The sequence below is a fragment of the Halomonas sp. TP35 genome (assembly GCF_052375975.1).
Lineage (GTDB): Bacteria > Pseudomonadota > Gammaproteobacteria > Pseudomonadales > Halomonadaceae > Vreelandella > Vreelandella citrativorans.
Genome location: NZ_JBQSUZ010000016.1, coordinates 1 through 57671 on the forward strand (window position 1 = coordinate 1; position 57671 = coordinate 57671).

General features: G+C 53.6%; 46 protein-coding genes, 1 tRNA gene and 1 pseudogene (1 of these 48 running past the window's edge). 23 read left to right on the forward strand and 25 right to left on the reverse strand.

The features are described from left to right. Nucleotides 1-324: 324 nt before the first annotated feature. The 8 genes from ACT3RU_RS15045 to ACT3RU_RS15080 form a co-directional block, all read right to left on the reverse strand. A complete protein-coding gene (locus tag ACT3RU_RS15045) occupies nucleotides 325-1932 on the reverse strand; it encodes a gamma-glutamyltransferase family protein (RefSeq protein WP_483392837.1) in 1608 nt (535 codons plus the stop codon). Nucleotides 1933-2074: 142 nt separating this feature from the next. Next, a complete protein-coding gene (gene rfaH, locus ACT3RU_RS15050; protein WP_483392838.1) occupies nucleotides 2075-2620 on the reverse strand; it encodes a transcription/translation regulatory transformer protein RfaH in 546 nt (181 codons plus the stop codon). A gap of 4 nt (nucleotides 2621-2624) precedes the next feature. Next, nucleotides 2625-3962: an aminotransferase class I/II-fold pyridoxal phosphate-dependent enzyme gene (locus tag ACT3RU_RS15055; protein WP_483392839.1), complete on the reverse strand. Its 1338-nt coding sequence runs from the start codon at nucleotides 3960-3962 to the stop codon at nucleotides 2625-2627. Then, complete coding sequence (locus ACT3RU_RS15060) at nucleotides 3959-11317, reverse strand: type I polyketide synthase (protein WP_483392840.1); 7359 nt, start codon at nucleotides 11315-11317, stop codon at nucleotides 3959-3961. Before ACT3RU_RS15060 ends, ACT3RU_RS15055 begins: the two co-directional genes overlap by 4 nt. Then, entirely contained in the window at nucleotides 11314-12945 is a 1632-nt protein-coding gene (locus ACT3RU_RS15065) for an LTA synthase family protein (RefSeq protein WP_483392841.1), read from the reverse strand. Before ACT3RU_RS15065 ends, ACT3RU_RS15060 begins: the two co-directional genes overlap by 4 nt. A gap of 1 nt (nucleotide 12946) precedes the next feature. Continuing rightward, a complete protein-coding gene (locus ACT3RU_RS15070) occupies nucleotides 12947-13756 on the reverse strand; it encodes an SDR family NAD(P)-dependent oxidoreductase (RefSeq protein WP_444665581.1) in 810 nt (269 codons plus the stop codon). Continuing rightward, the gene (locus ACT3RU_RS15075; RefSeq protein WP_444665580.1) at nucleotides 13753-14988 is read right to left on the reverse strand and encodes a capsule polysaccharide biogenesis protein; all 1236 of its coding nucleotides are present in this window, start codon (nucleotides 14986-14988) and stop codon (nucleotides 13753-13755) included. Before ACT3RU_RS15075 ends, ACT3RU_RS15070 begins: the two co-directional genes overlap by 4 nt. 1 nt (nucleotide 14989) lies before the next feature. After that, on the reverse strand, nucleotides 14990-16993 hold the full coding sequence (locus ACT3RU_RS15080; protein ID WP_483392842.1) for a capsule polysaccharide biogenesis protein: 2004 nt from the start codon (nucleotides 16991-16993) through the stop codon (nucleotides 14990-14992). Between the two features lie 278 nt (nucleotides 16994-17271). Here ACT3RU_RS15080 and ACT3RU_RS15085 point away from each other — a divergent pair. The 3 genes and pseudogenes from ACT3RU_RS15085 to ACT3RU_RS15095 all read left to right on the forward strand — a co-directional run. Then, nucleotides 17272-17497: pseudogene (locus tag ACT3RU_RS15085) on the forward strand (GGDEF domain-containing protein); the annotation flags it as partial. Nucleotides 17498-17611: 114 nt separating this feature from the next. Beyond that, entirely contained in the window at nucleotides 17612-18559 is a 948-nt protein-coding gene (locus tag ACT3RU_RS15090) for an AEC family transporter (protein ID WP_087109657.1), read from the forward strand. A 67-nt stretch (nucleotides 18560-18626) separates the two neighbouring features. Next, nucleotides 18627-18703 (forward strand) — tRNA-Arg (locus tag ACT3RU_RS15095). 4 nt (nucleotides 18704-18707) lie between these two features. On the opposite strand, the gene ACT3RU_RS15100 is transcribed toward ACT3RU_RS15095, so the two are convergent. Continuing rightward, nucleotides 18708-20072: an aminotransferase-like domain-containing protein gene (locus ACT3RU_RS15100; protein WP_483392843.1), complete on the reverse strand. Its 1365-nt coding sequence runs from the start codon at nucleotides 20070-20072 to the stop codon at nucleotides 18708-18710. Nucleotides 20073-20250: 178 nt separating this feature from the next. Between ACT3RU_RS15100 and ACT3RU_RS15105 the strand changes: the two genes are divergently transcribed. From ACT3RU_RS15105 to hmpA, 7 genes are all read left to right on the forward strand, one after another. Next, entirely contained in the window at nucleotides 20251-20484 is a 234-nt protein-coding gene (locus tag ACT3RU_RS15105) for a hypothetical protein (protein ID WP_444621981.1), read from the forward strand. Nucleotides 20485-20486: 2 nt separating this feature from the next. Continuing rightward, nucleotides 20487-21839 (forward strand): tripartite tricarboxylate transporter permease, encoded by a 1353-nt coding sequence (locus tag ACT3RU_RS15110; protein WP_444621982.1) that lies wholly within the window; start codon nucleotides 20487-20489, stop codon nucleotides 21837-21839. Between the two features lie 99 nt (nucleotides 21840-21938). Then, nucleotides 21939-23198, forward strand: coding sequence for a hydroxymethylglutaryl-CoA reductase, degradative (locus tag ACT3RU_RS15115; RefSeq protein WP_483392844.1), 1260 nt, complete (start codon nucleotides 21939-21941; stop codon nucleotides 23196-23198). 9 nt (nucleotides 23199-23207) lie between these two features. Then, nucleotides 23208-24113 (forward strand): hydroxymethylglutaryl-CoA lyase, encoded by a 906-nt coding sequence (locus ACT3RU_RS15120; protein WP_444621984.1) that lies wholly within the window; start codon nucleotides 23208-23210, stop codon nucleotides 24111-24113. Nucleotides 24114-24239: 126 nt separating this feature from the next. Next, the gene (locus ACT3RU_RS15125; protein WP_444621985.1) at nucleotides 24240-24479 is read left to right on the forward strand and encodes a DUF333 domain-containing protein; all 240 of its coding nucleotides are present in this window, start codon (nucleotides 24240-24242) and stop codon (nucleotides 24477-24479) included. A 129-nt stretch (nucleotides 24480-24608) separates the two neighbouring features. Continuing rightward, nucleotides 24609-25100: a CreA family protein gene (locus tag ACT3RU_RS15130; RefSeq protein ID WP_444621986.1), complete on the forward strand. Its 492-nt coding sequence runs from the start codon at nucleotides 24609-24611 to the stop codon at nucleotides 25098-25100. 295 nt (nucleotides 25101-25395) lie between these two features. After that, the gene (gene hmpA / locus ACT3RU_RS15135; protein WP_087109640.1) at nucleotides 25396-26565 is read left to right on the forward strand and encodes an NO-inducible flavohemoprotein; all 1170 of its coding nucleotides are present in this window, start codon (nucleotides 25396-25398) and stop codon (nucleotides 26563-26565) included. 135 nt (nucleotides 26566-26700) lie between these two features. On the opposite strand, the gene ACT3RU_RS15140 is transcribed toward hmpA, so the two are convergent. The 4 genes from ACT3RU_RS15140 to ACT3RU_RS15155 form a co-directional block, all read right to left on the reverse strand. Continuing rightward, nucleotides 26701-27678 (reverse strand): cation diffusion facilitator family transporter, encoded by a 978-nt coding sequence (locus ACT3RU_RS15140; RefSeq protein WP_483392845.1) that lies wholly within the window; start codon nucleotides 27676-27678, stop codon nucleotides 26701-26703. Continuing rightward, entirely contained in the window at nucleotides 27675-28355 is a 681-nt protein-coding gene (locus ACT3RU_RS15145; protein WP_483392846.1) for a transporter substrate-binding domain-containing protein, read from the reverse strand. Before ACT3RU_RS15145 ends, ACT3RU_RS15140 begins: the two co-directional genes overlap by 4 nt. A 202-nt stretch (nucleotides 28356-28557) precedes the next feature. After that, a complete protein-coding gene (locus tag ACT3RU_RS15150; protein ID WP_353744593.1) occupies nucleotides 28558-28782 on the reverse strand; it encodes a four-helix bundle copper-binding protein in 225 nt (74 codons plus the stop codon). 491 nt (nucleotides 28783-29273) lie between these two features. After that, nucleotides 29274-30449, reverse strand: coding sequence for an alpha-hydroxy acid oxidase (locus ACT3RU_RS15155; protein ID WP_483392847.1), 1176 nt, complete (start codon nucleotides 30447-30449; stop codon nucleotides 29274-29276). A gap of 115 nt (nucleotides 30450-30564) precedes the next feature. On the opposite strand from ACT3RU_RS15155, the gene ACT3RU_RS15160 reads away from it, so the two are divergent. From ACT3RU_RS15160 to ACT3RU_RS15205, 10 genes are all read left to right on the forward strand, one after another. Further along, entirely contained in the window at nucleotides 30565-31311 is a 747-nt protein-coding gene (locus tag ACT3RU_RS15160) for a GntR family transcriptional regulator (RefSeq protein WP_483392848.1), read from the forward strand. Beyond that, nucleotides 31308-32519 (forward strand): D-mannonate dehydratase ManD, encoded by a 1212-nt coding sequence (gene manD / locus ACT3RU_RS15165; protein WP_192526269.1) that lies wholly within the window; start codon nucleotides 31308-31310, stop codon nucleotides 32517-32519. Before ACT3RU_RS15160 ends, manD begins: the two co-directional genes overlap by 4 nt. 30 nt (nucleotides 32520-32549) lie before the next feature. Next, nucleotides 32550-33572 (forward strand): Zn-dependent oxidoreductase, encoded by a 1023-nt coding sequence (locus tag ACT3RU_RS15170; RefSeq protein ID WP_483392849.1) that lies wholly within the window; start codon nucleotides 32550-32552, stop codon nucleotides 33570-33572. 81 nt (nucleotides 33573-33653) lie between these two features. Continuing rightward, on the forward strand, nucleotides 33654-34622 hold the full coding sequence (locus ACT3RU_RS15175) for a TRAP transporter substrate-binding protein (protein ID WP_483392850.1): 969 nt from the start codon (nucleotides 33654-33656) through the stop codon (nucleotides 34620-34622). A gap of 83 nt (nucleotides 34623-34705) precedes the next feature. After that, a complete protein-coding gene (locus tag ACT3RU_RS15180; protein ID WP_087109622.1) occupies nucleotides 34706-35287 on the forward strand; it encodes a TRAP transporter small permease in 582 nt (193 codons plus the stop codon). A 2-nt stretch (nucleotides 35288-35289) separates the two neighbouring features. Further along, nucleotides 35290-36573 (forward strand): TRAP transporter large permease, encoded by a 1284-nt coding sequence (locus tag ACT3RU_RS15185; RefSeq protein WP_483392851.1) that lies wholly within the window; start codon nucleotides 35290-35292, stop codon nucleotides 36571-36573. 534 nt (nucleotides 36574-37107) lie between these two features. Continuing rightward, nucleotides 37108-37839, forward strand: coding sequence for a GntR family transcriptional regulator (locus tag ACT3RU_RS15190; RefSeq protein WP_087109700.1), 732 nt, complete (start codon nucleotides 37108-37110; stop codon nucleotides 37837-37839). A 93-nt stretch (nucleotides 37840-37932) separates the two neighbouring features. Next, nucleotides 37933-38889 (forward strand): C4-dicarboxylate TRAP transporter substrate-binding protein, encoded by a 957-nt coding sequence (locus ACT3RU_RS15195; RefSeq protein WP_483392852.1) that lies wholly within the window; start codon nucleotides 37933-37935, stop codon nucleotides 38887-38889. Between the two features lie 82 nt (nucleotides 38890-38971). After that, nucleotides 38972-39466 carry a TRAP transporter small permease gene (locus ACT3RU_RS15200; protein ID WP_483392853.1) on the forward strand — a complete coding sequence of 165 codons (495 nt, stop codon included), beginning with the start codon at nucleotides 38972-38974 and terminating at the stop codon, nucleotides 39464-39466. Further along, a complete protein-coding gene (locus tag ACT3RU_RS15205) occupies nucleotides 39463-40752 on the forward strand; it encodes a TRAP transporter large permease (RefSeq protein WP_483392854.1) in 1290 nt (429 codons plus the stop codon). The genes ACT3RU_RS15200 and ACT3RU_RS15205 overlap by 4 nt, the downstream gene beginning before the upstream one ends. Before the next feature lie 75 nt (nucleotides 40753-40827). On the opposite strand, the gene ACT3RU_RS15210 is transcribed toward ACT3RU_RS15205, so the two are convergent. From ACT3RU_RS15210 to ACT3RU_RS15230, 5 genes are all read right to left on the reverse strand, one after another. After that, the gene (locus tag ACT3RU_RS15210) at nucleotides 40828-41586 is read right to left on the reverse strand and encodes an FCD domain-containing protein (RefSeq protein ID WP_483392855.1); all 759 of its coding nucleotides are present in this window, start codon (nucleotides 41584-41586) and stop codon (nucleotides 40828-40830) included. Nucleotides 41587-41766: 180 nt separating this feature from the next. Then, nucleotides 41767-44166: a glycoside hydrolase family 31 protein gene (locus ACT3RU_RS15215; protein ID WP_483392856.1), complete on the reverse strand. Its 2400-nt coding sequence runs from the start codon at nucleotides 44164-44166 to the stop codon at nucleotides 41767-41769. A gap of 19 nt (nucleotides 44167-44185) precedes the next feature. Beyond that, on the reverse strand, nucleotides 44186-45484 hold the full coding sequence (locus ACT3RU_RS15220; protein ID WP_483392857.1) for a TRAP transporter large permease: 1299 nt from the start codon (nucleotides 45482-45484) through the stop codon (nucleotides 44186-44188). Between the two features lie 23 nt (nucleotides 45485-45507). Next, nucleotides 45508-46008, reverse strand: coding sequence for a TRAP transporter small permease (locus tag ACT3RU_RS15225; RefSeq protein WP_483392858.1), 501 nt, complete (start codon nucleotides 46006-46008; stop codon nucleotides 45508-45510). Between the two features lie 4 nt (nucleotides 46009-46012). Beyond that, nucleotides 46013-47011, reverse strand: a complete 999-nt coding sequence (locus tag ACT3RU_RS15230; protein ID WP_483392859.1) for a TRAP transporter substrate-binding protein — start codon at nucleotides 47009-47011, stop codon at nucleotides 46013-46015. Nucleotides 47012-47263: 252 nt separating this feature from the next. On the opposite strand from ACT3RU_RS15230, the gene uxaC reads away from it, so the two are divergent. From uxaC to uxuA, 3 genes are read left to right on the forward strand one after another with little or no spacing between them, the layout of a single operon-like run. Then, on the forward strand, nucleotides 47264-48673 hold the full coding sequence (uxaC, locus tag ACT3RU_RS15235) for a glucuronate isomerase (RefSeq protein ID WP_483392860.1): 1410 nt from the start codon (nucleotides 47264-47266) through the stop codon (nucleotides 48671-48673). Between the two features lie 30 nt (nucleotides 48674-48703). Further along, entirely contained in the window at nucleotides 48704-50170 is a 1467-nt protein-coding gene (locus tag ACT3RU_RS15240) for a mannitol dehydrogenase family protein (protein ID WP_483392884.1), read from the forward strand. Nucleotides 50171-50180: 10 nt separating this feature from the next. Beyond that, nucleotides 50181-51359: a mannonate dehydratase gene (uxuA, locus tag ACT3RU_RS15245; RefSeq protein ID WP_483392861.1), complete on the forward strand. Its 1179-nt coding sequence runs from the start codon at nucleotides 50181-50183 to the stop codon at nucleotides 51357-51359. 202 nt (nucleotides 51360-51561) lie between these two features. On the opposite strand, the gene ACT3RU_RS15250 is transcribed toward uxuA, so the two are convergent. From ACT3RU_RS15250 to ACT3RU_RS15280, 7 genes are all read right to left on the reverse strand, one after another. Next, nucleotides 51562-52356, reverse strand: coding sequence for an IclR family transcriptional regulator (locus ACT3RU_RS15250; protein WP_483392862.1), 795 nt, complete (start codon nucleotides 52354-52356; stop codon nucleotides 51562-51564). A gap of 65 nt (nucleotides 52357-52421) precedes the next feature. Then, complete coding sequence (kduD, locus tag ACT3RU_RS15255) at nucleotides 52422-53174, reverse strand: 2-dehydro-3-deoxy-D-gluconate 5-dehydrogenase KduD (RefSeq protein ID WP_483392863.1); 753 nt, start codon at nucleotides 53172-53174, stop codon at nucleotides 52422-52424. Nucleotides 53175-53198: 24 nt separating this feature from the next. After that, nucleotides 53199-54029, reverse strand: coding sequence for a 5-dehydro-4-deoxy-D-glucuronate isomerase (gene kduI / locus ACT3RU_RS15260; RefSeq protein WP_483392864.1), 831 nt, complete (start codon nucleotides 54027-54029; stop codon nucleotides 53199-53201). Between the two features lie 33 nt (nucleotides 54030-54062). After that, complete coding sequence (locus ACT3RU_RS15265; RefSeq protein WP_444630029.1) at nucleotides 54063-55337, reverse strand: TRAP transporter large permease; 1275 nt, start codon at nucleotides 55335-55337, stop codon at nucleotides 54063-54065. Beyond that, on the reverse strand, nucleotides 55334-55876 hold the full coding sequence (locus tag ACT3RU_RS15270) for a TRAP transporter small permease (RefSeq protein ID WP_483392865.1): 543 nt from the start codon (nucleotides 55874-55876) through the stop codon (nucleotides 55334-55336). Before ACT3RU_RS15270 ends, ACT3RU_RS15265 begins: the two co-directional genes overlap by 4 nt. After that, the gene (locus ACT3RU_RS15275) at nucleotides 55876-56874 is read right to left on the reverse strand and encodes a TRAP transporter substrate-binding protein (RefSeq protein ID WP_483392866.1); all 999 of its coding nucleotides are present in this window, start codon (nucleotides 56872-56874) and stop codon (nucleotides 55876-55878) included. Before ACT3RU_RS15275 ends, ACT3RU_RS15270 begins: the two co-directional genes overlap by 1 nt. Nucleotides 56875-57133: 259 nt before the next feature. Then, nucleotides 57134-57671 carry the 3' portion of an HAD family hydrolase gene (locus tag ACT3RU_RS15280; RefSeq protein WP_483392867.1) on the reverse strand. It continues 146 nt past the right edge of the window, so 538 of the gene's 684 nt are visible here — the last part of the coding sequence; its start codon lies off the right edge, out of view — the gene reads right to left on this strand; it ends in the stop codon at nucleotides 57134-57136.

The window sequence follows — 57671 nt, forward strand, 5'->3', positions numbered from 1 at the left end:
ACTGGCGCCGCCTTTCGCGGGTGCCGCAGGCTCGTTCCTCGCCTGCGTTACCGCGCGCTACAATTCTGCGTATATCGATGCAGAGTGCTTCAACCGTAGTGCGGTGTAAGCGAAGCGCACCCGCAGCGGCGGCCCGGCGCAAAGCAGCGCCCCGCGCTGCCGGGGTTGGGTGTGGCTTCAAGCATGGGCGGCATATTCGGGCGGCTGGCGCCGCCTTTCGCGGGTGCCGCAGGCTCGTTCCTCACCTGCGTTACCGCGCGCTACAATTGCCATGTTGATGTGGCGTGGCTCAACCATCGGGTGCGCTAATGGCTTTCACCAGCGCTATACGGGCAGGACGGCGCCGTCTGTGCGGGGTTCGGTGCCGCCCTGGAGTGCGCCGGTGGCGGCGTTGCGTAGGATGATCTGCCCGCGGCCAAAGGTCAGCGCATCGTTCGTCCTGACAATATGATGCCCGCGTCGCTCTAGCGCTTGGGCGAGGTGGTCGGGGAAGCCGGGTTCCACCTCAATCGTTTTTCCTGCTACCCATTTCCAACGCGGTAGGTCTAGCGCCGCTTGCGGGTTGAGCTTGTCTTCCAGCAGGCTGGTAACTACCTGTACATGGCCTTGAGGCTGCATGTAACCGCCCATGACGCCGAAGGGGCCGACCGCTTGATTATCCCTGGTGATAAAGCCGGGGATAATGGTGTGGTAGGTGCGCTTGCCGGGGCGCAACACGTTGGCGTCTTCTTCGTTAAGCGAGAATGACCAGCCCCGGTTTTGCAGGCTGAGACCGGTGCCTGGCACGACAATACCTGAACCGAAGCCTTCAAAATTGCTTTGAATAAACGACACCATGTTGCCCTCGTCATCCGCTGTTGCGAGATACACCGTGCCGCCCATCAGCGGATTGCCGTGTACGGGGTCAATGGCTTCGTGCCCAATCAGTTCACTGCGTTGCTTCAAGTAGGCAGGTGATAGCATCTGTTCGACGCTTGGTGCCATATCTTCACGCTCGGTGATATAACGCAGCCCGTCCACATAACCCAGCTTGGTCGCTTCGATGCGGCGATGCAGCGATTCAACCGCATCGCGTGGCTCATCGCCCAATGCTTCCAGCATGCCCAGTGCCTGTAGCGCGATTAAACCGCTGCCGTTGGGCGGAATTTCCCAGATATCATGACCGCGATAGCGAATGCTAATGGGGTCAACCCATTCAGGCGTGAAGGCTGCAAGGTCTTCCTTGCGTAGAAAGCCACCATACTGGCGCGAAAAATCATCCATGGCATCGGCTAGCTCGCCTTCGTAGAACGCATTGGCGCCGCTTTCAGCTATCGCGCGTAGCGTGTTGGCCATGTCGGGTGAGCGCCAAATGTCGCCCGCTTTTGGGGCATGGCCGTGTGGTGCAAAATGCTCAAACCAGGGGGCAAACTCAGGGCGGTTGTACTGCTTGTAACGAGTGAAGGCTTTTTGCCAGAGCAGGCTCACCACGGGAGAAACCGCAAAGCCCTCTTCGGCCAAGGTAATCGCCGGGGCCAGTAGTGTAGCAAGGGGGAGCTTGCCAAAGCGCTCAGAAAGCGTGGCCCAGGCAGCGGGGGCGCCGGGTACGGTCACTGGGGTTAGCCCATGGGCGGGCATTGCATCCAGGCCAAGCTCACGCACGGCATCAATACTAAGCCCCATTGGGGCTCTGCCGCTGGCATTCAGGCCGTGTAATTTATCCTTCACCCACACCAGGGCAAATGCATCGCTGCCAATGCCGTTGGAGGTGGGCTCAACCACGGTAAGTGCGGCGGCTGTCGCAATAGCCGCGTCAATCGCGTTGCCGCCATTACGCAGAATATCGGCACCTACTTGGGCGGCAAGCGTTTGGGAGGTGGCTACCATGCCGCGCTTACCAAACGTCACCATGCGTCGGGAGGCGGCCGGGTAGTAATGAGGGTCGAGGTTCATTGGATTATCCTTGTGCGATATGCCAAGCAGGCCACTGTAGGGCTCAACATTAGCAGGATAGTCTTATGAACGTCTTTTGATCTCTTGATTACGTGTTAGGCGAAGCAAGCAGCAGCGAACCGTTTGAGGGGATGCGCGCCCCTCATGGCTTACGCAACAGTTCAATTGGCACGTTAAGGTGTTGCGGGCGCTGGAGTACATTCAGCAGCACAATGGCGCGCTCTTCGCCCTTGCAGCGTTCGAATATAGCGTCAAGGTCTTTAAAGGGGCCGTCAGTAATGGTGACTCTTTCGCCCGCGCAGAAATAGGTATGGCTCCCTTCTGAGCGGTGAGGTTGGGCGCGAAGCGTCTCCACCAGTGTATTGGGCACGCTAATGGGCGTATTGCCAAACGTCAGCAGGCGTAATACACCACGGGTTGAGCGAATAGGGCGCCAATTGCTGACAATCTGGTCTAAACGAATAAACAGGTAATAGGGAAACAGCGGTTCGCTCACCGTGACAAGCTTGCCCTGGCGCCTGCGCTGTACGTTCAGTACCGGATGAAACACCTCATAACCCTGGTTAGCGAGGTGTTCGGCCGCGCGGAATGATTCGCTGCCTTTGCACTGAATAACGTACCAGTTGGGCAGGGCGCGCTCTTCAATGCTGGTCTCGGAAGAGGCTGGCTCTACGTCATTGGGTTCCATGCCGTTAGCTCTGTGCCTGGGCGAGCAGTGTAGCGAGTGCTTCTAGGGTTTGGTCGATATGCGCCTGGGTATGATCATAGGCAAGGAAAAAGCGTAGCCGGGCGCTCTTTTCCGGTACTGCTGGGTAAAGAATCGGCTGAACATTGATGTGGTACTGTTCAAGCAGCGTGTGGGAGAGGTGTGCTGCCAACGGTGAACTGCCCACAATGATGGGAACAACGGCGGCGCCGATGCTGTGTCCGGTATCCATGCCGTGCTTTTTGGCTTGCTGCAGGAAGTAGCGCGAGATCGAGTGAAGTTTTTCCACCCGTTCAGGCTCTTGCTGCATAAGCGCTAGCACTTTGAGAGAGGGGGCGGCGACCTGGGCAGGCATCCCCACACTGTACAAGAAACCGGGCGCAAAGTAGCGCAGCGTTTCAACCAGCGCTTTAGTGCCCGCAATGTACCCGCCACAGCCGGAGAGCGTTTTGCTCATCGTGCCCATCCAGATATCCACGTCACGTGGGTCGATGGCAAAGTACTCATGAAGCCCTAAGCCGTTATCACCCATGACGCCGAAGGAGTGTGCTTCATCAACCATTAGCCATACCTGGTGCCGCTTTTTGAGCTCGATAAAGCGAGGCAGATCAGGAATGTCGCCATCCATGCTGTAAAGCCCTTCGATGACGACAATTACACGTTCAAATTGGTGACGATGACGGCTAAGCAAGGCATCCAGGGCATCGGGATCGTTATGGGAAAACGACATTCGTTTGGCGCCGGAAAGCTGCGCGCCAACCAGTGAGCTGTTGTGAATATACTCGTCATGTAGCACGAGGTCTTTAGGCCCAAGCAGATAGCCAAGCGTTGATACGTTAGTGGCATGCCCGCTTACAAACGCGACCGCATCATCGACCTGATACGCCTTGGCAATGGCGTGTTCCAGCTCCCGATGAATAGGGCGCTCACCAGAAACTACTCGGCTGGCCGATACGGAGCTGCCGTAACGCGTCACCGCCTCGCAAGCGGCTTGGTTAACGCGCGGGTCGCCTGAGTAGCCAAGGTAGTTGTAGCTGGCGAAGTTGATGCACGGTTGCCCCTGAATAACGCTGGTTGCTCCGGCAATGCCTTCATGTACCTTAAAGAAGGGGTCTTTTAACCCCAACTGTTCAGCACCCTGGCGCAGCATGGCAAGCTGCTGGTAGCCTGGGTGGGCATCAAACCGCGTAAAGCGCTCGGGCACCGGATTGCTTGAGTCGTTGCCCTGTGAAGGGGCGGCAGCGTTGGACGTTGCGCGTGGCGTCGTACGTTTACGTGCTTGTTCCAACAGCTGCCGTTTTAAATCAGAGCGCTTGGCGGTCATGGTGTCTCGGTTGTCGATGATGTTGATGCAGGCTCGGTGAAGCCGTCTGCCCCGTGGCGAGCGGCCAGAGAGGCTAACGCATCTTGCGGTGCTTCTTCAACATCGTCGTCATGCTGATGGAGCTTTTGAATCAGCACACCCGCCAGCTTGTTAAGCGTTGAGGCTTCGCTGAGTATCATTACTGGCACCTGAACACCCAAGCGGTTCTCGATTGCTGTCATCAGCTCGACCCCCATCAGCGAGTCAAAGCCCATGTCGTAGACCGAGCGATTAACGTCAATCTTTTCCTCTTCAATTAACAGGATGCTGGCAAGCTCTGCTCTAAGCAGCTCTGTGACCGTACTATGCAGCTCTTCCGGGGAAAGGTCGGCAAGCAGAGCGCTGATATCGTCATCGGCATCGTTGTTGCTGTCGTCATCGCTGGCACGGGCAATCTCGTTAAAGCGCGGCGCATTGGCGGTTGGCAAGAAGCGGGCGAGCGCCCCCCACTCTAGCTCCAGTACGCCAAGGCTAGGCCCTGGTGTTACCAGCATCTGTTCAAGCACGTTAAGCGCGTCATCTGAGCGAAGGGCAGAACCGCCTAAACGCTCTTGCAGCGCGTCACGCGTGCGAGAGTTGCGCGCCAGGAAGCCGACATCTTCAATAGCACCCCAGCGTACACACGTGGCGGGAAGGCCGGCGGCACGACGATTAGCGGCAAACGCTTCGAGCCAATGGTTGGCAGCCACGTAATTGGCCTGACCTGGGTTGCCAAATAGCGTGGTCGCTGACGAGTAGAGGATGAAGAAGTCCAATTGCTCATTACGCGTTAGCGCATCCAGGTGGCGAGCACCCTCTATTTTGGGCGCTAGCACCTTTTGAATGCGCTCGGCGTCCAGGTTACGAATCAGGCTGTCATCTATCACCGTGGCGGCATGCACGATACCGCGCAGCGGGCCCAGCTCATCCTTGGCGCGTGCTAATACGTTGGACAGTGCATCGCGGTTGGTAATGTCGCAGGCTGCGGCCATTACCTGTACGCCCTGAGCATTAAAATCCGCAAGCGCAGCTTGTGCTTCTTCGCTGGCCGGGCCGCTGCGGCTAAGCAGAATCAGTTGGCGAGCGCCTTTGCTTACCAGCCATTGGGCGGTCTTAAGACCGAACCCGCCCAAGCCGCCGGTCACCAGGTAGCTGCCATCGTTTGATAGGCTCAGCGTTTCACGGCCCAGCGCTTCGTTTCTGGGCGGCGCGATAGGCTGCTCATAGGTAACGACGACTTTGCCGATCTGGCGCGCTTGCTGCATATAGCGGAAAGCATCGATTACCTGGCTATGGCTGAACGCGGTAAACGGTAGCGGGCTGAGGGTGCCGTCGTTAAACAGCGCCATCATTTCGCCAAACAACCGCTGGGTCAGCGCAGGCTGTACTTTCATTAGCTGATCGGAGTCGATACCGAAATAGCTTAAGTTATTGCGGAAAGGGCGCAGGCCAATGTGGGTATTCTCGTAGAAATCGCGCTTACCCAGTTCCAGGAATCGACCAAAGGGGCGCAGGGCGCGCAGGTTTTGGTTGATGGCTTCCCCGGCAAGTGAGTTCAGTACGATATCGACACCTTCGCCCTGAGTGTCTTCAAGAATTTCTTCAGCAAAGGTGAGTGAGCGAGAATCATAAAGGTGCTCCACGCCCATTAGCCGTAAAAAGTCGCGCTTCTCTTCCGAACCCACTGTGGCGTAAATTTCCGCGCCAAGCCATTGGGCAATTTGCAGCGCAGCAATACCGACACCACCGGCTGCACCATGAATCAAGACTTTTTCGCCTGGCTCCAGGCGTGCCAAGTGTTTAAGCGCGTAGTACACGGTAAAAAACGTGGTCGGGATGGTGGCAGCGGCGGCGTAACTCACGCCTTCTGGAAGAGGCGCTATCGCGTGCTGACTAGCAATCAGCCGGTCACTAAAACTGGCTGGCCCAAAGCCGACGATGGCTTGCCCTGGGGCTACATGAGTAACGTTGTCGCCCACGGCAATAACTTCACCAGAGAACTCAAGACCCAAGGTTGGCCCCGCAAAGCCGTTCTCTATTGCTTCGTCAGAAAGCAGGCCGAGCGTGTACATCACGTCACGGAAGTTAAGCCCGGTAGCTTTTACCTTGACCTCAACCTCATCGGCCTTAAGCGCAGGTAACGCTCGTGGGCGCCACTGTAGCTGGCGCAACTGCCCGGGTAGCGCAAAGCCGAGGGTCATTGCTTGATGGGCAGGCGTGCTAACGGTTTGTTGAGGTGCTGGTGCTGGCAAGGTGCGCAAGCGGGTGGCAAAGCGTTCACCGCCTGCATGGATGACGACTTCGTTTTCGCTGTCCGCGATAGTCAGCGATGCAGCCCATGTACTTAACGCCGCATCACTAACCTCATGGGGGATATCCAGCAGGCTGGCCGTATGCCCCACGGCTTCATTGGCAAGCGAGCGGCCAAAGCCCCAAAGTGCGGCATCATCGGGTACGTTGTCGTGTGTTTGCTGTGTTTGTTGAGTGTGCCAAAGCAGGCTAACACCTTGAGTGGTAAGCCATAGCGTTGCCGAGGTGAGTTTGGCCGCTTCCAGCGCCAGGCTCCACTGCTGGGCACGATAACAACGCAAGGTTTGCACGCTGGTGTCGCTACCGCCCAGGTCGCGCAGGTCAATCACATTCAATATTTGAGCAGCATCGCCCCATTCGCCGAGTGCATTTTGCAATAGCGTATCGGGTGCGTCGTCGCTTTGTTCAACCCGGACCTTGGCCTGGTGTGCGGTAAGTGCTTTAGCCAAGCGTGCCGCAAGCGCCTCGTTGGTCGAGTCGGTGATGATTAACTGGCAAGGCGTGTTGGCAAGGCTTTCATCCGCCTGAGAAGTGACGGATGCCAGAGGCAACTGGGCATGCAGCAGGTAAGCGCCTGCCGAGCTCTCTTCAAGCTCGATAGGGGCTGAAACCATAAAGCCTTGGGCACTTAGCCAATCGCTTAGAGTGCTGTGTTCCAGTGCCGTTTGGTCGATGCCTGGCGTTGCCAGCACGTCATCTAGCCACTGGCTGGGGGCTATGCCCATCACCATAAGGTGGGCGCCAGGAGCCAGCTGGGCAGGCAAGGCTTCAATCAGCTGGCGCGTGCGAGCAGGTTGGGTGGCATCGGTACTGATGAAGGCGAGCTGGGCTTTTTCTGCGTTTGCTAACGTGTGTGGCGCATCATCCAGCGACTGCATATCAATAAGCGGGTAGCGCTCTTGCAACTGTTCTGCCTGGTGGCGTGCGCTGTCATGTGTGGTAATCACTCGGTAGTGGTGATTGCCTGCCTGGCCCGCATTGGCTAGCTGTTCCAGCAGACGCTGGCCCAGCGCAGGCGCGCAGGGGCCCGCTTCAAGCAGTTGCAGGCGCTCGCCTTGGCCCAATAGGGAAAGTGAGGCTTCGATCAGGCTGCCAAGCTCAGTGGCAAGCGCTTGCCAACCGCATTCGCCGATCAGTACACGGTTTAGCCTCGCCATTAGCTCCGTGGTAATGCCCAGTGTCTCAAGTGATGTCGTGCCGTTGAGTAGTGCATCACGGTGCAAGCCCAAGCGGCCCACCAGGTGAATTGGTGCAAAATAGTCGGGGTAATCCTGCACCAGAAGTTGCCAGATAGCTTCGGGCGCCAGTGCTTCCTCGTCGCCTTCAATGGCATAGCCATGCTGGGTAAATGCTTCGCTTAGGCTATCGAGTAACGGAGCGACCTCTTGGGCGTAGCGTTGACCGGTATATGACGCGTAGTGGCTGCTTAGTTGTGCCAAACGGTTTAGGGCGTCGGCCGCCAAGGGCAGTGGCTTGGCGTCAAGCGGCGCTGGCGTAAGCTCAATATCCAGATAGCTAAACGATTGATGATGCGCGCGGTTCAAACGAATCGCCTTGAAGCGTGTTTGGCTCAGCACGGCCACGGCGTTTCCACTCGCATCGTACAGTTCAAAATCTGCGGTAAACGAGTGGGGCGCGCGTTTGCCCATCACGGCGCGGGCCAGTACCGGCACACCCGCTTCGAGGTTGACCTGTATACGACCAACCCGAACAGGCACAAACGCAAGCTGTGCGGCAAATTCGCTGTGCTGCGCTAGCAAGGGGATAAACATCTGGAAGGCGCTATCCAGAATGCCGGGATGAAGGTGAAGCGTCGCTAGCTGTGCCTGCACGTTACTGGATAAATCGATGGCGCCGATGACGGCGTTATCTTCAATCCATCCGTGGCTAATTGCCTGGAAGGCAGGCCCATAGTGCAGGCCGATGCGCTCGGCCATTTGCAGGTGTTCCGTTAGCGTGTAGTCCGGTGCGCGCGAAGGCAGTTTAGGTGCCCGACGGTTGAGCAGAAAGCCACGGCTTTCGTGCATATTGCGCGCTACCGCGTTTAACTGCCATTCGTGCCCATTGGCTGGTTCACGGGAGTGAATGGCGATGCGGCCGTCTTCCGAATTGAGCGCTAAGCGCAGAGCACGACCATGAGGTCCATCCAGCAGGAGGGGGGCACGAATTTCCAGCTCTTCGATATCCAAAAGTGGGGTATCTTTTTGCTGTAATGCGGCGGCCAGGGTTAGCTCAACAAACCCGGCACCGGGGAACACCGCGCCTTCACCCACCACGTGATCAGCAAGCCAAGGCTGACGCTTAATGTCCAACTGGCTTTCCCAGGTGTGCTCTTGCTGCGCCAGTGGGTAGCCCAGTAGAGGATGCTGGTAATAGCGTGACAGTAGTCCTTGGCTGTCTTGTGTGCTGCTGACCCAGTGCCGCGTGCGTTGCCATGGGTAGCGGGGCAGTAAGGTACGTTGGCCTTCCACGGGGAAGGCATGACGCATATCAAATGAGAGCCCGCTCAACAGTAACTGGCCAACGCTTTGCTGCAGTTGTTCAAGACCAGGCTTGTGCCGCTCAATAGTGCCAATTGCCAGCCCTTTACGCTCTTGCTGGCGTAGTGTTTCATTGAGGTAGCGGCGCAAAATGGGATGCGCGCCAACTTCTACAAATACGTTATAACCCTGTTGTATCAGCGCGGTGGCTGCGTTATCAAACAGGACCGGTTCGCGGATGTTTTTCCACCAATACGTGGCGTCGAGCTCAGTGCCCAGGCTAAGTTCACCAGTAACCGTTGAGTAGTAGGGCAGCTGTGTTTTACAAGGGGTAATGTCGGCCAGGGCATCAATAACCCCCTGCTGGATGCTATCCATGGCGGGGCTATGGAAGGCATAGTCCAGCGGTAGGCGTTTGGCGAAAGTGCCTTGTTCACTTAACGCGGCTTCAAGCTCGGCCAGTTGATCACGGTTACCTGCCAGCGTGATGCCTTTAGGGCTGTTAATACCCGCTAGGCAAACCTGGTCAAATTCTGGCTTGGCAAGCCATGGCGCTATGTCTTTGGCGCTCATGGCGACGGCGCTCATTTCGCCCTTGCCACGGGTCTGGCCTTGATAAAAGCTGCGGAAATAAATGACCTTGACGGCGTCTTCAAGACTGAGAGCGCCTGCAGCCCAGGCGGCAGCGACTTCCCCGACACTATGCCCAAACACAGCGGTAGGCATGATGCCTTGCGCTTTTAGCCATTCTGTTAGCGCGACCTGTAGAGCAAACAGGGCTGGCTGAGCGATTTCGGTAAGCTCGAAGCGGTTCTCTCCGTTTTGCCCCTCAAGCTCAGCACGTAGCGAGAAATCGCCATGCTGCTGAAAGAGGCTGTCCACGCGGTCAATAGCGTCGGCAAACACGGGGGCTGTATTGAGCAGTTCACGGCCCATGGTTTCCCACTGGCAGCCATTGCCGTCATAAACAAATACCGGGCCACGCGCATTGGGCAGTCGTTCCAGTGTGATCACATGCGGGGTGTCTTCACCCTTGGCAAATTGGCTCAGCGCTGCTGCAGCTTCTTCTGGCGTTTGCGCAAAGCAAAGTGCGCCAAAGGTGTGCTGTTCACGGTGGTTAAACAGTGTATGGGCAACATTGTAGAAGGCGCTGCTGCCTTCTATGAGATGCTCTGCTAATAAGTGGGCGCTATCCGTAAGTGCGTCCTGGCTTTTAGCACTTAGTCGGATGGGCAGTGCATGAGCGGAGGTGTGGCCAGCTGCTGCCGGTTTTTCGGGGGCGCTTTCTAAAATAACGTGGGCATTGGCGCCGCCAAAGCCAAACGAGTTAATCCCGATGACCAAGCGGCCCTCTTTTTTAAGAGGCTGCGCTTTGGTAACGACATGCAGGTTCCATTCATCAAATTTGATGCGTGAGTTAAGCTTGCGAATGCCGATGGTGGCAGGCACTTCACGGTGTTGCAGGCTATAAAGCGCTTTGGCAAGCCCCGCAACCCCGGACGCCGTTTCCAAGTGGCCGACGTTACTTTTTATAGAGCCAATCGGCAGGGGGGCCTGGCGATACTTGCCCAGGGCTTCACCAATGGCGCGGGTTTCTATTGGGTCGCCAACGGCGGTGCCCGTGCCATGGGCTTCCAGATAGTCGATCTCGTCGGGGCTGATGCCTGCCTGTTCGTAGGCGCGGCGCATTAGGTCAATCTGTGCGCTGGGGTTAGGTACCGTAATGCCTGATTTATGGCCATCGGTATTCACCGCTGAGCCAGCGACTACTGCGAGAATATTGTCGCCGTCAGCGATCGCCTGGTCATAATCCTTGAGCAGGAAAAGCCCCGCGCCTTCAGAGCGCACGTAGCCATCGCCTGAGTCATCAAACACCTGGCAGCGGCCCGTTGGCGAGAGCATGCTCGCCTTGGAGAATATAATGAACCCATAAGGGTGCAGGTGAAGACTAATGCCACCCGTCAGCGCCATGGTGGTTTCACCGCTGCGTATGGATTGACAGGCCTGATGAAACGCCACCATGGATGACGAACAGGCGGTATCCAGCGACATGCTTGGGCCATGCAGGTCAAACACGTAAGAGAGACGGTTGGAAGCAATGCTTGACGTGTTGCCCGTCGCGGTTGACGCATCAATGGCCGCCATGTCATCCGCCATGCGATACGAGTAGTCAAGGCTGGCAACCCCCAGGAACACGCCGCACTGGCTGCCGCGTAAACTGCCAGGGACGATGCCGGCGCTTTCGATGGCTTCCCAGGCGAGCTCCAGCAGCATGCGTTGCTGCGGGTCCATATTGGCCGCTTCGCGGGGCGAAATACCAAAAAACTCGGCATCAAACCCGCTGATGTCGCCAAGGCTACCTGCCGCAAAGGTAACGCTGGTGCCGGGGTGGCGCTTGTCGGGGTGCAAGAAAGCCTCATGGCTCCAGCGGTCAGAGGCCACTTGGGTGACCAGATCTTTTTCGGCTTGCAGGTCCTGCCAGAACGTTTCAGGGGTGGTGCCGGGGAAACGATGGGCGGCGCCGATAATGGCAACGCGTTTAGTCATTCTTGCTCCTGAGGTTCTGGTTCTGCCTTGATCACATCGCTACTTATATCGTGTCCAAACGCTTGTTTAAATAGCTGGACGCCAAGTTCACTGGCGGTTAACGCGCACGTGTCATGCTGTTTGGGCATAAAGTCGTTCGACCACTCTTTAGCCTGCGTCGACCATATCATGTACGGCGTAGTGCCAGCCGGTAACGAGAGGTGCTCATACGCTTCGGGCAATATAGGTACATGATCACCATACCAGCCCAGCAATCCTGGCCGCTTACGTTCATCCAGCGTGCTTTTAACGCTAGCCAACATTTTGTCGGCCTCGCCTAGATGGCGCAAGTACACGGCTAAATCGTGTAAATGTGCAGGTAGTGGCCAAGGTGCTGTGGGCAGTGCAGCCGCGAGGCTTTCCTGGTGAGGTGCTTCCAGGTGCAACGGCCCATGATTCTCCATGGTAATCACAAATATAAAAAGAGGCCCATTATCGCTATCTTCAAGCAGGCGTCCAACCTTTCGTGCAACGGCAAGGTCACCGATGTACTGGCCTTGCTTTTCGCTACTTTCAAAACCAGTGAGATCGATAAACTGGTCGAACCCTAACTGGGGGATCACTTTATGGCGCATATAAAAGCTGGCAGGGTAGGGGTGAACGCATACTGTACGGTACCCCGCTGCTTTAAACGCACTGGCCAAGCTTGGCAGTGGGTGGCGCGATAGCGTGCGATAGGGGTTAAATTGGCGCGAGCCCCATGCGGCCGGTGAAAGTCCGGTGAGCACTGCACATTCGGTACGTACGGTATTAGCACCCCATGCGGGCACATTTAGCTCGCCATGCAGCTGCGCTTGTAAGCGCGTAGCATCAAAATTCTTTAATAAGCTGTCACTAATGTCAGAGTGCCAGGGGCGTGGGTCGAAAAAGGATTCGCTTTGCACCAGTACGACATTAGGACGTACGTTAGATGTTGCCGTGAGGCGACTGGCTTCAACCTTTTTGGTTAACAGGTAAAACGGGGATTGTTCTGGCGCGGGAGGAGATGAGCGCATAAGGGCGATGCCATAAGCCCATAGGCTTGCAAATAAGCCCAAACGATTTATGTCATCTACCGGGTTCAATGTGATGGGAGCGAGTGCCCGCCAGCCCAATGCGATAAGCGGGGCACCTATTGCGATGAGTAATCCGCAGAGGGTGATAAAGCGTTGCCCGCCCCACTGAGATACGAGCGAAGGTTCCCAGTACAGAAACGCTCCGATGGCTCCCGCTCCCGCGCCAATGGCGGCTATGGCAAGGCCGGTCCCAAAAAAGGGCACATAAAGGCGGGGGTGGAGGATGGCATCCCAAAAGTACTCAAAATCGTGGCAGATGAACGGCTCACAGAGTGTGCGAGATTTTGTATTACTGGATTGAACGAGCACCAGCTGAAGCGCCAGAATAAAAACCACCGTAAACCAGGGCCGCTGAAGCACCAGAATAAACGCGCCAAACAGCAATAGCCAGCTGCCTAAATGCACGCTGTTGACCGCCAGGCCGCGCCGCCAAAGTGGCTTAGGGCGTGGGTTAAGGAGGGCTTCGAAGATGATCGTCCCCATTCCTCCAACCAGCAATGGCCAAAAAAGCGGAAAGGGCAGCGAAGTCGTCATATCAATCGCTCCCCGAATGGTCAGTATGATTAAAGCCCAGGCGTTTGATTAACCATTGTGAAATAGCGGCCGGAAGTACAGCCAGCCACCAGGTGCCAAAATTGAGTGGGAACGGAAAGCTGATACGAGCCCGGTTCGCATCAATGCCCCGCTTAATCACGTTGGCAGCTCGCTCTGGTGGCCATTCAAAAGGCTTGGGGCCTGGCATGGCATTGCACATGGGCGAGGTTACATAGCCCGGCATTACGACCGTTACCCCCACACCATGAGGCGCCAGTAGCCCCCGTAACCCCTCCCCATAAGCCTTAATCCCTGCTTTGCTGGCGCTGTACGTGGGCGTGGTAGGCAGACCGTGCCAAGCGGCGAGCGAGCTAATCAACACTAACTGCCCGCTACCTCGTTTTTGCATGGCGGGCACCAAATGCTGGGCCATGGCGATGGGGGTTTTCAGATTGATATCCAGAAGCGCTTGAACATCATCCCAAGGCTCTAATGCCCCGTTTGTTTGGGGATGGGTGTTCTTGCCAGCGGTGGCGATCACAATATCAGGCAGGTGTTCTTTACGCAGTGTATGAAGCCACTGCTTGAGTGCTTCTTCATCGACCAGGTTAACCGAGCTGGTTGTCACTTGAGCGCCTAGCGCCCGGCAAGTATCCGCCAGGTTGGATAGTACGTCTTGCTGCCTGCCGTGGAGCACCAGGTGAGTGCGTGGAGCGGCATAGGCGCGTGCCAAGGCACCACCTATGGCACCGGTTGCTCCCGTGATCAGCACGCAGCGCTCAGGTGTGGTGAGGTCTGGGGCGGCACTCAAAGTAGTTTCTCCAACGGCGATGGGCAGGCTTCCAGTATGTGCGCTGCATTGTTAACGGCCAGGTCAATGCTTGGCTGGCAGTAAAAACCGCCGTTCACTTGGACGCTATGCATCACCGTATTACGAAAATAGGTGAAAAGCGCTTGGCTTGGTGGAGGCGGCCGATTCCAAAACTCGTCGAGGTTACCTTCATAGGTAAGCCCGGCAAGATTGTAAATTGGGTCGCTTAGCGCAAACGTAGGGCACTGTTTTTCCAAAGAAACAAAGCCGACGGTGCTGTTAACCGTCACGGTGCCCACTGCATGTTTAATCAGCAACTCCAGGTTGCCGGACTCCAGGTAGACGATACGTCCCTGCAAACCGTAAAACTGGGCAAGCTGTTCAATAACTCTGGCGTAATTGACCAGCCCCATATCCAGCGGGTGATTCTTGATACAGAGAAGGGCATCGCTTGGCGCATGTTCGGCAAACGACCCCATCACATGATCCATCACTTCTTGCATATTGGCATAGGGTGAGTGATCGCGAATTTGGGCATCGGTATTGAGCTGAAGCGGCAGCATAAAGTAGGGCTTGGCGCTTTCAATCAACGTTTTTATGCGTTGGGCATCCTGCTTTTTCCACTGCCTTAATAGCGCAAAGCGTTTGATATAGCCTGCGTATTCAATCGGCGCAGTAATCGGTGCATGGTTTCGGTAGTGCGGTGCCACCAAGGGGTTGGCTAACCCAGCCAAGTGATAACTGACATCGTGCATGGCGCGGATCTTGAATGATGATCTAAAACGCACCGGTGGGGGGAATTGGGGTAGCGCCTTACCCGTTTCATAAAACCAGGTGGGGTCGCGGGGTAAGAGCGAGTGACCATTTACCCCGTCGCGCTCAAGCGTTACCCAAAATGGGCGAAAGTAGCCCTCTTCAAACACGTGGGTACGCACCCCTGCCGCCGGGGCATTTTCTATCGCAGGCCGATGGATAGGGCGGCGGTCGCCGAACATGATCTGGTCGGTAATCGCATGGCGCTGCCAGAGCGATGCTATGTAGTCAGGCAGTTCACTTAATGATTCACGAAACAGGTAGTTTTCACTGTGGGTACGTTGCCAGTAAGCAATATCGCCAGCGTTGAAGTTAACCTTTACGACGCGGTGCCCGTCCTCTGTCAATCGACGTGCTAAACGTTGATAAAAGGGCGAGCAGACCCCTTGTAAGAATAAGAATGCGCGCTTTGACTTCAACTCAGTGTCTTCCAATCAATAAATTACGGTAAAGCCGGTAGAGGCGCTGCTTCCATGTCAGCGTCGGTTGCTGTGTGCGTGCTTGCTCTAAAAGGCTAATGGCGGTTTCCGCATTACAGAGCTGACGGCTCGAGGGAGCGACGTAGCATGGATACAGAATTAGCGTGCCCGCCACCAATGCTTCCAGCGTTAAGGCGCGAGAGCGGCGCGGGCAGCGCATAGCATCTTGTGTTAATCCCCAGCCTGCGTAAAACGGCATGCCGTAAGTATGTACTTTGCGGTGACGTAATAGCGCCTCAAAGCCTGTCAGCGAACTCATGGTGTGAACCGCATCGACGCGCTCAAGTAGTGTGGTGATTTCCACATGGCTGGCATCCAGATCATACAGGTGTTTAGTATCGGGTTCGAGTGCTCCGATGCGAGCACCGCTGACCACGTCTGGATGTGCCTTATAAATAATAAACGCATGGGGGTGAGTACGGCGCACCTCACGTAAAAGCGCGCTGTTGGTACGAATATGCGGCGAGCCAGTGGCAATGGATGCATCACTCTCAACTTGGCCAGGTACGAGTATTATCAGTCGATTATTGGGCAGCTCAAGAGTATCGTGCCCGCGCACGTTATATTTGGAGAGCTTTAATGCCACTAAACGCTCTCGCAGTTCGCCGGCACGCTCTAGTAGATCATCGCTAAAATCGGCATGCTCAAGCAGCGACTCCAAGTCACTGGGTTGGCTTGGGTCGTAATAAATCCCTTGAGCATCAATGACCAGTGAAAGCGGCTGAGTAAGATCAACCCCCAGGCCTACAGAGCGGATAAAACCATCTTCAATCCGCCACACATGAGGCATCAGCACGGCGTGCTGCTGCTCGAAGGTTTGATCAATACGGCTAGACCACACTAAAAGCTTTTGCGAAGGTGGCGCCTCAGGCAGCGTTTTCTGGTACGTGAGCTGTGCGGCACCGCCTAAAAAATCATGAATAAAGCGTCGCTTCCAAGAGGAGAAGCCACAGGCTACCCACTTGCCGCGTAGCCGTTCCTGCTGGCGCTTTTGGTCGGCAATCAGCGCAATGGTTTCCTCTAGCGTGGCAGGTTTTAGCGTATACGGATTGGCATAGCGCGTATAACGCAGATAAGCCGCCGCGAATACTTCATAGAGCGTGCGTTTTGTATGTCGTCGCGAGCAGGTTAGCCGGTCTTTGGTGAGCCCCCAGCCTGCATAAAAGGGTAGGCCAAAGCAGTGAACGCGCTTGCCAGCCAGCAACGCTTCAAAACCGAGCTGGCTGGTCACGACATACACGGTTTCAACCTGATCAAATAATGCCCAAGGATTAATGTCTTTACTGATCACGCGGCAGCGGGGGTGGTTTTGCGCGCTGAGCAGGTGGCCCTGTTTTTTGCCTGCGATAACATCCGGGTGAATCTTGACCAGAATCTCAGCATTGGGATGGTCGGTAAGCGCTGCGGCCAGCATCTGCTCGAAACTATCCGCATTCGCTCCCCCAAACTCAATAGAGGCATCGCCTGCGGTTTGATCAACAACTAGCACTCTCTCTTGGAGCGAGCCGCTTGAAGCAGGATCTGGCGCGTGGTTGTACTTTGATAGACGATAGCGAGCAAGCTGCTTAACACACCGCTCTGCCTGGTTGATTTCGTCGGTAGTAAAAGTAGTGTTGTTAAGCCAGTTTTCTAAGTCGGAAGGTCGTGAAGCATCGTAATAAATACCGGTGTGATCAACGACCAGGCTATGCCCTTGATAGCCCTCTACTCCCAGCCCAAGCGAGCGCAAAAAGCCGTCTTCCAAGGCAATATAGGGCAACTGGTGGCGCTTGGCATACCGCCTTGCCTGAAAGCTTGATGGCTTTAATCCCCAGCCAATAACGACATCAGGTTTTTTTTTCAGTGGTCGTAAGTAAGAAAAGTGGCTAAATTCAGGCAGCAAGGCAGGAAGTGCGCTAATTTTTCCGATACCTGATGAGGTAAAACCTGCCGTTTTATTTGCCATGGGTATTGTCATTCGTAACGGAACAAAAAGTTAGGCGAGCGAACATACGTGAAACAGGCCCGCTTATCAATTAGTCACAGCAAGTGCTTACGGGATTACAGAAATTTGTGTTTATAGTCACGAAGCTGAATGATCGTTTAAATTTAATTTAATGCGGCGCGAGAAAATCTGCTGTTTTGATAGGGTGGTGTAATAGAAACAAGGTGTTAGGGCCGTACAGTATACTCCAGACGTATGCTCAAGTTTGGCTTGCCAATTGGGTAATTGGACGTTATTTACCTATAGTGGCGTGGGAAGTACGGTGTAGCGACCACGTTGCCCGCCAAGGGGGGCGATGAATTTGGCGTGTTACTGCCAAGCTGTACACTGGGGCAAGCGCAAACCATTGCGGAGGCACTGTGCCAGGCCGTCAGTGAGGTGTCGGTTGTCCACTCAGGCAAAGGGCGCAACAGCGTGGTGGTCAACGCAGCAACCGACCAGGTGCTTCAGGAACTCTTTGATTAAGTTATTATGTCACGACAGCTACGCTGTCCGGCGTCTGCCTTTCTTGATATTCATTCGATAAACTACCCGCAACCGCAAACTATCAGGGCACGCTGAATTGGCTGAGGCAACACTGTGAACCTACTTGAATTGTTTACTCAAACGCTTGATATCACCTTACCCGTGTTTGCCATGGTTTTTCTGGGGATTGGCCTAAAGCGTCTGGGATGGATTGATCGCACCTTTGTCACCACCGCGTCTGCGTTGGTATTTAAAGCCACGCTGCCCACCTTGATCTTTTTAAGTTTGATTAAAGCCGATATTAGCGTTGCGCTGGATATCTCGTTAATGGTGTTTTTTGCCATCGCCACACTTGGGCAGTTTGTGTTGAGTTGGCTATGGGCACACTTTCGCATTCCCTATGCCGAGCGCGGGATTTATGTTCAAGGAGCCTTTCGCGGTAACTGTGGTGTCGTTGGGCTGGCGCTGGCAGCGGGCATGTACGGCAACTATGGGCTTTCAACCGGCAGCCTGCTGGTCGGTGTGGTCATTATTATGTATAACGCGCTATCAGTGGTGGTACTGACCGCTTATCAGACGGAGCAAGCTGCTAACTGGCGCAGCATTCTCAAACATATTGCGACGAACCCGCTGATTATTTCAGTGATCGTGGCCTTGCCGTTTACCGCTTTTTCCATTTCGCTCCCCAGTTGGGTGATGACCTCTGGGGATTATTTTGCGTCGCTCACGCTACCGTTGGCGTTGATCTGTATTGGCGCTACGCTCTCGATGTCCAGCATTCGAGATAAAAGCGACATTGCGGTGAGCTCCAGCATTATGAAGATGGCCATCTTGCCTGTGCTCTCTACCGTAGCCGCCTGGTTGTTAGGCTTTGAAGGCGAACAGTTGGGTTTGTTGTTCCTCTTTTTTGCCAGCCCCACCGCCGCTGCCAGCTTTGTCATGGTAAAAGCCATGGGCGGCAACGCAGGCTTGGCCGCCAACATCATTGCGATCACCACGTTAATGGCCAGTATTTCGGTAACACTGGGCGTTTTTGCGCTGCGTTTGTTGGGATGGGTGTAAGAAGGGTAGAGGCGGGTTGGAGTGTTATCTGTAACACGTTATACTGTGCGCCCCTTCTGCAAGCAAAGTCCCTGTAGCTCAGTAGGATAGAGCAGCCGCCTCCTAAGCGGCAGGTCGCAGGTTCGACTCCTGCCAGGGACGCCAAACCCTACCCCAAGCAACGCTCAAGAAACCCTAAAAACCGATGATCATTAGCGTAGGCAATATGCATACGCATGGACGATGCATCCGGTCCATTGGGGCGTAGTGAAAAGATGCTGCCAGGTGCGATGAAAATACCTTCATCCGAGGCTTTTTTGGCTAGCTGCATTGCGTCAATGTTGTTCGGCAGGCGCGCCCATAAGTAATAACCTTCCCCTGGCCCCTCTATATTCTCAAGCCCCACCTCTTTCAACGCGGTAACGGTACTGGCGCTGGCCTTGGTAATGCGTTCGCGAAGCTGTACCAGGTGGCGGCGGTAACGCCCGTGGTTAATCATGTCGTGAATCAGGCGCTCGCTGAAGGTGGAGCTGTTAACGACGGTGACCATTTTGATATCGGTAAGCGCATTAACCAGCGCAGGGTTTGCCGCTAAATAGCCCGAGCGAATGCCAGTGGAAAGGGTCTTGGAAAACGTGCCTACGTAAATCACGCGACTCAGGTCATCCAGTGCCGCCAGGTGGGCGCTTCCTCGGTGGAGCAGGTCGGCAAAGGCGTCGTCTTCTACCAGTATCAGGTTGTAGCGCTCCGCGAGAGTCAGTAGCCGGTACAGCTGATTAAGCGAAAGGGTAGAACCTGTCGGGTTATGGGCATTGGGCTGTAGAAAGAAAACATTGGGGCGATATTGAATAATTTTTCGCTCAAGGTCATCAAGGTCCAACCCTTCGTGGCTGCGTGAAACGCCAATCAGCTTCGCCTTGGCTAGGCGCAGCTTGCCGAACAACGGGTAATAGCCGGGTGTTTCCACAAGAACTCGGTCGCCCGGGGCGATCAGGTGGCGAATAATAAGATCGAAAGCGTGATTAGCGCCGAAGGTCAGCAGTACTTGTTCATGGGAGGCGTGAATGGAGCGTCCGGCCAATACCCTGGCAATCGTTTCACGTAGTGGGAGGTACCCTTGAGGAGCGCCATACTCGATATCATCATTGCCGATGGATGTTAATCGCTTGGCCTGACGTGCAAGCGCCGCGCCGCCCATCCAGCTGGCGGGCGCTCGGCCGTCGCCTACCCGCACCTGAAAGTTACCTACCAACTGCTCTCTCAGAAGCGAGACGCTATCAACGGCTTCATTTAGCTCGTGGGTCTTTTTCAGCGCTTCAAGCGCGGGTGGCTGCGTAACAAAAAAGCCGGCTCCTTGCCGGGCGCGCAATCTGCCCAGTGCAATCAGCTGATCATAGGCATCAACAATCGTGTTTTTCGAAACCCCATGCTGGCGGGCGGCTTTGCGTATAGAGGCGAGCCTGGCACCCGGTGCTAGGCGGCCTTCTTCGATAGCCTTGAGGATGGTGTCAGCCACGTGCCTGGATTTCGACATGGTAGGTGTCTCCCGAAAACGGGCTAAACCCAACCCGGTGAAATCAGTGTACCTGTCTTTCGATGGGTACAGTACCTCGTACAATCTCGCTAACTGTACCTGTCAGTAATCAGCAAGTTTACCCATCATGAGCGGCATTAAAAAAGAAACATCCATAATAAATTCAAGGAGACACGCTATGGCTGAGCGAAAGAACCGGTTTCTTAATGTGTGGGATGACACGGTGAGTGGGAGAGACCTCCTGCTGTCACTGTGTATTTCTACGCCGTTAACACTAGGCGGCTATCTGCTTGCCCCGGCGCAGCCTCCGCTTCCACTTATTCTGGGGCTAAGCGGCGCTATTCTGGGGTTCTTCATCAATGCGCTGCTGTTTCGCCCTAAGCGGCAGCTGCAAACCGGTGAGGAGAAGTAGTAATGGATCCCGTCTTATTACTTCAAATGCTGGCGGCTGCGATCATTGCCGTCATCGTTTATACCGCTATCGGCGTTGCGCCGGGTACTGATGAAACCGCCGTACTGGCCCCGGTAACCTTGGCGCTGGTGGTCGCAGGTATACCGCTTCCCGTGGTGCTGGCTTTCTTTATGGCGGCAATCGTTGCCAAGAAGCTGACCGACTCCATCCCCGTTTCGGTAGCCGGTATACCGGGCGGGGTGATGTCGGCCCCTATGGTCGAACACGCCCTGATTCTAAAGCGGGAAGGGCACGCCACCCTGGCGATTCGTAAAATGGCGTCCGGTTCGGTCATTGGTACGCTCGTCGCGATACCCATCAGCCTGTTCCTCGCCTTTCTGTTAACGCCGCTAGCCGATGTGCTTGGCCAGTACGCTAGCCAGATTTTCTTTGGTGGTGCCGTATTTCTGGCGCTGATGAGCAAGGAGAAAGTCATCAGTCTGATCAGTATTGTGCTGTTGGCGGCTCTGATTCAGGGGTTACGGCACCTGTATTGGGGGATGGGCGTCATTCCAGAAGGGCAGACGGTATTCATTTCGTTCTTTTTGGGCATCACCATTGGCCCGATGATGTTTAATCTGGCGCAGCTTACGGTCAACAGTGAGCGCCATAAAATGGCGGAGTCTGAGCCCAAGCAGATCCATATCTACGGTGACGATGACAAAGGGCAGCTACCCAATCCGTTCCGTATCCTGACGCGCCAGGAAACCGCCTCGGCCGCGGCAAGCTCGGTGCTGGGATCGGTTACGTTCTTCATGAGCCCAGTGGGCATCACGATCTTTCTGGGCGAAGTAATGTCGAGTTGGGTGAAGGGCACGGTCAATAAGGCCAGCCGAGCGCTCTCTTCAATGGATGCGGTCACCAATGCTTCTTACATCGCGGGCATCTTGATTCCCCTGGCGGCGCTGGGCATTCCGATGAGTCCCATGGCGATTGGTCCGGGCAATGCCTTCTTCAACGCACCGCCGGTGCTGACGCTTGAGCAGAACGCTCACCACTTGATGAGTTTTTCTGAAATTACCATCGCCAGCATTTTGGGCGCCGGTGTCGCTTTGCTGATTACCTACCCGATTGCGGTTCGGTACGCGCGGCGTATCTGCATCTTTGTCTTCAAGCACATTCCCCACGAAGCGTTTCTGGCGATGTTCTTCTCGCTGGTCATGCTGCTCGCCTATATGGATGCTGGCGTAATGGGCATTTTGGGCGTGATGGTGTTGGCACTGATGGCGGGCCTGCTCAACCGGTGGGGCGTCAACTACGGTGTGCAGTTCATGACGCTATATGCCGCACCCTGGATTTTAGGGCTGCTTGCTTAATACGCTTGGTCCATGCCTGAAGCATATGCAGCGTCTTGGTAAACCGCCTGCTTCAGGCACATTTACTTATTCAACCTCAATTGATCAGAGGCATTATCAATGGCACACAGCACATCACGCATTCCCGGTTTTTATCAGCTTTCCCCCAGCGAGCGGCTTGATAAAGTCATTGAAATAGCCGGGCTTGGCAACGAGGTTCGCGCGCATTTTTCCGATACGGGCAATATTTCGTCAGCCACTGCCGATGCCATGATCGAGAACGTCATCGGTACGCTGAACCTGCCCATCGGGGTTGCTACCAATCTGGTCATTGATGGCGAGGAACAGCTGGTGCCCATGGCGACCGAGGAGTCCTCCGTGGTCGCTGCCGTGTGTAATGCGGCCAGGCAGTGTCGCGCCTCGGGCGGGTTTTATACCGATACGTCAGAACCCATCATGATTGCACAGGTGCAATTACTGGATGTGCCCAATCCTGAGTTTGCGCGCCTCCGGCTGCTTTCCGAGTTTGAGCAGGTAAAAAGCATTTGCGATGCAACCGACCCGGTGTTGCTGCAGCACGGGGGCGGTTTTCGCGAGCTGGAAGTGCGCGTGCTCGACAACATGCTGATCGTGCATCTGCTGGTGGATGTGCGTGACGCCATGGGCGCTAATGCCGTCAACTCGATGGCGGAAGCCGTCGCACCTTCTCTGGCACAGTGGAGTGGTGGACGTAGTTGCCTGCGTATTCTTTCCAACCTTGCGGATCGGCGCATTGCGCGTGCGCGTGCTACCTGGAAACTCGAAGACCTTGGCGGCGAGTCGGTACGTGACAGCATGCTTAATGCGTATCGCTTTGCTGATCAGGACCCTTATCGGGCAGCCACCCACAACAAAGGCATCATGAACGGGGTGAGTGCTGTCGTGCTGGCAACCGGTAACGATACCCGTGCGGTGGAAGCGGGCGCGCATGCCTACGCCGCGCGTACCGGGCGCTACCGTTCCTTGACACATTGGGAGGCTGATAGCGGAGGGAACCTGACCGGTACCCTGGAAATGCCCATGCCGGTAGGCCTGGTGGGCGGTGCTACTCGCTCGCACCCCAGTGCTCGGCATTGCCTGGATATTCTGGGTGTAAAAACAGCGGATCGCTTGGCGCGTATTATCGTCGCAGTAGGGTTGGCGCAAAATTTTGCCGCCATGAAGGCGCTGGCAACCACAGGTATTCAGAAAGGCCATATGGCGCTGCACGCCAAGAATATTGCAGTGATGGCCGGGGCCGAAAATGAGGAAGTTGACCGGATAGCGGCGCTGCTTGTGGATGGCGGTAAGGTGCGTGTGGATATCGCCCAACAGCTTCTTGAACAGTTGCGTCACGGATAAGGAGAAGACATGACTTTGCCATCCTCTGTGCGTCTGGTCGAGGTCGGCCCGCGCGACGGTTTGCAAAATGAACAGGCGCGCGTGCCGACTCATCTGAAACTTGCGTTTATCAAGCGCTTGGTGGAGGCGGGCTGTGCCAATATCGAAGCGACGAGCTTTGTGTCGCCCCGCTGGGTGCCGCAAATGGCCGACCACAGGGAAATAATGCAGGGCGTTGAGCCGCGCCCCGGCGTTGTCTATTCAGCCTTGACGCCTAACCTGAAAGGCCTGGAAGCGGCGATTGAGTGTGGTGTTGAAGAGGTCGCTGTATTTGGTGCAGCGAGCGAAGCCTTCTCGCAAAAGAACATAAACTGCTCTATCGCCGAGTCGCTCGAGCGCTTTGAACAGGTGGTCGACCGTGCGCGCCAGGCCGGGCTGCGCGTGCGGGGGTATGTTTCCTGCGTGCTTGGCTGCCCTTATGAGGGAGAGATCGAGCCTTTACAGGTGGCGCGGGTGGCCAAGGCGCTATACCAGATGGGCTGCTATGAGGTATCGCTGGGCGATACGATTGGCACCGGCACGCCATCCAAAGCCAAGCGTATGCTGGCAGCTGTTGCCGCCCAAGTCCCGGTGAATAATCTGGCCGCTCACTTTCATGATACCTACGGCCAAGCACTTGCTAATCTCTATGCGGTGCTGGAAGAGGGAGTAAGCGTTATTGATAGCTCCGTCGCCGGTTTGGGTGGCTGCCCCTATGCCAAAGGGGCTTCTGGCAATGTGGCCAGCGAAGATGTGGTGTATATGCTTGAAGGTTTGGGTATTGCGTCAGGCATCAATTTAAACGCGCTAGCAAGAACGGGGGATTGGATCACGCAAGCGATCAACGCCCCTAACCGGTCACGCGCGGGCAGCGCCTTGATGGCAGCGGGGATGTAACGGCTTGGCTGTTCTCCCTTGGCCCAGGAAAGCCAGAATATTGACTATAGTGAACCAGGCGCAGGCGTTCTTGGACGCCGACGCCAATGAACGCTGTTCAACACATTGACGCAAAGGGAGGCGCGAATGGCTCGTTATGGCCTGTTGGTTTTGATAGCCATTGCACTGGCTGGGTGTTCAACGCAAGGTACGGCGGATGGTGCACAAGAAGCACACCGCTATGCCGTTGAATACTGCGAACGTGAGGGTGGGGAAGTGCGCAGTCGTGAATCTGGCGGTACTCAACGTGACTACTGCCATTTAGTTGAAGGCCGTGTCGTTGAAGTGAATATGCTGTATCGAACCGAAGGGTTGAGAAACGACTGATACACAAGGTGGGCGTTCTCTGTGCTGGCCCATTTCGGCATTAGGGTTAATGCGGCTCCCCTGAATAGGCGCACTCAGGTATGCTCGTCGCCTACTTATTACCTCGTCGCTTTTTCAAGGACACTGCCCATGTTGTCGCCTAACCGTATCGCCAGTGCATCGTTGGCGGGTTTACTTGCTGTACTTCCTGCCACGTTATTAGCTCAGGAGGCGCATATTGGTAGCGTGCGCACCGAGTTCAGAATGCTGGGGCCAAACAATACCATTGAAGTCGAGCGGTTCGATGACCCGAAAGTGCAGGGTATCTCCTGCTATATTTCCTACTCCCAGATTGGCGGAATTTCAGGCGCGATTGGGCTTGCTGAAGAAGCCAGCGAAGCAAGCGTGGCCTGTCGGCAAACGGGCGAGATTGTTTTTAATCCCGATGAGATAGTTCCGCAAGAGGTGGTGTTCACCCAGCGCCGCTCGGTGCTCTTTAAGAATATGCGCGTAGTGCGCATGCATGATACTGAAACACAAACCTTTGTGTATCTGACCTATAGCACCAAGCTGGTGGATGGCTCGCCAAAAAATGCGGTTACCGCTGTGCATTACGGCGATCTAACGCCGGGCACACGCTGATAAAAAGTAGCCCTGTTAATAGCCATGAGCTAATAGTCTTGAAGATCGCGCTTTTATAAACCGCTATCCTGTTTGGAGCGGGGAAGGCGCTGGGCATTGCCTAATTCTGTGCCCAATATGTGACGTAAAAGGCTTATGTTAGCCTGGTTACCCTATACCGATATCGACAAACAGATGCTTTACTCTTCCCCGTGAGAAGCGATTTATTGACGCAGCTCATGCCATGGCTTGCCGAAACCTGATATTTTAAAGGTGCATTTAAAATGAATCTTTAAGCTATAGGGAAGAGGCCGCCATGCTCACACCGGCACAAGAACAGATCATTGCTGCTACAGCCCCCGTTGTGGCTGAGCATCTCGATACGATTACCCAGCGCTTTTATCCGTTAATGTTTGAGCGCTATCCTGAGGTGAAGTCACTTTTCAACCAAACGCATCAGCAAAATGGCGGGCAGCCACGAGCGCTGGCAGGTTCCATTCTGGCGTATGTGCAGGTTCGCCAAAATCCTGAAACGGCGCGCCACATTATGGAAACTGTGGTTAACAAGCATATCTCGCTGGATATTCAGCCGCATCAGTACCCGATTGTTGGGGAATGCCTGATGGAGGCTATCGGTGAGGTGCTGGGCGATGCGGTGACGCCTGAAGTTGCGGATGCCTGGGGGGCGTTGTACCAAGAGCTTGCCGCTTTGTTGATCGAGCTTGAAGAGCAGCGCTATCAGGAGTTCGAGCAGCGCCTTGGCGGCTGGCGCAGCACGCGGCGCTTTCGTATTGAAAAAATACAGCAGGAGAGTAGCGTTATTCGCTCGTTCATCCTGGTGCCTGAAGATGGCGGCCCGGTCGCAAACTATACGCCCGGCCAGTATATCGGCGTGAAGCTTATGATTGATGGCGAGCCGGTACACCGCCATTACAGCTTGTCAGGTATGCCGGATGGGCGTTCTTACCGCCTTTCTATCAAGCGTGAACCTCACGGGCTTGCCAGCCGCTATTTTCACGACCATCTAAACGTAGGCGATACGATTGAGTTGCTGCCGCCAGCGGGTGAGATGACACTCGTGCCGGGCGATGAGCCTCTTTTGTTGGTCAGCGGCGGCATCGGTCAAACGCCCTTACTGCCGATTGCTCAAGAGGCGTTGCAGCAAGGCCGTAAGGTTGCTTATCTGCATGCCGCGATAGATGCTGAGCACCGTGCCTTTGCGACCACGCTACAGGAATTGGCGCACGCTTATCCCCAGCAGTTAAGCGTCGTCACCGTATTTGAGCAGGACGACAGCGGTGACTACCAGGGGCGTATCAGTGATGAGCTTTTGGCGAAACATATCGTATCCGGCGAGCGGTGTTACTTTGTCGGGCCTCATGGCTTTATGAGTGCGGTGGATGAAAGCCTGACTCGCTTGGGCGTGCCCGAGACACATCGCCACTTCGAACACTTCGGCCCGGCGAAGGCGTTAGACATCGCTTAGTCGAAGAGCACTGAACCGCCTCCTTCGCCGTGGGTGAATGCGAAAGAGGCGGCCTTGAGTTTAGAACATCGTTAATCCGCTGGGCCAAAGCGGTTCTGGAACAGGGGGTATGAAAAAAGGGTCATGAAAAAGAAGTTATGAAGGAGTGGCATTGGCGGGGGAAGGTATGTGCTCTTCATTGGGCCATGCGGTAACGACAACTTCATAAATGCGCCAGTCGTAATTATTAAGGTGTTGAGAGGCTTCTTTCAGATGCTGTGCCAAATCATCATTACTATGCGGGGTGACAAAGGCCTCGCCGCTGAAGATTGGGCCTTCTTCACGTAAGCGTACCGAGGCGGCGGCTACCCAAGGCATGGCGCAAAGCTCGGCTTCAAGTGCTTCTTCCATGTGCTCCGGCTTTTCGCGAGACGTAAAGTGAGGGCGGCGATCAAGCAGGTCGCCTATGGCTTCCTTTAAATTGGTAATGCCATCCTTGGTAACGTCCAGGGCAATAATGGCCGCAGCAACCGCGTCTGCCCACCAAAAACCGGCCCCTACGCCCAGCACGCCTACAATGGCAGCCATCCCGGTCATCCAGTCAGCTTTGCTCATTTTACCATCCGCAAAGACGGTTTTCTCATGCACTTTGGCGGCGGCTTTGGTCTGTAAACGCCCGATAATAACCGGCGGAATGACACTGTAGATAAGCACGCCAACCATCACCCAGCCCATCCATATCGTCTCACCAAACAGCGTGATGGCGCCGATACTGGGATGCTCCTGATGGGCAAGCTTTAGCAACGAGTCTCCTAGTAAAAACAGGCCCATCGCGCTTAGTGCAGTGGCGGTGCATAAAAAGGCAATGATCGTGGCGCGTTGATACCCATAAGGGTAGGTCTTATTAGGCGGGCGATTGCGAAACCGGGCGGCCAGCAAGAAAGTGATAGGCGGAATGAGCGAAAGCATGTCTTCCAGCCATGCGACTTTCATTGCCTGGCTGTTACCCAATACCGTACCCAGTATCGCTACAATGGAAAGACGAAACGCTAAATTCCACCACTCAAGGCGGATCAGATAGTCGAGATCTTGCTGCTTCTCTGGAGGCAGGTGATAAAGCTTGCGTATTTTCATTGTTCAGCCTCCAGGTGTTGAAGGCGTTGTTCAATACCGGGGTAGCTATTTAAATGGCGCTGTACGGCCAGCATCCAAGCATTTTCTCCTTTGGGTAGCGCCATAACATGCTGGTCGGTCGCGATTTCCCACTCTCCAACCTGATAGTTGTGCGCATGAAGCCACCAGGAGGGGTTGGCAACCGCTTGGTTTAGTGCATCAAGGTCGGGGGTGGGAAGGGGAATCGCGCCCTCTTTTTTAAGCGCATGGGCGATATGGTTAACGACAGGAATGGCTACCTCCACACCTTCAAGATGGCTGGGTAAGGAAGTGTTTCTGGGTACCCCGACTGAATAGCGGCTCTCATAGTAGGCCTTGGTGGGGGTGGCGAGGGCACTCACATTTGAATCCTGAGTAAGTCCACCGGCCACCAGGTCAAGCTGGTATTGGGAGAGCGCCGCTAACAGGTTTCCTTCGCTATCCCAGTGCCAGTTAACGGTGGCATCCATATTTTCCGCAAGCGCGCGAATGATGTCGACTTCCAGCCCTGCCGGACCTTGGTCAGTATGTATGACCCAAGGCGGGTTCTCGGAAAGGCCAACGTTCAGCTCCCCGCCCTGCATCTCCGTCATGGGGCGTTCAATATTGACCGGATAACGGCAACCTGCCAAAGCGAAAACTGCAAAAATGAGCAGCATGTTGGTCCGAAAGACGCATGATATAAAGCTGTCCTTGCTTTGCATCGTATAACCGCTCCCGTTAAGGGAATGTAGATAACCGCTCGTTAATCAGGCTTACAAAAAAAGTGAGCATAGGATCGCTCAAGCCTTGCTCACTTTATACATTAGGCGTAATCAGCTATTTTCCAAATTAATGGCTGGGTTTAGCAGCGCTGCCTTTTTATGCCACCATTGATGCACATAGGCTGGCACACAGATGACATGCCTGGGCGCACTCTTGGCAATGTTCTGCGTCATGTTGGTCGCATTCATCACCGCACTTTTGACAGATATCCGCACACAGCTGGCAGACATCCTGAGCATATTCGCTATTCTGGGCCATAAAGGAGACGGCCAACCGGCAAATTTGTGCACACTGAATATCTAACCGAATACATTCAGCCATGTGTTCAATGTTGGATTCTTGAAGGCAGGAGGCCGCGCAGTTATCGCAATAGATCGCACATATATTGCAGGCTTCGATACACTCTTTAAACTTCGGTATGCTCACGTTAGTACCTCCTTTATGAATATGTGTCTTTACACTAAGTTAGTTTGAAGAATTAGTTTGAAGAATAGCCGGAAAAGCATTTGCGCTTAATAAGTAGTTGATGATGCTAGCCATTATTTGATAATAGGATCTAAGTGGGTGTTTTGCGTAGGATAAGAGGATCTTTAACAATTTTTAAACCCTGTAGCACAAATTGCTCTTTTTCTCTTAACGTTTTTGGCTTGGTTTATACGGCATGGAAGAAGACAGGCAATAGCGTAATAGAGAGGGTTTTTATGTATGGATCGTTAATGTTGTTGTGTCAGTAACCTGGTTTTTTTAACGCAATTGCAAGCGCTGAGCATACGCAATTGCGTTCATAGGTAATCAGAGGTTTCATAAGTAATTCAACGTGGTCGTTTGACCAGGCACGCTGAGGTTAAATCTTCAATATTGGTGTGACCCAACAAGCCTAACGTTCTGTCTACTTCTCCTCTCAGCAGGCTCAGCGCATGCGCTGCGCCCGCTTGGCCACCCGCCGCAAGCCCGTAAAGCGTCGCTCTTCCAAGCCAAATGGCGTCTGCGCCTAACGCCAGTGCTTTTATAATATCGGTGCCGCGCCGAAACCCGCTATCCACAAACACATGGCAGCGTTCCCCTACGCAGGCTTTTACGTCGGCCAAGGTATCCATGGGCGAGAGCGAGTGATTGAGCTGCCTTCCACCGTGGTTGGAAAGCACTATACCGTCAACGCCAAGTTTTACGGCCTGTTCGGCTTCTTCCGGCGCCAGGATCCCTTTGAGAATTATCTTGCCCGGCCACGTCTCACGTAACCAGGCAATGTCTTCCCAGTTAAGCGACGGGTCCAACTGCGCGCCGATAATTTGCGATGCGCCTTGTGCGCCACGCTTTTCCGGTGGCAGAAGCTCATCCAGGTTTTTAAAGGTGGGCAGACCGGGCAGCAACACATCCAGCATCCAGCGAGGCTTGGTCATCATGTGTGCCAGGTTGGCGAAGGTGGGTTTCATGGGCCGCCGGAAATTGCGCACGTCCCACTCACGGTTGCCGTAAATGGCGCTATCCGTAGTGATCACAATGGCTTCAAAACGGGCGTCCTGGCAGCGCTTGATAAGCGATTTTACGAAGGCTCGGTCACGATAGAAGTAAAGCTGCATCCACGCCGTCAAGCCTTCAATGGCCTGGATATCTTCCATGGCGGTGGTAGAGACATTGCTCAGCACAAACGGGATATTCGCATCGCGGGCGGCATAGGCAAGTTTTCGGTCGCCATCACGCGTCAGCATGCCGTTAAATCCTGTTGGGCCAATCGCTACTGGCATTTGGTAAGAACGGTCAAACAGTGTTGTGCTTAAATCCCGCGTACCCACCTTTGTCATTGTTCTGGGTTCAAACAGATATTGATCGAACACAGTGCGATTATGATGCAGCGTATGTTCATCATCGCTTCCGCCATGAACATATTCAAACACGAAGTTCGGCAGTCTTTTTCTTGCGATGCGCTCAAGATCATTGATATTTATTGATTTTTTATAATTTGAACCCGTGTAAAGCTGGCGTTTCATGGTGAGTTACCTTCAACCAAAGTATAGGGTGTTTAGGCTTTTGTTTATCTCGCCATACTACCATACTAGTTGTATCAGATAAGGGCGTCATGCCCCTTCACCCAGGCGGCGGCAGATGAGTGACACAAACACCACGCTACAAGTGCTATGGCAGGAGACGTCGGAGACCGAATCGGTTCGTCAGCGTCTTTACCAGGTACTGCGCCAGTCGATTATTCAAATGGTGTTGGAACCTGGCCGAGCGCTGTCTGAAAAAGAAGTGGCGGACGCTTTTTCGGTCAGCCGCCAGCCAGTGCGCGAGGCCTTTATCCGTCTTTCTGAAGCAGGGCTGATCGAAGTCCGGCCACAGCGTGGCACTTATGTGGTCAAAATATCTCAGCGAGCAGTGCTTGAAGCGCGCTTTGTACGTGAGGCGGTTGAGGTAGCCGTAGTACGTCAGGCAACGGTCAAAGGGCTTCCCGACGAAGTGCTCACCGAGTTACACGACTTGCTGGAGCGCCAGCGCCGCTGTATTGAGCCGCACGACACCATTCGTTTCTACCGTCTTGATGAGCGTTTTCACAAAACGCTGTCACTGGGCGTTGGGCAACAGGCCGCCTGGAAGGTTATCGAAGAGGTGAGGGCACAACTGGATCGTGTGCGCTACTTAAGCGTTCCTGACACCACACCGATTGCCCGTTTGATTGAACAGCACGCCGATATTATGGCGGCTATTGAAGCCCGCGACGTAGCGCTTGCCGAGCAATCCATGCGGCGCCATTTGCGTGAAATTTTTGTTTCACTTCCCGATCTAGTACAGCGGTTTCCCGAGATGTTCGATACTCAGGAAACGGTATCCCTCATTGAGGAGGCAACCCCATGAAAATCGAACACGCCTATACCATCGTCACCTCGCCGGGGCGCAATTTCGTTACCTTAAAAATCGTTACCGACCAGGGTACCTACGGTATCGGAGATGCCACGCTAAACGGTCGGGAAATGGCCGTGGTCGCCTATTTGGATGAGCATGTAATCCCGGCCTTGATTGGCCGTGACCCTCAGCGCATCGAAGACATTTGGCATTATCTGTATCGCGGCGCTTACTGGCGCCGTGGCCCGGTTACCATGAGCGCGATTGCCGCTGTCGACATGGCCCTTTGGGATATCAAAGCGAAACTCGCGGGTATGCCGCTTTACCAACTGCTGGGCGGCAAGAGCCGCGACCGCGTGATGGTGTATGGCCACGCCACAGGGCGCGATATCGATTCGTGCCTTGAAGAGGTCGCCCGCCATGTAGACGAAGGCTATAAAGCCGTGCGTGTGCAGGCCGGTGTGCCGGGTATCGCAAGTATTTATGGGGTTGCCAAGAAAGACGGCGAGCCCTACGAGCCTGCGGATGCCGATTTACCCGCCGAGCACGTATGGAGTACCAGCAAGTACTTGAACCATGTGCCCAAACTGTTTGCCGCTGTACGTGAGCGCTTTGGTGATGATCTGCATATTCTGCACGATGTTCACCACCGCCTAACGCCCATTGAAGCAGCCCGCTTGGGCAAGGAAGTTGAGCCTTATCATCTTTTCTGGCTTGAGGACTGCGTACCGGCTGAAAACCAGGAAGCGTTTGGCCTTATACGTCAGCACACCACCACACCGCTAGCAGTAGGTGAGGTATTCAATAGCATTCATGACGCCAAAGCGCTGATCGAAAACCAGTGGATCGACTATATTCGTGCCACGTTGACTCACGCTGGTGGCATCACTCACGTGCGCCGTATTGCTGATTTGGCGGGTCTTTACCACGTACGTACCGGTTTCCATGGGCCGACCGATCTATCTCCGGTGTGCCTGGGGTCGGCTATTCACTTTGATACCTGGGTGCCTAACTTTGGTATTCAGGAGTACATGCCGCATACCAGCGCGACTGACGAGGTGTTTCCTCACGATTATCGGTTTGAGGATGGCCACTTTATCGTTGGCGAAACGCCTGGGCATGGCGTGGATATCGACGAAGAGCTTGCCAAGCAATACCCCTATAAGCGTGCCAGCCTGCCGGTTAACCGGTTGGAAGATGGCACTCTTTGGCATTGGTGACCTAAAGAACGGATAAGGAGTTTTGCATCCATGAAAGCATTTCAGGTCAAGGCGCCCCATGACTACCAGGTCGCCGATGTTGAAGTACCCACCGCCGCCGCAGGCGAAGTACGGGTACGCGTAGCGTTTGCCGGTATCTGCGGTTCGGATATGCATATTATCCACGGCGATAACGCCTTTGTGCGCTTTCCGCGTATCACGGGCCACGAATTTGCGGGCGTTATTGACGCGGTAGGCGAAGGCGTAACGGGTGTAGCCGTGGGTGATCGCGTCTGCGTTGACCCGGTGATTAGTTGCGGCACCTGCTACCCGTGCCGCATTGGCCGCCCCAACGTGTGCGGCGCCCTTGAGGTAATTGGCGTACACCGTAACGGCGGTTTTGAAGAGTTCGTGGCGGTGCCCGCAGCGAATGTTCACAAGCTGCCGGATCATATCAGCCTGGACGCCGCTGCCCTGGTAGAGCCCTACACCATTGCCGCCAACGTGCTGGACCGCATGCAGCCGCACCCCGGTGATCGGCTGCTGATATTGGGCGCAGGTGTGATTGGCATGACGATCCTGCAGATGGCCCGGGCCTTGGGCATTGAGGAGATCATCGTTACCGATGTTATCAATGAGCGCCTGGAGGCTGCTAAAGCGCTTGGCGCCACGCACGTTCTCAACAGCCGTGAGCAGGACGTCGAGAAAGAGGTGCTGGCCCTAACCCAAGGTGAAGGCGTACCGCTGATTGCCGACGCTGCATGTGTGCCGGCGCTGCTTCCTCAGATGCTGCGGCTGGCATCGCCCGCGGGCCGTATTGGCCTGCTCGGGTTCAGCGTTCAGCCAAGCGATCTGGTGCAGCTTGAAGTGATCAAAAAAGAGCTGACACTGGTCGGCTCACGGCTTAATAATCGTAAGTTTCCGGAGGTGCTGGCGCTAATGGCAAGTGGCAAGCTGGACCCGTTGGCGCTGGTTAGCCATCGGTTACCGCTGAGCGATATGCCTGGTGCCATCGATATGCTTGACCACCGTCCTGAAGAAGCCCGTAAAGTACTGATTCAAGTCAGTGCTTAACGCCCACGCCCACTCATATCAACCATTCACATTAACTACGCGCACTAACAATCAACAATGCAAAGTGCAGGAGCGATAAAAATGATCAAGAAGCTATTAACCAGTGCGGTACTTGGAACGGTTCTTCTCAGTGCGCAATCTGCGCTTGCCGCCGACTACACGCTACGCTTTGGCCATTTGGCCAACGAGCAGAACATCTGGCACCAGGCGGCTGAGAAGTTCAAGGAAGAAGTTGAAGCCAACTCTGACGGCCGTGTTGAAGTTCGCCTTTACCCCAGCGAGCAGTTGGGTAATGAAATGGACGTGATCAACAGCATTCAGTTGGGCACGGCAGACATGACGATTACCGGCGAGAGCCTGCAAAACTGGGCGCCCAAGGCGGCCATGATGGCCGTGCCTTATGCCTTCCGCGACTCCGAGCATCTGCACGCAGCCGTTAACGGTGAGATTGGCACCGAGATTGAAGAGCAGATCACAGAGCGTACCAACCTGGTGCCCTTGGCCTGGTTTGAGCGTGGCCCTCGCGAGCTGACCTCCAACCGTCCGATCCGCACGCCAGAAGAGTTGGACGACCTACGCCTGCGCGTGCCTAACGTGCCGCTTTTCGTAGATACCTGGCAGGCGATGGGTGCACGCCCAACTCCCATGGCGTTCAGTGAAGTGTTCACCGCACTTCAGCAGAACACGCTGGAAGGTCAGGAAAATCCGCTTAGCCTGATCGAAAGCGCCAGCTTCAACGAGGTGCAGGACTACGTCAACATGACCGGTCATGTGCGCAGCTGGATCTACGTTGTGATTGGCCGTAACCAGTTGGAAAACATGCCTGAAGATCTTCAGCAGGTTGTACGTGATGCTGCACAAACCATGCAGGCGTATGAGTCAGAGCTGTTTGTCGAAGACCAAACGCGTCTTGAGCAGGCGCTGCAAGAGCGCGGCATGGAGTTCGTTGAGGTGGATGTCGATGCCTTCGCTGAAGCGGCCCGCCCAGCGGTACTCGAAGCATTGACTCCTGAACAGCGTGAGATTTTCGACGCTATTCAAGGCCTGTAAGTCGGTAAGTAATGAGGATGGGCTGGCCGTGCGCCAGCCCATCGTCTATCTGCAAGAGTGGTTTATCCCATGAGGATACGTTTATGAGCTCGGATCAAAAAGCGCTTGAGCAAGAAGCGTTGGAGAGTTTGGATTCGATGTCGGTGGTACCCAGGCTGCAAGGTCCTATTGGACGTTTGATTGGCTGGGTGGATACCTGTTTTCTAACCCTGGCTGTGCTTGCACTGGTCGCTATTGCGGGCACGGTGTTGTTGCAGGTGAGTTCTCGGCTATTTCTGCCGTTCTCCATTGCCTGGACAGAAGAGCTCTCGCGCTATCTGTTTATTTACATGGTGGCGCTCTCGGTCGGTGTGGTGATGCGCCAGCATCGCAATATCAGTGTCGAGCTGTTCCATCATATGCTTGGCCCTCGCGTGAAAGCCGCGTTTCAGGCGCTGATCTGCTTGATGATTGGTGTATTTGCGTTTCTGGTGCTGCCCTATGCCTGGCAGTATGCCCAGAACGGTACCTGGCAGACCTCGCCAACGCTGCGGATTCCCATGCTGTATATCTTTTTCTCAACGGTAGTCACCTTTGCGCTACTCCTGGCTTATAGCGTGCTGGGGTGTCTTGAGGGAATTATCGCAATGTGTCGTCCCTCTGCCACCCGTGAACAGGAGTCGTAAGCATGGAAGTTATTATTCTGTTTAGTGTTTTTCTGATACTTCTCGTGGTGGGCATGCCCATCGCGTTTGCTCTGGGTATCGCCTCTGTATCGTATCTATTGCTGGAGGGCATTTCGCTCACTATTGTGCCCCAGCGTATGTACGCGGGTATCGACACCTTCGTTCTACTGTGTATTCCAGGCTTTGTGCTGGCCGGTAACTTGATGAACGTGGGCAATATCACCGAACATATCGTACGCTTCTCCAACGCGCTGCTTGGCCATATTCGCGGCGGGCTAGGCCTTGCCAACGTGGGCGGCTCAATGATTTTTGGCGGTATTTCGGGCACCGCCGTGGCAGACTCCGCGAGTATCGGCTCGGTCATGATTCCGGGCATGGCGCGCTCGGGCTATGACAAGCCATTTGCCGCCGCTGTTACGGCCGCCTCGTCTACCGTCGGGCCGATCATTCCGCCCAGTGTGCCGATGATCATTGCCGGTTCGTTAAGCGGTATTTCTGTGGGGCGGATGTTCCTGGCAGGTGCGGTGCCCGGTCTTTTAATGGGCTTGGCCATGATGTTGACGGTGTACATTCTGGCCGTTCGTCGAGGCTACCCCAAAGAGAAGCGCGTGCCGGTCCTGCAGCTTCTGCGCGAAGCCAAGACGGTGTTTTGGGCGCTATTGATGACCGTGATTATTCTCTACGGCATCATCGGCGGCTTCTTTACGCCCACCGAAGCCTCGATTGTGGCCAGTCTTTACGCCTTGGTGGTAGGTATGTACGTCTACAAGGGGCTTACCTGGCGCAAACTGCCGGGTATTCTGGTCGATACCGTTTTGACCTCGTCAGCGCTTTTGTTGATGGTGGGCCTGGCCAACCTGTTCGGTTGGATTCTGACCAGTGAGCAGATCCCTCAAATGATCGCTGCGCTGATTCTCTCCATCAGCGAAAATCCGCTGATCGTACTACTGATTCTGAACCTGATTCTGCTGTTTGTCGGCGCCTTCATGGAAACCATCGCCGCGCTGATCATTCTATTCCCGGCCCTCGTAGGCGTGGCCACCGGTGTGGGTGTGGACCCAGTGCACTTTGCCGTCATTGCCGTGCTCAACCTGATGATAGGCCTGACCACGCCACCGGTCGGGGTGTGTCTGTTTGTCGTCGCTGGCATCGGTAAGCTGCCCATGCTCTCAGTGGCGCGTGCGATTGTACCTTTCCTGCTATGCAACCTGGCAGTACTGATGCTGGTGACCTACGTGCCGGCTATTTCACTCTGGCTGCCTAATCTGCTGATGGGGAGTAACTAGCTTTAACTGTTTAATGTGTTAAAGCGACAACCCGTCTCATGTTGTGTACAAGCCTGCCGGGCGCTTTTCAGCACCCGGCAGGCTTTTTTATGTTGAACACCACCATCATTGCATCGGCGCTACGCTGCTGTGGCGTGTGAGAGAAGGGGCTGATTTTCTGATGAGCTGTGATTTTAATTATTGCTCATAGCGCGCTGAGCTGTTTAAGCAGGCCGCTAGATGCTTGGAAAATCGCAAAAAAAGTACATTCTCTGTTATGGCTTCAGTAAATAGCACGATTCATTATTGCCATTATAGTCTCGAAATCAGTGTTGAAACGGTGGTTTTTAAATGCCGAGCTAAAATTTGGCTAAATAAAAAACATATATTATTCAGTTGCTTGTGTTGTAAGTACAACGTTTAGTTTAAGGTCGATTTGGAAGGCGCTACCAAAGTATAGAATGCAGGGCTTACGTTTTTTGCCATGCTGCCATACTAGTTGTATCAGTTGATGTTTTTAACGACTCACCTCAGGCGTCTTTTTAAATGAGCGATATGAGTACCACGCTACAAGCGCTATGGCAGGATATACCGGAGACGGAATCGATTCGTTATCGTCTTTATCATGTCCTTCGCCAGTCCATTATCAAAATGGTATTGGCACCGGGCAAAGCGCTGTCTGAAAAAGAAGTAGCGAGTACTTTTTCAATCAGTCGTCAACCGGTGCGCGAAACGTTTATTCGTCTTTCGGAAGCGGGGCTTGTCGAGGTCCGACCGCAGCGAGGCACCTATGTGGTCAAGATCTCCCGACGCGCAGTGCTGGAAGCGCGCTTTATACGTGAAGCAGTAGAAGTGGCAATTGTTCTAGAAGCTGCAAAAGCACAACTTCCCGCCGCTGACATAATGGAATTGAATGAACTTGTCTTGCGCCAAAAAAGTTGTATCGAAAGACAAGATCATGATCGCTTCTTTATTTTGGACGAAATGTTTCATCGAAGACTTGCGTTTTCTACCGGACAAGCCATGGCGTGGAGCGTTATCGAAAATGCTAAAGCGCAGTTAGATAGAGTGCGCTACCTAAGCATTCCTGATTCCACGCCTATCGCAAAACTCGCTGATCAACATCAATCAATCGTAAACGCCATTGCTGAAGCAGACGCGCCTGGTGCAGCAAAGGCGATGAGCCTTCACCAACGTGAAATACTCCAATCTTTACCAGAACTTGAACACCGGTTTCACGACATGTTTGAAGAAACAGCTACTCCCATAACGCGCCATGTTGGTTAAAACATACGTTATGGAGTCAAGCGGGGCGTAGAGCTAATTTCTACAACTCAGTAATACAACATCAATAACAAACGATAGATTAAGGAGATGAAAATGAAGCTTAAAACATTACTTCCCATAGCGTTGGTACTAGCCAGTAGCTCTGCATATGCCAACTACCAGCTAAACTTATCAATTGCGCTAAGCCCGCAAGACCCTATTGCCCAAGCACTGGATGCGGCAAAAGAGAAAATAGAAGAGCGCTCTAATGGTGAGTTGGCTATCCAGATTTTTCCTAATAGTCAGCTAGGGTCAGACGAAGATGTTGTTGAGCAGATTCGCAGCGGCGCCAATATCGCTATCTTGATTGATGCAGGCCGCTTGTCCGAATATCAGCCTGAGCTGGGTATTTTGAGTGCCCCTTATCTCGTCGAAGACCATAGAGATTATGATCAAATCACCTCCTCTGCGCTTTATAGCGATTGGGTAGAAAGCCTGGCGGATCAAAGTGGTCTTCGCCTGCTTAACTACAACTGGTTTCAAGGATCTCGCCAAATGTTGACCCAGAACGAGATCAACGCGCCAGAAGATCTGAGCGGTGTACGCATACGCACAATCAACTCTCCCGTATGGGTCAAAACCATCGAAGCGATGGGAGCAACGGCAACACCGCTGCCTTGGTCAGAAGTTTATTCAGCCCTACAGTTAGGCTCTATTGATGGGGCAGAGGCGCAGCTAACTGCGGCAGAGGGGCAAAATTTGCATGAGGTAATAACCCATGTAGCACTTACGAACCACATTCATTTAATGACCGGCATCGCAACGTCTGAGCAGTGGTTTCAATCCCTACCGGAAGAGTTGCGCATTATCCTCGATGAAGAGCTTTTAAGCGCAGGGAATGAGGCAAGTATCGCCATAGCCGAAGCTCAGGCCGCCGTACAAGAGCGTATGGAGTCTGAGGGCGTTACTTTTACAGAGGTCGACGCGGAACTGTTTCGTGAAAGAGTGGGCGGTGTGTACGAAGAGCTGGGCTACGACCAGTATCGCGATCAACTATTCAGTCAAGAGTAGCGTGAAAGCCCTTACCGCTAAGGTAAGGGCGCTTTACCGCTGAAATCAGTTTTCCGTATGCCCTTAGTAGGAAGGATTCAATATGTGGCGCTGGTACGACAAGGGCGAAGAGTGGCTGGCTATATCGCTTTTAGGGGGCACCTCTCTTTCGATGTTAGTTAGCTCAACTGCTAGAGCTGTAGGCCAGCCTTTCGCTGGTGGCGCTGAACTTGCGCAGTTTTTGTTCATTTGGACTGCTGTATTGGGTGCGGATATCACGTTGCGCCAGGGGGGGCAGGTGAGAATAGATGCGTTGGTTATTCGTCTTCCCGCCAAATTACAGTTAATTATTACCAGTTTGTGCTTGGGTATGATGTTGCTATTTCTCGTGCTGCTTGCCTGGTATGGTTTTATTTTAGCTACTTCAAACTGGCAAAGGCCTATGGGTGTTGCCGGGTTAAGTTATGGCTATATCACGTTGGCGCTGCCGATTGGTGCTGTCTTAATGATAATAACGCTGCTGCGTCGTATAACAGCGATAGGGATTATCGCAAGCCTGGTCGCAGACGACGATAACGCGGTGGAGGAAACACTATGACGGCCGCTTTATTATTGGGGTTTGGGTTGTTGCTTATGGCGATAGGCATGCCGGTGGCTTTTGCGATCGGCATTGCTGGATTTTCATATTTTTTACTGCCGGAGACATTCCTGCCAACCAGTATTGCTGTACAGCGTGTTGTTTCGTCCACTCAGTCGTTTCCGCTATTAGCCGTACCGCTGTTTATTTTTATCGGGCACTTGATGAATGCCAGCGGTATAACCCCTCGGCTGGTCCACCTTTCGACACTCTTAGCGGGGTGGATGAGTGGCGGCTTGGCCCAGGCGAGCATCGTATTGAGTACCTTGATGGGCGGTGTGTCTGGATCCGCGGTAGCCGATGCCGCTATGCAGTCGCGCGTCCTGGGAAAAAGCATGATTAAAGGGGGGTACTCTGCTGGCTTTTCGGGTGCCGTGCTTTCTATAGGCGGTCTCATTACCGCGACGATCCCGCCTAGTATTGGTCTGATCTTGTATGGATATCTGGGAGAGGTCTCCATCGGGCGTCTATTTATCGCTGGACTGGTTCCTGGCTTTTTATTGATGGTCGCGTTTATGGTCACCACTTATATCATGGCCAAGCATCGCGGCTACCAGCCTGTAAGGTCTCATCTACCGAAGGGCAAGGAGCTTCTAAAAGCGCTGCGAGAAAGTATTTGGGCCATACTGTTTCCGGTCTGGCTATTGGTGGGTATTCGCTATGGGTTATTTACGCCTTCCGAGGCGGGCGCTTTTGCGGTTGCTTATGCGCTCTTCATCGGCTGCGTAATTCATCGAGAAATGGGTGTTAAAGAGTTGCTCAATGCCATGCGTGCCAGCGTAAGAGACATTGGGATGGTCATGCTGATTATCATGTTTGCCGGCATTATCGGTTATGTGGTGTCTTTCGAGCGTGTGCCTCAAACAATAGCGGAACTTACCTTGGGCGTTTTTACTAACCAAACCGCTTTATTGTTTGTACTTGCATTTTTGCTGGTTTGTATGGGGATGCTGCTTGAAGCAACCGTTGTAGTGATGCTGCTAACGCCTATTCTTGTGCCTGTTATTAAAGCTGCTGGCGTGGACCCCGTTCATTTCGGGCTTTTGATGATGACGCTTGTGACATTTGGGGGGATGACGCCGCCTGTAGGCATCTCGATGTATACGGTTTGCGGTATTTTACGCTGCTCTTTTTATGACTACAGCAGAGAGCTACTGCCTTATGTATTAGCTGTTTTCGTAGTCGTCTCCTGTATTATATTCTTCCCCAATATTGTTTTATTTTTGCCTAACCTATTGCTCGGCTGAAGCGACTTTTAAGAGCTAGCGTTGTAAAAGTGCCAAGACACGATGGGTTGGCGAGCGCCGGGTAATAACTCGGCGCTATTCTTTTAACACCACTTTGTCGGCAAAGAGGTAGTAGTCGAGTTCGTCTTCTTCCTCTAATGTACTGGCTTTAAAAAGCATCTCTTTCGTATTTTCGAGATGTTGCCACATGGCTTGGTGAGCGGCGCTCGCATCGCGTCGAATTAGGGCTTTTAAAATAACATCATGATCGTCGCACCAACTATCCAACGATTGGCGATTATCAATTCGATCATGGAGTTTTTGCCACAATAAGTTTTTATCGCGTTGATACCAAAGCTTTTCGACCAGGTAGACTAAAACAGCATTTTGGCTCGACTTGGCTATCTGCAAATGAAAGCGTTTGTCCCATTCTGAGTCTTGATAGCGATCTTCATCGCGTGCTTGTTTGCTGATCTCCATCAGCTCCAGTATATCGCTTTTGGTAATTAGGGTGGCCGCAAGCGCTGCAATCTGACTTTCGATAAGCTGGCGTGCCTGGAGCATTTCGAAAGGGCCGGCGCTGAGCGCGTTATCCTCGTCTTCGGTTTTACTGGGCATAGGCTCCTTGGGAGGCGACAGCACATAAATACCTGACCCCTTGCGTACCTCCACTAGCCCTTGGAGTTCCAGCATGATCAGCGCTTCGCGAACCACTGTGCGGCTAACGCCCAGCTCTTCTGCGATATCACGCTCGGCGGGAAGCCGGTTGCCCTCGCCGTAAAGGCCAGACAAGATGCGCTCTTTCAATTGTAACCCGGTCTTTTGATAGAGGCGTTTGGGAGTAGGCAGTTGCATTTTTGTGTTCCAAGGCTAAATAAAGTGCCGGACCAGAAGGCTGTTCAAACGGTAACTAGCGCTCGTACCCACAGGTTTTCCTTAAACGCGGTGAGTGAAGCGAGGGGGCTTTCCTCGCTTCACTTTTCAAGAGCACTTACTCTCTTAGAGCCTGCTTCTTATCCCAGCGTTTAACTCCTGCTATAGGGAGGCAGTGACCTCGTTGCTCTTCGGCTTCTCTTCACCGTTTATGTACAGCGTGCGGGTGTCGCCGGTAGCCAGTATGAAGATCGCTGATTCGTAGGGTAGGCGATAGCCATTAGAAATGACGTCTGTCGTTACATGGATCGCATCTTCGCTAGTATGCATGTGAAGCTCTACCAAGGCATGAGCGGTGCGCCAATGGCTCGTTTCGCCGTCATCCTCATAATGGGTGTACCGAGATATGCCATTTGCCCCCCGTGGCGGGAAAAGTAAAAAGCCGCGCTGGTCCGCATCTTTATTGGCAAATGTGCGTGAAGCCTCGTTGGTGGGGATAATGGCGCCCGCTTTAACGAGAAGAGGAGTTTGATGATGAGGTGCGTCGAGCGTGGCTTGTGTGCCGCCTGCGATGAACCTGCCCGTATAAAAATCGAACCAGCCACCTGGGTGTTCAGGCGCGTAGACATCACGAGTCGAGACGCCGGGCTCAACAACGCTTGCAACGAGCAACGATTCGCCCACTAAAAAGTCGTCGTTCTCAAGCCAGGTACGCGTGTCCTCTTCAAAATCGAAGAAGGTGGGTTTGAGGATTGGTTCGTGATGTACATGGGCCTTGTAAAACGCGCTATACCAATAGGGCGTTAGTCGTGAGCGTAGCTTTATCAGCTCACGAATAGGGGCGACGGCCTCGTCATACATCCACGGCTCGTTGACTGTTGCGTCTTCGTTCCAGGAGTGAATGGTAAAACGAGGGTGGAAGATGCCATTTTGCACCCAGCGGATAAAAAGCTCTGAATCCGGTTTAGGGCCAGCAAAGCCTCCTACATCGTGGCCGAAGTTATAAACGCCCGAAAGGCTCAAGCCAATACCTGTCTTGTTATTAAACTTGATGGTTTTCCATTCGGTGCGATTGTCACCGGTCCAGGTTTGCACGTAACGATGCATGCCTGGTGCGCCCGAGCGCGAAATGAGGAAAGGACGTTTTTCAGAAGCGTAGGTTGTTTGTGCTTCGAAAGAGGCCTTCATCATTAATAGTGGGAAGAGCGCACGAATGCGTGTAAAGGGAAGGCGAGCGCCAAAGCCGTCTGCTTGAGTGCCTTTACTCCAAATCTCATACTCGTTGTTGTCGTTCCAGGTCGTCTCGATACCATACTCAAGCAACTGCCGGGTTACTTCCTCTTTCCACCAGTTATAGGCGCCCTCATTTGTGAAGTCGACATGTGCGCCCCCACCATCCCAGAACTGCGCAAGCTCTGTATTACCGCTTTCATCTTTTAGAAAATAGCCAAGCGACTCCAGTTTTGCGTACTGTGGATGCTCCGTGAGAAGCGCCGGTTTTATATTGGCGGCAAGACGGATACCTTTGCGCTTGAAGTCTGCCGAGAGCTTTTTAGCATCGGGAAATTTCTGCGTATTCCAGTTGAAGACGTAGCGCTTGCCATCGATGGAGGTATAACCCGACGAGAGCTGAAATGAATCGCAGAGAATGTCGTGCTTTTCACACTGCTCAATAAACTCCCACACCTGCTCTTGTGCATTGGGAGCATCGGTGTAGCTCATGGTTGAGCCTGAGTAACCGATGCTCCATTTGGGTGGCAGGGCCGTATTACCCGTCATCCAGGTATAAGTGGTTACTACATCGCGCATATGAGGACCGGCGATCATGTAGTAATCCAGGTCACCGGATTCGGCTTCAAAGTAACGATAAAGGCCATGATAGTTATCAAGCTCACGGCCCATATCAAAGTAGCCAGGCGCTAAGTTGTCATAGAAAAGACCGTAGGAGAACGCTTGTTCCGGCTTGCGGGTAATATAAAAAGGAATGTGTTTATACAGTGGATCCGAATGTTCGGCATCATAACCCATCGCATCGATTGTAATATTACGATAGCGGCGGTGATGATGGTTTAGGTGCCCGGTTCGCTCACCCAAACCGTAATACTGCTCCTGAATATCTCTTTTCAGGTAGTGCTTGAGTTCCTGGCCTAATTCGCCATTGAAGTTATATGCTTGGGTCTGTCTATCCTGAGCGAACAGCTGCCACTGGCCATGAGTGGTGTGATACCAGTCAATTCGAAAACCTTCCTTTTGAATGACGGCTTTTAACTGGCGAGTTTGGATTGCAAAGCTCTGTTCATCCTCAGATAGCGTGTAGCCCGGCAAACTAAAGTGCTCGGTACTGAACCTGTCTCGGCCACGATGAGGAAGATCGTCTTGGCCTGGCGCAATACTCCAGGTCTTACCAACCTCAAGTCCTGTTTGTTTTTCAAAAAGTACGCGAAATATGCCCTCCTCAAGGATAAAGAAGTGAGCCTTCACGTCTTCATCCCTTGATGCAAAGATGAGATGGTTTTGCTGAGTCTTGGCTAAGTGAAAGCGAAAGCGCTCTTGAATATTCATCCAGGTCAATCCTTGAAAATTACATGAGGCCGGCTAGGCGCGGAAGCCATTCGCTGAGAATCGGCAGTAGCGTTATCAGCATGAGAACCGCGATGACTGCCGCATAAAACGGTAGAAGAGGTCTAATCACTTCTTCCATTTTGACTTTGCCTACCTTGCTGCCAACGTACAGCGCGCTGCCGCCGGGAGGCGTGATGTTGCCAATACACAAGTTTACGATGAGCACGACACCAAAGTGCACAGGGCTCATGCCAAATTCCGACACTACGGGTAAAAAGATAGGAGTAAAGATCAATATGGCCGGCGTGACGTCCATAAACGTGCCAATCAATAGCAAAATAATATTGATCAATATGAGAATCAGAATGGGATTATCGGTCAGCGATAGAATACCTTCGCTAATGGCTGCTGGAATCCCCGTGAAAGCCATCACTAGCGCCAGCATGGCGGATGTGCCGATAAGGAACATGATGACAACGGTAAGCTCTGCTGTTTCCTTGAGTATGCTGGGCAGTTGCTGAATCGATAAGCTGCGATAGGCGAAAGAGAGCAGTAACGCATACAGCACGGCCACTGCCGACGCCTCGGTGGCGGTAAATATGCCACCTGTAATACCGCCGATAATAATGATGATTAAAAACAGGCTGGGTACGGCGTCCCACAGTACTTTCATGGCAGCGCGCAAGGGGACTTTATGTGGCGTGGTATAGCCTCTTTGCTTGGCAATGATGTAGGCCACCGCCATGGTCGCCATTCCCCAGAGTATGCCTGGGATGTAGCCTGCTAAAAATAGCGCAGCCACCGAGGTGCCACCGCTAACCAGGGAGTAAATAATGAAAAGCCCGGTCGGTGGGATAATTAACCCCGTGGGGGCTGAGGCAATATTAACCGCGGCAGAGAACTTACGGTCATAACCTTCCTTCTCTTGCAGTGGTTGCATGACCTTACCGATCGCCGCCGCAGAGGCCACAGAAGAGCCTGCAAGCGAGCCAAACAACATATTGCCGACAATGTTAGTGTGTGCAAGCGAGCCGGGTAAGCGCCCCGTAAAGAGTTTTGCCACATTGACCAAGCGTAGCGCGATACCACCCTGGTTCATAATGATGCCGGTAAGCAAAAAGAAAGGAACGGCGAGTAGCGTGAAGCTATCAATACCGGTCACCATCTTTTGTGCTGAGGTAAATACCGCAACATCAAACGGAGCAATCAGTAGCATTGTTACGATGGAGGCACCCGCCATACTGATGGCGATTGGTACCCCGATAAATAGAAGGATAAAGAAAGAAATGAGTAGACTGAAACCTGCAATAATTGTCATGGCTCAAATGCCTTAATTGTGTATTAAACGTCTAAGGTTTGATCGAAATCGTGGGGAATTCTGGCGCTGGTATTGATAAGTTCTGAAATGCAAAACCAAAGGATTAGAACGCCTGAGGTGGGTAGGGAGAGGTAGATATAACCCATCGGTATGCCAAGGGAGACGGTCTGCTGGGACATGGTTAAAGAGACCAGCCAGACGCCCCCATAAATCATGACGATAATAGAAAAGAGGATCAGGAAGGCGAGTACGGCAAAGTGAGCGGTTTTCTGCAGGCCAGGAGAAAACCGGTTAGTCACCATTTCTACCGCAATGTGCTTTTTAGTGTGAAAGGCGAGCGCGCCGCCGATCATCGTGATCCAGATAAGCGAATAGCGCAGGAACTCCTGCGAAAACGTGCTGGGATCATTAAGCAAATAGCGGCTCACCACCTGCCATAGTGCAACCAGCACCATGATAACTAGCATTGCTGATGTAAGCACCGTGATGACTTTGCTTAGCCAGCGATTAATAGTGTTTACCATGGCTTCAAGACTCCGTTAGTTCTTGTATGCGCTTGTAAAGAGGTGCCAAGACAGGATTTTTCGCGACTCTTTTGTGCATGGGAGCAACCGATTCACGAAAGGCTTCCACATCCACGTCGTGATGGAAGTTAACGCCCATTTCCTGCGCTTTTGTGACCGCTTGTTCGATCTCTTTTGCCCAGAGTTCCTTATGAAACGCGGTGGATTCAATTGCCGCTTCTCTAAGCCATGTTTGCTGCTGTGGCGTGAAACTCTCCCAGCGGTGTTGGCTGAAAATCAACAGATCGGGCACGATGGCATGGGCGGTATAGGAGTACTCCTTGGCTACCTCTCCATGGTTGGATGACGTCAATGCTGTTTCGTTATTCTCAGTGCCGTCAATCACCCCTTGCTGTAACGCTGTATATACTTCTCCGTATGCCATGGGCGTTGGTGCGCCGCCCATTAACCGGGTCATTTCCAGCGCAGTTTGGCTGGGCTGAACGCGCAGCTTCAAACCACGCATGTCGGCTGGGGTCCGTACGGGCGTATCAATGGTGTAAACATTACGAATGCCAGAGTCGTAATAGGTCAGACCAAAAAAGCCATTGTCGGCGGTTTGATGGTAAATATCGGTAGCGATATCGCTATCCATCACGCGATAGTAGTGCTCAGGGTTGGCAAAGAGGTAAGGAATGCTGAACAGAGAGTAGATGTTAGAAAAGCTCTCAAGCGCGGTGGCGCTCACTTTTGTAACATCCACGGCACCGGTTTGAACTAACTCAATAACTTCACGTTCAGAGCCAAGCTGCCCGTTGGCGTAAATTTGAAACGATAGTTCTCCGCCGCTTTTTTCACGGACCCGTTCGGTAAAATATGCCAAGGATTTGTGAACAGGGTGGCTCTCGCTCATGTTGTGAGCGAGCCTCATTTGAGTAACGCCCGAAGACACCTCTGAGGGCATTGAGCAGCCCGAAAGCGCGAACAGAGCGCCCGATAAGACTGAAATTATGCCTTTATGCATGTTGTCCCATCTCCTGAAAAGCCTACCTACAATAAAATAGTGCCTGCACGTTGTAGTCATTGGGCCAAGTTTGAACAGGTCGCTAAATTGGACTAACCAATCCTTTTGTTAAATGAGGCTTTGGTCGTAGTTGGTGGGCGAAAGGTTGACAATGAAAGCATCCAAGTGGACTCTTTGGCCTAACCAATTTACAAGGGCGGCTAGCTCAGTTCCTTTCTGCCCTAAGACGTAACGATCGCAATGGAGGGTTTAATGGCAGCATTCCTTGGAGAGAATTTTCTTCTCGATAGCGAGATGTCAAAGCGCCTATACCACGGCTATGCAAGCATACAACCCATTTTTGACTACCACTGCCACTTGTCTCCCCGAGATATCGCGCTAGACCGTCGCTTCGAGAACCTGACCGAAATCTGGCTAAAAGGTGACCATTACAAGTGGCGCGCCATGCGCTGGAACGGTGTGGACGAGCGTTTTTGCACCGGCGATGCCAGTGACTACGAAAAATTTCAAGCATGGGCCGCTACCGTTCCTAATACCTTGGGTAATCCGCTTTACCACTGGACTCACCTTGAGCTTAGACGCCCCTTTGGAATAACCGATCAGCTTCTGTCCCCTACCACTGCCGACGCCATTTGGGAGCGGGGCAATTCACTACTGTCCAAGCCTGAGTTCTCCGCTCGCGGTATCCTTCAGCAGATGAATGTCCGCATGGTGGGTACCACGGACGACCCTGCTGACGACCTTAGCCATCACGCGCAAATAGCCTCTGATACAAGTTTTAGTGTCAAAGTGCTGCCAAGCTTCAGGCCTGACCGTGCATTTAAGCCGGCTGCGGTTGATTATCCCTCTTATCTTGAGAAGTTAGGCAAGGCAGCGGGGATAGAGATAAGTGATATCAACTCACTCTATAGCGCTTTAGAACAGCGGATGGACCACTTCACCGCGCATGGGTGCAAGATTGCCGACCATGGTTTGGAGCGTGTCCAGTTTGCCTTGGCTACCGATGCAGAATTAAATGGCATACTTAAGCGCCGCCTGGATGGCACGCTGCCTGATGAGCACGAGCAGGCGCAATTCATGACGGCAGTGCTGGTCTTTCTGGGCCGCGAATACCATCGGCGTGGTTGGGTACAGCAGTACCATATGGGCCCGTTACGCAATAATAGTACTCGCGGTTGGCGGGAGATAGGCGCGGATGCGGGCTTCGACTCCATGGATGACAGACCCATAGCCGCGCCGCTTAATCAGCTTTTGGATGCCTTGGATCGCAATGATCAATTGCCCAAAACGATTCTTTATTGCGTGAACCCTCTGTTGAATGAAGTGCTGGCCACTACCGCTGGTAATTTTCAGGGCAGCGGCATTCCCGGTAAAGTTCAATTCGGTTCTGGCTGGTGGTTCAACGACCAGTTGGATGGTATGGAGCGGCAAATGACCCAGCTTTCCCAGCTTGGGCTTTTAAGCCACTTTGTGGGCATGTTGACGGATTCACGAAGTTTCCTCTCCTTTACCCGCCACGAATACTTTAGGCGTCTTTTGTGCCGTATGTTAGGGCGCTGGGTGGAAGATGGACAGCTTCCCAGCGATGAGCGTTGGCTGGGCGAATTGGTTAGCAATATCAGCTTCTATAATGCACGGCGCTATTTCGATGTCGACGTGTAATAACTCGCCAAGGAGAATACTGCATTGAACATGCAAACCATCGAAGCTAGCCAATCCAGCGGCCATATCAGCATTGTCCATCTTGGCTTGGGCGCATTTCACCGTGCTCACCAAGCGGTTTATCTTGAGCGCTATCGCCAGCGCACAGGCGATGGCGAGTGGGGCGTATGTAGCGCCAATTTACGCTCGAGTGTTGACCTGGTAGATAGCCTGCGCAAGGCGGGTTACCGCTATCAGGTGGCGGAATATGCCGACAGCCAGACGCTGACGCTACGCGAGATCGGCGTGATTGAAGAAACGCTGTTTTCCGGCCGCGATGCGTCGGGCAACTGGGGGCGGGATAGAGACGCGCTGCTTGAGCGGCTGGCGGCGCCAGCGACGCGTATTGTCACGCTGACCGTGACGGAAAAAGGGTATTTCCTGAATCCGGCCAGTGGCGAGCTGCGCCTGGATGACCCCATGGTAGCGGGCGATATCGCCTCACCTGGCGAGCCGCGGACCGCTCCTGGCTTACTGGTTGAAGCGCTGGCTCGGCGGCACGCCGCGGGCGTGCCGCCGTTTACCGTGCTTTCGTGCGATAACATGCCACACAACGGTCAGCGTACTCGTAAAGCCGTGGTTAAGCTTGCCCAGCAGCGCAGCGCCGAACTTGCCGAGTGGATTGATGCCGAAGTGGCGTTTCCAAGCTCCATGGTCGACCGCATTGTGCCTGCGATGACCGACGCTGACTTTGAGCGCTTGGCTGCCTTGGGCGTTGCTGATCCTAATGCCGTGGTGGGTGAGGCATTCTCGCAGTGGGTGGTAGAGGATAACTTCCCCTCCGGACGGCCAAGCTGGGAGGCCGACGGCGTAGAAATGGTCGCCGATGTTGCCCCGTTTGAAACCATGAAGCTGCGAATGCTGAACGGTAGCCACTCTCTGCTGGCCTATCTGGGTGCTTTGGAAGGCGTTGAAACGGTGTATGACGGCATCAACCAACCGGCACTGCGCGCGCTGTTGCGCCGCTACATGCTGGAAGAAGCCGCACCGACGCTTAATATGCCCGAAGGCACTGACCTTGCGGTGTACGCTGATTCGCTACTTTCTCGCTTTACCAATGACAGCTTGCGCCACCGTTTGCAGCAGATCGCCATGGACGGCAGCCAGAAGTTGCCCCAGCGCTGGCTGAGTGGCGCTCTTGAGCGTATTCAAGCGGGTCAGGCATCGCCTTGCACTGCATTAGGAATGGCTGGGTGGATTCGTTATACCGATGGCCAGGAGCTAAACGGCAAGCTTTATACCGTTGATGATCCCATGGCAAAACAGTTTGCTGAGCTACATCAGACTCACGGTGGCCAGCCGGTCGCGTTGGTAAACGCATTTTTAGCCATGGACGAAGTGGTACCGCCCGCGTTGGCGACACATCAGCCGTTTGTCGACGACGTAGTAGCGGCCTATCGCGCCTTAACGCAAGATGGGTTAAATGCCGCGTTAGCAGCGCTAGGCATCGAAGGATAGGGAGTTATTTATGGAGCATACCTGGCGCTGGTTCGGCCCTAACGATGCGATACGTCTTGAAGAAATTCGCCAGGCCGGTGCGACCGGCATTGTGACGGCACTGCATGAAATACCTAATCACCAAGTGTGGCCGGTCGAGGCTATTCAAGCGCGCAAGAAGCTGATTGAGACCGCCGGGCTTCGCTGGTCGGTGGTTGAAAGTGTGCCGGTCCATGAAGCGATAAAGCAGGGCCTGCCCGAGCGCGGTGCGTTAATTGAAACGTACTGCCAAACGCTACGTAATTTGGCAGCTTGCGGTATCGACACCGTTTGTTACAACTTTATGCCGGTGCTCGACTGGACGCGAACAGATCTTGTTCATGTACTGCCGGATGGTGCGCTGGCGCTGCGCTTTGATCACACCGCGTTTGCGGCGTTTGATCTCTATATTCTTAAGCGGCCAGGGGCCGAGGCTGAGTATAGCGAAGCGGATAAGCGTATGGCCCAACGCTACCTTGAGACGCTTGATCAGACCGCCCGCGACAAGCTGGTGACGACACTGATCGCCGGGCTGCCTGGGGCGGAAGAGCACTATACGCTGGAACAGTTTCGCAATGTACTGGCGGAGTATGCCGAGATTGATGCTGAAAAGCTGCGCGAAAATCTTGGCTACTTTTTACAGGCGATTATTCCGGTGGCTGAAGAAGTCGGCATCCGTATGGCGATTCACCCTGATGATCCACCCCGGCCGCTTCTGGGCTTGCCGCGTGTGGTGTCAACTCATGAGGATGCGCAGTGGATTGTGGATCATATGCCCAGCTCGGCCAATGGCCTAACGTTTTGCACCGGCTCTTATGGTGTTCGTGAAGACAACGACCTGGTTGCCATGGCCCGCCACTTTGCCTCGCATATTCATTTTATCCACCTGCGTGCCACACAGCGCGAAGCGGACCCGCGCTCGTTCCACGAAGCACCGCACCTGGAAGGTAACGTTGATATGGTCGGCGTTATTCAGGCACTGGTCGAAGAGGAGCGTCGCCGTGAAAAAGAGGGCGGGGCGCGTTTGCCATTACGCCCCGACCATGGCCACCATATTCTCGACGATCAACAGCGTAAAACTGCGCCGGGCTACCCGCTTTATGGCCGTATGCGCGGGCTCGCTGAGCTACGCGGCGTGGAGCTCGCCGTGCGCCAGCTAACTGCCGGATAAGCCATCGCCATCAGCACAAAATCGTTATAAGGACAAAAAGCCCCGCTGACTTAATGGGTCAGCGGGGCTTTTTTGTAACGACCCAGCAGGGCGCTCGACATAGTGGCGGAAAGGCCCGCTACCAATAGTAGTAGCCCCAACCCTAGCGGCATGCGTTAGTCGATAATGACTTAAACGTTAAAGAGCATTTGACTACCTGCTTCTAGCTCGTTGTATCTTTTGGTAGGCGCCCGCCAATAGCCATTGTCAGGGCGTTTGCTAGTTCTCCTAACTGTTCACGGCAGCGGTCGATGCTGGGAACTTCCCGGTGCATCGCTTCTGGAATCAGCGTGAGGTAAGGGATGGTGATAACGGCTTCAATCACCTCATGAACGCCAAAGACAGGAAAGCTGATGTTGGTTAGCCCTTGAACCTGAGGGCTGGGGCCAATGTGGTAACCCTGCTGACGGATCGGGTCAAATAGAGCACGTGTTCTAACCACTTCCTCTACCGTGGCATCGCTGGCAGCCAGTACCCGTGCCCGCCGTGGCTCATCCAAAAAGGCCAGCATAACGGCTCCTGAACCGGAGCCGCAAATATCTATTTTGGCTCCTAAACGGAGACTAAAACCCATCTTGTCGGGGTTTTCATACTGAGCCACAACTAATAGATGGCCAGGACGTGCAACACTAAGATGACATGACTGGGAAATTTCATGGCACAGCTCCTCCATGCGTGGCAGCGCAGCCTGCACTAACCGCTTGGTGGGAGGGAAGCGGTGGGCCATTTCGAATATCTTTAGGGTTAGCTGATAGCGGCTACCGCTATCATCCATGCTGACGTAGCCGCGATCCCGCAGCACCATCAGCATGCGGTACATCTCATTGGTTTTACGGCCGATCTGCTCGGCGATCGCTTGGGTGCTTAACGGCTGGGAAGACTGAGCAAGCAGCTCCAAAATATCCAACCCTTTTTCTAAGGCAGGGGCGTGGTACTGCGTTTCAGCCTTCTCCTTCATTCAAGCTTCCTTACGTAATTGCCAATCGCTCGTTGATGGTAATGTTAATTAACCAAAATGCTTGGTTAGCGTGCCAGCCAGCCGCCGTCTACTGCCAGGGTATGCCCATGTACATAGCGGGCGGCATCGGAGCATAAGAATATCACAGCACCGGCTAAGTCTTCGGGCGTGCCCCAGCGTCCAGCGGGGATTCGGCCAAGAATTTCAGCGTGGCGCTGGGGGTCGTCGCGCAATGCTTGGGTGTTATCGGTAGCCATATAGCCAGGGGCGATGGCATTCACGTTGATGTCATGACCCGCCCACTCATTAGCGAGTAGACGTGTTAGACCGAGAATACCGCTTTTGCTGGCGGTGTAGGAGGGCACACGAATGCCGCCCTGAAACGACAGTAATGAAGCGATATTGACGATCTTGCCCGGCGCTTCACGCTCGATAAGATGTTTGGCCACCTGTTGCGCGAGAAAAAAAGCGGCTTTCAAATTAACGTCAATGACGTCATCCCAGTCTTGCTCTGAAAACTCAACGGCTGCCGCTCGGCGAATAATTCCCGCATTGTTGACCAGGATATCTACCTTGCCCGCTTGCATGATCGCTTGTGAGACGATCTCACTAGGTGCTTGACTGCCCAGCTCAGCGGTAATGTCGTAAAACTGACGTCCTAATGCCTCTACCTGCTGGCGGGTGTCATCAGCAGGACTGCGGTTGACCCCCACGATATCGGCACCCGCCTGTGCCAGTGCAATGGCAATTCCCTGCCCCAGCCCTTTGTTGCAACCAGTCACCATGGCAACCTGGCCGTTCAGTGAAAATAGCGTCATTGGTCACTCTCCCTGAGTAGTGGTTTAGCGCAGCTCTTTAGAAGCGATAAAATCCATATCATCGTAGGTCAGGTTTTCACCGCACATACCCCAAATAAAGGTGTAACGGCGGGTACCGAACCCGCAGTGAATCGACCAACTTGGGTGAATCACGGCTTGTTCGTTGGCAACTACGATATGACGGGTTTCTTGAGGTTCGCCACATAGGTGGAACACCACATCGTCTTCACTCAAGTCAAAGTAGAAGTACACTTCCATGCGTCGTTCGTGAGTATGGCAGGGCATGGTGTTCCACATACTGCCGGGCTCTAACTGGGTTAGCCCCATGGATAGCTGGCAGGTGTCTAATACATCGGTATGCAGGTACTTATTGATGGTACGCACATTGCCGGTTTCAGGGTCACCAAGGGTGGTGGGTGAGGCATCTTCCGGGCGGATATGGCGTAGCTGGTAACGTACATGGGCAGGCGTTGAGTTGATATAAAAGCGCGCAGGCTTGCTCGCATCAAGGCTCTCAAAGCTGACTTCACGGCTCTCTTTGGGAATATACAGGCCGTGGTGGGTGCCGAGCTCGACCGTTTCACCGTCGACAGTAATGCGTCCGGGCGCACCAATGTTAATAACGCCCATTTCCCGCCGCTCTAGAAAATAGTCAACGCCAAGTTCTTTGCCACCGCTCAGGGTGAGCGGCGAATCAGTGGGTACTGCGCCACCAACAATAATGCGGTCAACATGGCTGTAGGTTAGCGACAGTTGGCCAGGCACCATAATCTCGGTAACCAGCATTTTGTCACGCAAGCCTTGGGTATCGAGGGTTTTAAAATGATCGCTATGAAGCGCTTGGCGAATATCCATATGAGTTTCCTTAAATGATGAAAGTAAATGGGCTCACGAGAATAGTGTGAGCGGCCAAAGGGTGATGATCGGAAAAGCTATTACCAGCAGCATCACCAGAAGGTTTGCGAGGAGAAACGGCAAAGCGCCACGGAAAATACGTCCAATCGAGAGGCCGGTAATGGATGAACATACGTTCAGACACATGCCTACCGGTGGCGTGACCAAGCCAATAGCCAAGCCACTAATCAGCAATACGCCAAACTGCACGGGGGAAATATTGGCCAGGGCAAGTACCGGCAGCACCACTGGGGTAATCAGCAAAATCGCGGGGGTTACATCAATAAAGGTGCCGATCAGTAGCACGGCAGCAGCAATGACCAGCAGGAGTAAAATCGGGGTAAGATCCAGCCCGCCTAAAAAGCCTGCCAATAGTTGGGGAATCTGCTCCATCGAGAGAATCCACACGTATAGCTGGCTCATGGCGATAATGATCATCACTGTGGCGCTGGTCATGACGGCAGAGCGAAATAGTGCAGGCAGTTCACGCAGCTTGAGGCTTTTAAAGACTACCAATGCTAGAAAAAGCGCATAGCCCACGCCTAACGCGGCAGATTCAGTGGCTGTCGCGACACCACCGACCACCGCACCCACGACAAACAGGGGAATTAATAGGGCGAGTACCGCACGTTGAATTACCTGACGGCGCTGTTGAGAGGTTAATCCTGTGTGGGCACGAGGGTAGCCTTGGCGACCGGCCATTAGCGCAATAATGCCCATCATCAGCAAGCCAATCAGTAAACCAGGTACAAGGCTCGCCATAAACATGGTGCCGATAGACTGCTGAGCGGTAACGGCGAAAATTACCATGGGTACACTGGGTGGAATGATCATTCCCATGGTGGAGGAGGCCACGGTAATACCGCTGGCGGTTTCGACGCTGTATCCTTTGCGTGCCATCTCCGGAATCATGGAGGAACCCACCGAGGCCGTATCAGACACAGAAGAGCCTGATATGCCCCCAAAAATCATCGATGTTGAGATATTGACGTGTCCCAAACCACCAGGGAAACGACCTACCAACATCAAACAGAAGTCGATTAAGCGAGAGGTAATGCCTGAAGCGTTCATCACCAATCCCATCAAAATAAACAACGGCAGGGCAATCATGGTGTACAAATCCATTCCGGACAGCACCCGCTGGGGCAGCACGCCAATCAAGCCTGGTTGCATGATCAAAAAATAGACCAACCCCGAAAGCCCTAGCGAATAGGCGATGGGCACTCCTATCAGTAGAAGCACTATTAGGCTAACTAGCAGTAAGATCATGCCTGGCCCTCCTGTGCATCATCACGTTGAGCGGAAGGGCGCTCTCCACCCACTAACACAGCAAGGGAAAATAGAATGACCAGAAGAGCGCCAACCGGGACGCTGATTTGTACGATCCAGTTAGGTACATCCAACACGGCGGAGCGGAAGCGACCCACTTGCCCAATCCAGCTAATGCTGAGCCATGCCAAATAGCCATTGAATACCATCACGAGTATATGGCGTAAGCGGTTGAGCCAGACGGCTATTGACGTAGGCAGCGCATCCACAAGCACGCTGATACGGATATGCTCGCCGCGCAAAATGGCGACCGATGCCCCCATTGCGGTGGAATACACAAATAGAAAGCGCATCACCTCTTCAGCACCGGCAAAGCCAATGCTGAATACGTAGCGAAATATCACCAGTGTCAAGCAGAGCAGGAAAACCGCCGCAATTAATGCGGCAATAAGATTTTCCAATAGGCTAGCGAAGCGGCGCATTACCCGCATCAAAACGGTATCTTCCGCCATCGGTTGCGCCAGTGGAGGAGGGTTCATTACTCCAATACCTCGGCTTGATCGGTCAGCGTGAGTACTTGCTCTAACTGCTCCTGGCTAAAGTCACCACGTTCAACAAAGTGCTCCCAAACAGGAACGACGGCATCCACAAAACCTTGGCGGTGTTCGTCGGCGATATCATTAATGCTCATGTGCTCGCCAAGTGTGTCGAGGTAGTTGGCTTCGGAGGCTAGCCAAATTTCGTTGGAGCGCGTCATCGTCTCCTGAGCCACGTCGTCAACGATTGATTGCAGATCTTCAGGTAACTGGTCGTACCACTGAGCGCTGATAAAGAAGGGGTCAGGATGGATTTGCCAGTTCAGTAATGACATGTACTCCTGAGCTTCATGGAATTTCATATCAGCGATATTGGAGGGCGGATTTTCCTGACCATCGACTACGCCTGTGCGCATTGCCATATAGGTTTCGGTATAAGGCACTTGCTGTGGGGAAGCTCCTAACGCTTCAAACGCCAGCAACGTGGGAGCCAGCGGCGGGGTACGAATTTTCAAACCACGGAGGTCATCAACTTGATTAACGGCGCGAACGTTGTTGGTTAACTGGCGCATGCCGCCTGCAACTCCGGTCACCGGTATATGCAGCTGATTTGCATGTGCGCCTTCATTAATGACTTGGCCCAGCTCGCCTTCCATAACGTCAATGGCCTGTTCCGGCGTGGTGAACAGAAACGGCATGGTATAGATCAGGTAGGCGGGGTTAGCTTGAGCAAACAAGCCACCGCGATAGCCTTGAATAAGCCCCATCTGGACTTGTTGAAGTACGTCTTCCTCTTTCCCTAGCGTGCCATTGAAATAGAGTTCTACCGCGATACGCCCATCACTGCGCTCTTCAAGTGCTTCTTTGAAGTAACGCATGGACTCAGATCGCGGGGCATCATCGGTTTGAGAATGAGCGTATTTGAATGTGAAGTCAGCAGCTTGCAGAGATGTCGTGAAGCCGATAGCAAGGCTGGCCATCATCAGGTGGGTTAGGCGCATGGAAGGCTCTCCGTTTTATTTTGATGTTTTTTTTATGCCATAGTCGTCATGACTCAAGTATAAAATGTATTTTTATATTTGAGTCATGACCAAGCTTAGCGCCATTCCTGCACAGGTCAATGTTTGAGCTATGCGACCATGGTCTTGATATAAAAAAGAAGGCTAAGTAAGTAGACAGGTAATCGCGCCGCTAGGTGGAGTAAATATGCCTAGCGGTAGCATGAATGATGGGAAAGGAGGGGGGGCTATGCTACTTCCATTAAAGATTTAAGCGCGCGATAGCTGCTGGCAGTTCATTGGCATGCTGAATGCCAACGGCGCCTTCGGGTGTGCTCTCTTCATCAGGGAAGTGGTTAATATGGATAACGTGCATACCTGCAGCCAACCCGGCTTCTACGCCTACGGCCGCATCGTCGATCACAATACACTGCTCGGGCGCGTAGCCCATTGCCGCCGCCGCCTTGCGGTAAAGCTCGGGGTCGGGTTTCCAGACGTTCAGGGTATAAGCACTGAATAAATTCCCTTTAAAATGGTGGCCTAAACCGGTGCTTTCCATGGCACAGCGGATTTTTCGCTCGGGGCCGTTAGATACCACGGCTTTGGCGTAGCTGCTTAATTGTTCAAGCGCATCTGGAATGCCAGCGATGGGTTCAAGCTCTGCGCGCATGCGGGCTTCCATGCGTGTCCGCATACCGGCTTCAAGCGTCGCCGCTTGGTCTTCTGTGAGGGGCTGAAAACGCGCTTCTAACGTATTGACTATCGTTTGAAAGCGTACCCCGCGAAACTCTTCCATATAC

Coding starts and splice junctions, on each gene's coding strand:
- ACT3RU_RS15110 (WP_444621982.1), top strand. CDS start 20,487: ATGGATCCCGTCTTATTACTTCAAATGCTGGCGGCTGCGATCATTGCC.
- ACT3RU_RS15240 (WP_483392884.1), top strand. CDS start 48,704: ATGCAAACCATCGAAGCTAGCCAATCCAGCGGCCATATCAGCATTGTC.
- ACT3RU_RS15205 (WP_483392854.1), top strand. CDS start 39,463: ATGACGGCCGCTTTATTATTGGGGTTTGGGTTGTTGCTTATGGCGATA.
- ACT3RU_RS15115 (WP_483392844.1), top strand. CDS start 21,939: ATGGCACACAGCACATCACGCATTCCCGGTTTTTATCAGCTTTCCCCC.
- ACT3RU_RS15155 (WP_483392847.1), bottom strand. CDS start 30,449: ATGAAACGCCAGCTTTACACGGGTTCAAATTATAAAAAATCAATAAAT.
- ACT3RU_RS15140 (WP_483392845.1), bottom strand. CDS start 27,678: ATGAAAATACGCAAGCTTTATCACCTGCCTCCAGAGAAGCAGCAAGAT.
- ACT3RU_RS15175 (WP_483392850.1), top strand. CDS start 33,654: ATGATCAAGAAGCTATTAACCAGTGCGGTACTTGGAACGGTTCTTCTC.
- ACT3RU_RS15215 (WP_483392856.1), bottom strand. CDS start 44,166: ATGAATATTCAAGAGCGCTTTCGCTTTCACTTAGCCAAGACTCAGCAA.
- ACT3RU_RS15125 (WP_444621985.1), top strand. CDS start 24,240: ATGGCTCGTTATGGCCTGTTGGTTTTGATAGCCATTGCACTGGCTGGG.
- kduD (WP_483392863.1), bottom strand. CDS start 53,174: ATGACGCTATTTTCACTGAACGGCCAGGTTGCCATGGTGACTGGTTGC.
- ACT3RU_RS15250 (WP_483392862.1), bottom strand. CDS start 52,356: ATGAAGGAGAAGGCTGAAACGCAGTACCACGCCCCTGCCTTAGAAAAA.
- uxuA (WP_483392861.1), top strand. CDS start 50,181: ATGGAGCATACCTGGCGCTGGTTCGGCCCTAACGATGCGATACGTCTT.
- ACT3RU_RS15045 (WP_483392837.1), bottom strand. CDS start 1,932: ATGAACCTCGACCCTCATTACTACCCGGCCGCCTCCCGACGCATGGTG.
- ACT3RU_RS15185 (WP_483392851.1), top strand. CDS start 35,290: ATGGAAGTTATTATTCTGTTTAGTGTTTTTCTGATACTTCTCGTGGTG.
- ACT3RU_RS15210 (WP_483392855.1), bottom strand. CDS start 41,586: ATGCAACTGCCTACTCCCAAACGCCTCTATCAAAAGACCGGGTTACAA.
- ACT3RU_RS15160 (WP_483392848.1), top strand. CDS start 30,565: ATGAGTGACACAAACACCACGCTACAAGTGCTATGGCAGGAGACGTCG.
- ACT3RU_RS15170 (WP_483392849.1), top strand. CDS start 32,550: ATGAAAGCATTTCAGGTCAAGGCGCCCCATGACTACCAGGTCGCCGAT.
- ACT3RU_RS15230 (WP_483392859.1), bottom strand. CDS start 47,011: ATGCATAAAGGCATAATTTCAGTCTTATCGGGCGCTCTGTTCGCGCTT.
- hmpA (WP_087109640.1), top strand. CDS start 25,396: ATGCTCACACCGGCACAAGAACAGATCATTGCTGCTACAGCCCCCGTT.
- rfaH (WP_483392838.1), bottom strand. CDS start 2,620: ATGGAACCCAATGACGTAGAGCCAGCCTCTTCCGAGACCAGCATTGAA.
- ACT3RU_RS15275 (WP_483392866.1), bottom strand. CDS start 56,874: ATGCGCCTAACCCACCTGATGATGGCCAGCCTTGCTATCGGCTTCACG.
- ACT3RU_RS15195 (WP_483392852.1), top strand. CDS start 37,933: ATGAAGCTTAAAACATTACTTCCCATAGCGTTGGTACTAGCCAGTAGC.
- ACT3RU_RS15190 (WP_087109700.1), top strand. CDS start 37,108: ATGAGTACCACGCTACAAGCGCTATGGCAGGATATACCGGAGACGGAA.
- ACT3RU_RS15225 (WP_483392858.1), bottom strand. CDS start 46,008: ATGGTAAACACTATTAATCGCTGGCTAAGCAAAGTCATCACGGTGCTT.
- ACT3RU_RS15270 (WP_483392865.1), bottom strand. CDS start 55,876: ATGAACCCTCCTCCACTGGCGCAACCGATGGCGGAAGATACCGTTTTG.
- ACT3RU_RS15060 (WP_483392840.1), bottom strand. CDS start 11,317: ATGACTAAACGCGTTGCCATTATCGGCGCCGCCCATCGTTTCCCCGGC.
- ACT3RU_RS15120 (WP_444621984.1), top strand. CDS start 23,208: ATGACTTTGCCATCCTCTGTGCGTCTGGTCGAGGTCGGCCCGCGCGAC.
- ACT3RU_RS15150 (WP_353744593.1), bottom strand. CDS start 28,782: ATGGCTGAATGTATTCGGTTAGATATTCAGTGTGCACAAATTTGCCGG.
- ACT3RU_RS15130 (WP_444621986.1), top strand. CDS start 24,609: ATGTTGTCGCCTAACCGTATCGCCAGTGCATCGTTGGCGGGTTTACTT.
- uxaC (WP_483392860.1), top strand. CDS start 47,264: ATGGCAGCATTCCTTGGAGAGAATTTTCTTCTCGATAGCGAGATGTCA.
- ACT3RU_RS15220 (WP_483392857.1), bottom strand. CDS start 45,484: ATGACAATTATTGCAGGTTTCAGTCTACTCATTTCTTTCTTTATCCTT.
- ACT3RU_RS15105 (WP_444621981.1), top strand. CDS start 20,251: ATGGCTGAGCGAAAGAACCGGTTTCTTAATGTGTGGGATGACACGGTG.
- ACT3RU_RS15265 (WP_444630029.1), bottom strand. CDS start 55,337: ATGATCTTACTGCTAGTTAGCCTAATAGTGCTTCTACTGATAGGAGTG.
- ACT3RU_RS15055 (WP_483392839.1), bottom strand. CDS start 3,962: ATGACCGCCAAGCGCTCTGATTTAAAACGGCAGCTGTTGGAACAAGCA.
- ACT3RU_RS15065 (WP_483392841.1), bottom strand. CDS start 12,945: ATGACGACTTCGCTGCCCTTTCCGCTTTTTTGGCCATTGCTGGTTGGA.
- ACT3RU_RS15100 (WP_483392843.1), bottom strand. CDS start 20,072: ATGTCGAAATCCAGGCACGTGGCTGACACCATCCTCAAGGCTATCGAA.
- ACT3RU_RS15145 (WP_483392846.1), bottom strand. CDS start 28,355: ATGCTGCTCATTTTTGCAGTTTTCGCTTTGGCAGGTTGCCGTTATCCG.
- ACT3RU_RS15200 (WP_483392853.1), top strand. CDS start 38,972: ATGTGGCGCTGGTACGACAAGGGCGAAGAGTGGCTGGCTATATCGCTT.
- kduI (WP_483392864.1), bottom strand. CDS start 54,029: ATGGATATTCGCCAAGCGCTTCATAGCGATCATTTTAAAACCCTCGAT.
- manD (WP_192526269.1), top strand. CDS start 31,308: ATGAAAATCGAACACGCCTATACCATCGTCACCTCGCCGGGGCGCAAT.
- ACT3RU_RS15080 (WP_483392842.1), bottom strand. CDS start 16,993: ATGGCAAATAAAACGGCAGGTTTTACCTCATCAGGTATCGGAAAAATT.
- ACT3RU_RS15180 (WP_087109622.1), top strand. CDS start 34,706: ATGAGCTCGGATCAAAAAGCGCTTGAGCAAGAAGCGTTGGAGAGTTTG.